Consider the following 57,671-nt stretch of genomic DNA (forward strand, 5'->3'; position numbering starts at 1 on the left):
TTTTTCATGTCAGTGTTTAATTTAAGTTATTATTATTCGTTTATTCGGGTGCAAAAATATCCTTTTTACTCCATAACAGAAAGATTTGTGATCTTAATTTAATATTGATCTAATCATACAAAGGTATTGCCGTAAAGCGACAGAATAGGTCGTATTTTATTGTAAAGAAGAAATTATCACATTCGTCTGATAGCTAAAAAAGCCACTCTTCCGAGTGGCTTTTTTTATTTTTTTAATGATATTATTGATAGATTACGACATTATCCTTTTTAAGCTGATAACCGCTTTTTTTGAAAGGAACCAACACATAACCATCTTTTTTCCAAGCTCTTGCTTTCCCTGCTCTGGTAAGAATGATACTTTCATTACCGGTATCTTTAACGAAAACCTCCGCCTTCTTCATATCTTTGCTGAAAATCACAGCAGCCATGGAAGTAGAGCTTCCCTTAGGGGCAATTTCCGTTAATTTAATCTTTTGTTCAAATACTCTTACACAATCTTTTTTAATTTGAGAGTAAGTGTAACCTGCTGAACCGATACATCCGTGAGCATCTCTATCGCCACCTACTACAGGTGTTTTTTGTGCGAATACCAAAGAACCAAGGAACATTGTACTGAGTAAAATTGTTTTTTTCATGTTTTGTTGTATTAATAGGATAACTATCGTGGGTATTATTAAAAATCATGCCAAAACACACACAAAACACGTTCCTGTGAAAAAATTGATAGTCTTTACTTAGTCCAGTTGATTTTTAAATGCTGTACCTCTGAAGAGCTCGTTCCGATCATAATATCAAAGTCTCCTGATTCCCAGTCATATTTCAAATCACCATTGTAGAATTTCAGATTCTCAGGGGTAATATCAAAGGTTATTTTTTTTGATTCCCCTTTCTTTAAGAAGATTTTCTGGAAACCTTTCAGTTCTTTTACCGGTCTGGTGATACTTCCTACCATATCTCTGATATACAGCTGTACAACTTCAGCACCGTCATAGTTTCCGCCATTTGTTACCGTTACGGAAGCCTGAATGGTCTGATCACCTTTTGGACTGGTGTTAGAAACTGTCATATCCGAATAATTGAACTTTGTATAGCTCAATCCATATCCGAAAGGATACAACGGCGTATTGCATTCATCCATATAATTGGAACGGAATCTCTGGTATTCACATTTGTCTGTGAGTTTCTGATCTAAAGGGCGGCCTGTATTTTTAGCATTATAATAAATCGGGACCTGTCCAAGGCTTCTCGGGAAGGTCATCGGAAGTTTTCCGGATGGATTTACTTTACCAAAAAGTACGTCTGCCAGAGCATTTCCTGCTTCCGAACCGGGAAACCATGCGTTCAGAATAGCATCGGGTGTATCTTTTACATTTGTTAAAGCCAATGGGCGACCTGTGAAAAGAACCATTGCAATTGGCTTTCCGGTCTTTTTCAATTCATTCAACAGGTCAACCTGAGACTGTGGAATGGTAATTTCACTTCTTGACGAAGATTCACCACTCATTTCTGCAGATTCGCCAATCGCCAAAATAATAACATCTGCTTTGTTGGCAATATCTACGGCTTCTTTTAATAATTGTTCTTTTGATCTGTTATCTCTGTCTGTTTTTTTACCATGAGCCGCATAGATTTCTTCCAGTTTAGCATCATCATCAATATTGGCACCTTTAGCAGAAAGGAATTTAACCTCTTTGCCGTAATTAGCCTGAAGTCCCTGCATCAGATTGACAGAAATATTATGTTTTGTAGCAACACTCCAGGTTCCGGCCATATTCATTGAATTATTCACCAGTGGCCCAATCACAGCCACTGTTCCTGTTTTTTTCAACGGCAATACCTGATTTTCATTTTTCATCAAAACCATGGACTGGGCAGCAACGTTTCTGGCTATGTTACGGTTTTCCAGATTATATACCTCTTTTGCTGCTAATTTGGCATCTCCGTGTTTATAAGGGTTATCAAATAAACCAAGATCATACTTTGCTTCAAGAATTCTTCTTGCCGCCATATCGATTTCAGCCTGTGTAACTTTTCCCTCCGATAAAGATTTTTTTAATGTGGTTAAAAAACCTTCTCCTACCATATCCATATCAACTCCGGCTTTTAAAGCTAAAGCAGAAACCTGCTGAAGATCTCCCATTCCGTGTTCTACCATCTCATTGATACCGGTATAATCGGTCACTACAAAACCTTTAAACTTCCACAGATTTCTCAACACTTCGGTCTGCAGCCATCTGTTTCCTGTTGCCGGAACGCCGTCCACTTCATTGAAAGAGGCCATTACGGAAGCTACACCTGCGTCTACGGCAGCTTTATAAGGCGGAAAATATTCATTAAACATTCTTACATGACTCATGTCAACAGTATTATAGTCTCTACCGGATTCACCGGCTCCGTAAAGTGCAAAGTGCTTTACACAGGCCAGTATATTGGTACCGTTTGCCAGATCTTTCCCCTGATAACCGTATACCATATTCTTTGAAATTTCACTTCCTAAATACGGATCTTCACCGGAACCTTCGGAAACTCTTCCCCATCTCGGTTCACGGGAGATATCCACCATAGGAGAAAACGTCCAGTTGATTCCGTCTGATGCGGCTTCTCTTGCTGCCACTTTTGCAGACTGCTGTACCAGATTCATATCCCATGATGAAGCTAATCCTAAAGGAATCGGGAACGTCGTTTCATACCCGTGAATAACATCCATTCCGAAAATCATCGGAATTTTCAAACGGCTTTTTTCAACAGCTACTTTCTGAACGGCTTTGATTTTATCTGCTCCTTTTATATTGAACAATCCACCTACCAATCCCTGCTCTACTTTCTTCCCGATATCGGAACTCTGAGCCTGTCCTGTAGTAAAATCTCCGGAAGTCGGCAGGTTAAGCTGACCGATCTTCTCGTCCAATGTCATTTTAGATAAAAGATTATCTACAAAGGCTTTCTTTTTTGCCTGATATTGGGCTGTCTGATAAGACTGTACGGGTTTATCTACCATTTCCTGCGCCGAAAACACCGGTGAAAGGGCTAAGGCAGCGAGTACGATTAGTTTTTTCATAAATCTAACTTCTTATTGTTCTATTTTGATTAACGTCTGACGTTATTTTTAACTGATTCTGTCGGATCGACCTGTTTTCATTGTCTCTAAAAAAGACAATACTCAAAAATATGAAAATTATTCAATACTATTATATATTTTCAGGGTTTTCCTCATTTTGATAAGGATCAATTTCCTTTGGATAGCCTAGTATTTCTTTTTTGAAAGCATCCATTCATATAATTTAGGATCTGAATAAGCAGAATCCCAGGAATTATGGTTGTCATTTGGAAAAATTATCAATTCTGCGGACGGGTTTACGGGATGAAGCTTTTGATAAAATTTAAAAGCATTCTCCGGCAATACAATATCATCCATTCCGCCATGAAATATTTTCATATTTAGATTTTTGTATTGCTGAATATTAGCTGTCATCACCTGATCCGTAGGGGCACAGACGGAAGCTACTGCAGCAAACATCTCGGGGTGTTCCATCGCTAATTTCAATGTTCCCCAGCCTCCCATAGAAAGTCCTGTCAGATAAATTCTGGAGGCATCAATTTTATACTTCTTCTGAATTTCTTTAATTAAATTGTAGACTGTAACGGTATCCCACCAAGTACCTTCAGGACATTGAGGAGCCAGGATAGCCACCGGTTCTTTAATCAGATCCTTATACGTAAAAGGACTATGTGCTTTTACCATATCCAGCTGCGTCCCTCTTTCTCCGGAACCATGAAGGAAGACCATCAACGGAACATTTCCCTTGGTTTTTTGAGGATAGTCCAGAATATAGGATATTTTCTCTGTTTTTTTAACTTCTTTGTTGAGTTCTGCTTTTATTTCCTGAGCGTTCAATGATAATGAAAACGGGAATAATAAAAGGGGAACATACTTTAATTTTAATTTCATATTGTAATTGATGTTTGGGGTAAAGGTATGATAAACAACCATGAATGCACCCATAATTTCGGGGAAAACATTCATGGCTGATGGGTGGTTTATTTTATTCCGTATTTCGAAGACTTAAAACTTAGCTTTTTCAGTCCCTCTTGGATTTCCGGAGCATTCATAAACAGTTTCCAAAGGAATCCTGATCTGTAATTTTCAATCATCGGGGCAATGGTTCCCTGATCAATCGCCAGATATCTTGGAGTAAACCAGTTATTATAATTAATGGATGTTGCATCATAGGGTCCTGCAGAACCTATAAACTCAGGTTTCTGGGTATAGATGAATCTCAGAAAATCCATTGATTCTTTCGGAGTATACGGGAAGCTGCTTAAAGCGGCAGTAGGAGTAATCACTCCGTTGTCATTACCCGGCATATGGGCAGTATACCCTGTGCTTCCGTCTTCATTTCTGGTATAACCGGCTGTCAGTCCCCAATAGTTTGGACCGTAACCCTTCCATTGTTTTGGATTCTCAACACAGTATTTATAGTCAATAAGCGTTTGATTTTTATTAACTTCAAAATAGTTCTTCACCAGCTTATCTGATAATCCTGTAGGATCAAGTCCGATATAAGAATATTGCGCCCAGAAAAGAGGGCCGCCATATTCTTCGGCATAATTGTGTTTTACATACAGAGGCAATCCGTATTTTGTTTTTTCAGTAAGGTAGGTTCCGTTTCTGGTCCAGCCTTTATAATAGGTTTCGGCATCAATAGAATAAGTAGGTGAAGACGCTGCCAAAATATAGGTAATGAGACATTCGTTATACCCTTCTAAAGGAAAATTCATTTCCCATTGGTACTCCGGTGACCAGTGCCAGTATAATACTTTTTCTCCTCCTTTTGTATACCAGTTCCACTGAATTCCCTTCCACAGTTCATCACATTTTGCCGCTAAAGCTTTTTCTTCCGCATTTCCGTTTTTAAAATATTCCCGGACCATCAGTATTCCTGAGGTAAGAAATGCTGTTTCTACAAGATCTCCGCCATTGTCTTTTTTACCAAAAGGGACTGTTTTTCCGGTTTCCCCATTGATCCAGTGAGACCATGCTCCTTTATGGCGGTCTGCTTTGGCAAGAAAATCCATGATATGGGTCAGTCTTTTTACGGCTTCTTTTCTGGGAACGAATCCTCTTTCCACACCCACCAGAATAGTAGCCAATCCGAATCCTGAACCACCGGTTGTAATCACATGTTTGTCATTATCCGGATACATATCGTCTTCATGATAACGTTCTCTTCCCAACATTGAATGAGGTTCTGCATATTCCCAAAAATATTTCAGAGCATCTTTCTGCACTCTGTCCATCAGCTGCTCATTAGTACTATTAGTCTTAACCACTGTTTTGGAAGCCGATCCGGACTGAGAAATCTGAGAATTTTTACAGGAAACCGTTAATGATGAAGCGATAATAGCTGATAATACGATCTTTTTCATAATTCAAATAATTTAAAAATTCATTCCTAAAAGAAGAGGAGAACTCACATTCTCCTCTAAGTTTATCATTAATTTTAATAGCCTGGGTTTTGTGCCGACAGACCACCTGCTTCCATAATGAAGTCTTGCGGAAGCGGAAACAATTCATGTTTTCCAACTTTGAATACTTTTCCACCATCCGCAGCCATGGCGGCTTCAGCCTGTCCTGTTCTTACCAGATCAAACCATCTGTCATGTTCGAAAGCCAGTTCAAGTCTTCTTTGCTTCCAGATATCTGTTCTTACATCTGCTTGTGAAACTGCTGGAGTATTTCCGATATTCGCTCTGTTTCTTACCATATTCAGGAAAGGAATGGCAACAGAAGTCTGCCCCAGCTCATTCATAGCTTCAGCTTTGATCAGTAAAACCTCAGCATATCTCAGATAACGAATATTAACATCCGTGGAAGCTGAACTTCTGTAATCAGATGAGTAAGCTTTATAGTTATAGAATTTATTTTCAACGTTAGGCCCTACATAATATCCGTCATAAAGCGTCATATCTTTATGGATAATAGTAGCATCTCTTCTTGTATCAGTGGCAGAATAGGCATCATATAACCCCTGGGTAGGAGTTGCAAATCCCCAACCCCAGCCTGTGGTTCCTCTTGCTCCCTGTACCTGGCTGTATTGTTGAATTGCTCTTCCTGCCGTTCCTCCGCTACCATTGATTTCGAATACAGATTCAGCATTATTTTCGCCTGACACTTTATAGATATCCTGAAAATTCTGTGTCAGAGAATAGCCTGTTACCAGATTAGATTCATCTACAGCCAGTTGCCATTTTTTCTGATACAGATATACTTTTGCTAACAATGCGTGTGCTGCTCCTATAGAGGCTCTTCCAACATTGGCTCCTGTATAGGCCGAACGGTCCGGTAAAACGGCAATAGCATCTTTTAGGTCTTTTTCAATAAAGGCATAGATCTCCTCTTTTGTTTTTCTGGTAAGTACCATTTTCTTATCTTCTTCAACTCCTGAAACAGGAATACGGTCTACCAAAGGCACTCCGCCAAAAGATTTTACAAGAGTAAAATACATAAAGGCACGCAAAAATTTAGCTTCACCGATCAGTCTGTCTCTCAATGCAGGATCTGCTTTATCTAATTGGGGAATATATTTCAATGCCTGATTACATCTGTTGATCCCCTGATAATTGGAAGCAAAAAGCTCTTTAAATGAAGGGGTGGAAGGGGTAAAATTTAGTGCATCAAGAATATCCTTATCTGAACCTGTATCTCCCGGGCTAGATCCTTTATCTGCATCATCAGAAACAATGGAAGTTACCCCGATCCAGGCAAAGGTACTCATATTCCAGTCTAAAAACTTCGCATAAATAGCCGTTACAAAGCTAGTGGCTCCGTCATTATTATTATAGATATCAATACTGCTTTCCGGAATAGCTTCCGTAGGTGAAACATCTACGAAATCATTACTACAACTTTGATTTACGGCTCCTAAAATTAAAAATGCTGCCGCTATGATATATTTCTTATTCATTTTTTTAAAAATTTAGGTTAACGCCAAATACGAAAGATCTCAGGGTTGGATAGTTATTCAACTCTACTCCTGCCAGTTTGTAAGGATCTCCTTCCGATGCAGGTTCTGCAGGGTTATATCCTGAAAGTTCAGAAGAATATCCTGAATATTTCTGGAATACAAATGGGTTAATTGCACTTACATAAAGTTTAATAGACTTCATATAGGTGGTTACATTTTTAAACGTATATCCTACAGAGATATTATTAATTCTGAAGTAATCCCCATCTTCTAAAAAGAATGTAGATGCGATAGGAATACTAGTGTTCGGAGCAGGATTAGCTGCATTCGGATTGGCTGCAGTCCAATAGCTGTTGGCTACTGATGCTTCAATATTCTCTCCACTGATTCTCTGTGCTTTTTTACCGTTATAGACTTTGAATCCGAATGCTCCATATCCGTTCACTGCAAAATCCCAGTTTTTATAAGACATGGAAATATTGATCCCTAAAGTAGATTTTGGAATGTAAGAATCAAAAAACTTTCTGTCTCCTGCATCGGCCTTACCGGTAATACCATTACCGTTTAAGTCCTTAAACTTCATATTACCGTTGGCATCATATCCGTCAAACTCCCATAAATAAAAACTCCCCAATGCATGACCTACGGTTGCAGCGTTGAAGTATTTTGTTTCTTCACCGTTTCCTAAGCTTCCGCCCGCAATTTGGGAAACCGGCTTGGACAGGTTGATACTTGTCAGTTTATTATTATTGTAAGAATAATTAGCGCCGATGGAATAGGTAAAATCCTGTCCGATGGTATCAGACCAGTTAAGGCTTACTTCCGCTCCTTTATTAACAACACTTCCCATATGCGAATAGTTCACTTCTGAAATTCCGGTAGCCATATAAGGGGTCACAGCAAGGATGATATTTTTAGTTTCTCTGTTATAGAGATCAAAACTACCTGTTAGTCTCTTATTTAAAATGGCAAAATCCAGGCCTAATGAAGTTTCTTCTGTTACTTCCCATCCCAAATCCGGATCATATCCTTTATTAACGGTAACTCCATTACTTACCGCCGAGCTTCCGAAACCATAGTTGTATGAAGAACCCGACAATAATGGTAAATAATTAAGGGGAACGTTCTGATTTCCGATTCTACCCCAGCCTCCTCTTATTTTTAAATTATCAAAGAAACCGCCTTTCAGGAATTCCTCTTCTGAAATAATCCATCCTGCACCGAACGATGGGAATGTTCCCCACTTATGTCCATCTGCAAACTGAGAAGATCCGTCGCGTCTGACAGTACCGCTCAACAAATAACGGTTCATGAATTTATATTGCAGTCTTGCAAAATATGAAATCGTTGTATTTCTGTTTTCCTTAATAGATTCAAGTGCTTTCGTGCTGCTATCACTATATAGGTATCCGTAATAGTCTGTTCCTGTTAGGTTCCAGTAATCAGACTGGTTCGGAACATTTTTTCTATTGATGATTGTAGTTTCCAAACCATCTTTTACAGAGGCTTCAGTACCTGCCACCAATTCAATATCATGATTATCAAACTTCTTGGTATAAGTCAGATAATTACTTAATACCCAGTTGTAATAATTCTGGTTTTTGTTGGTTAGCCTGTTGATCGGATCTGAAGCTCCGTATCCGCTTACTACTCTCATTGGATCGTTCCCCAGCCAGATGGCTCTGGAATCAATAAAGTTATAGTATTTATAGGTATTATACTCCCCGTTAAACTGAGAAGTGAATTTCAAATCCTTATAGATATCGATGTCCAGTTTAAGACCACCCTGTAATAAGAAATTCTTTCCGCGCTGATTATCAAAAGAAAGATCCATTACCGGATTACCGACATTGTTGAATCGTCCGCCGGTATAACTTATATTTCCGTTAGCATCATAGATAGGCTGCCCCCACTGTCCGTTAGCATAATGTACCGGTACAAGAGGAGACTGCTTGTAAGCAGTAGTAAAAACACCCAGAGATTTTGGAGTGTCGTTGGTAAAGGTCACACTTAAGTTTTGTGATAACCTGATCCCTTTGGTGATTCTGTATTCGTTATTGGATCTTACAGTGGTTCTGTTATAGTTTGTCCCTTTCAGAATGGACTGCTCATCATAATTACTGAAGCTTAAGAAATACTTAACAGCATCTGAAGATCCGGAAATCGAAACATTGTGCTGATTGTAAACCCCGGTTCTTGTAATTTCTTTAAACCAGTTTGTATTATAAGGCTGATTAGGATTTAAAAGACCTTTCCCCAGACTTGACAGACCTATGTTATTATAGGTTACAAATTGTGAAGTATCTGCCATATCAATGGTTTTTAACGGAGTTCTAAATCCAACCATCCCGTCGTAAGAAACACTTAGTCTCCCTTTACCGGACTTTGTTGTAATAATAATAACTCCATTAGCAGCTCTGTTCCCGTAGATAGCCAACGCAGCAGCATCTTTAAGAACATCATAGGTTAAAATATCATTGGAATTAATATTATTAATGTTGTTGGTAAACATTCCGTCTACAACATATAATGGCGTTCTTCCTCCAAGCACGGTACCAAGTCCCCTGATGGTTACGGTGGGAGTAGATCCCGGCATATCGGAAGCGGTAACCTGAACTCCGGCTGCTTTACCCTGAATAGCCTGTGAAGCATTAAGGACCTTGGTTCTGGTAACTTCTTCTGCACTGATGGAGCTTACGGAAGTTGTATTGTCAACTTTCTTACGGCTACCATATCCAATCATGACTACCTCGTCTATTTTCTGGACTTTGGCAGAATCCGATTTAACCTGTGCATCCACATTCATCCCAAAGTATAAAACCGCGATGAGGCATGGATACTTTAAATTGCCTTGTTTCATATAGTTTCAATTTTATTCGTACAATCAAATTTCGGTAAATGTCATTGTAGTGAGAATTATATAATCTCAAAAAAAGACATTAGCCAAAAATATAAAAACTATTGAACAATGTTAAATTATCTTAAAAATTTAAAAAATAAGGGTGTATTTTAAACTAAAACTAACAATACAACACAATCAAACCATTAAAACCAAATAAAATGTTAATAAACAATAATATTCCTAATGGTAAAATAATGGTTTTTGGAAAAAAATTCACCAAATCATAACATTGATTTTAATATTTTGTTAAATAAATAATAGTATTAACTTTGGTGCAGTTTTTGAAAAATCAAGAAAAAGATCAATGAAAAAATATATTGTTGCAGCGGCTCTCCTCATCGGAACCGGTGCAGTTATTACCACTACCGTACAATCCTGTACCACACTGGCTACATCCGATATGGGGCTTTCTATTATTAAAAGAATGCTGCTGAACGGAATTGATAAAGGAATGGGGATCTATACCAATAAGGAAGCTTTCCTACAGAATAATATGGTAGATAAAGCTCTTCCCAAGCAGCTTAGAGACATCAACTCTATGCTTGAGAAAATTGCTCCGTCACTGGTAGCCAAAGAAAGAGACTATATTGCCCAGGCTGCAGCCTATACCGTTACGACTTCAAGACCTATTTTACAGGGTGCCGTCAACAGCTTAAATGCTTCGGATGTAACCAGAATTATCCAGGGCACTACTGCAACCCAGATTCTGAAGGAAAAAACATCCCAGCAGCTTATTGCGGCAATAGCTCCTAAAGTGGATGAAAAATTAAACGAATACGGAATTGTAAAAACAATCAATACGGCTTTATCAGGAAGTAATTTTCTGGGCAACCTTTTAGGAGGGAATACCAATACGGTAAATGCAGGCGGATTAAGCCAGCTGGCCTCTGAACAGCTGGTAAGCGGACTGTTCAATATCATTGAAGATTACGAACACCAGAACTCCAAATCCCTGTTGGGACCATTTGGAAAATAGGAAAATTTTCGTTATATTTATATTAATTATACAATTGCAGATGGATATATTACAAGGAAATCAACACGCAAGTCCTGAAGATTTTTACAAGTCTTTAAAGGAAAAACTGGAAGGTCATCATGATTTTCCTGAGGATTATTTATTTAAATTTATTATACCTACAGACCAGTCGAAGCTTACAGAAATCTACAAAGTTTTTGACGGCATTAAATTTACACTGGGGAACCGTGAAAGCAAAAATGGGAAATACACAGCCTGCAATATCAATGCATTTGTTTTAGATGCAGATCAGGTCGTGAAAATTTATAAAGAAGTATCAAAAATAGAAGGCGTTATTCTATTATAAGAATGAAGAAGCTGTCTGAGAAGGCAGCTTTTTTTAAGCTCCGGATATTCCCATAGCGGTAACATCTATTGGCTTGGAAATAAAAAAGAGATTATCAGTGGATAATCTCTTTTTTACAGATATATGAATATATTTTGTGTATCTCTATTTTTCAATAAAGAACTTGACATTGTCAATAGGTCTTCCCAGCATCGCCACTGAACCTTTTACCAGAATAGGTCTTTGGATCAGCGAAGGATTTTCGGATAAAATTTTGATCCACTCTTCTTCTGAATAATTCTTATCCGCATAATTTTCGATATACAGTTTATCTGTCTTACGAATGATGTGAAAAACACTTTGATTCAGCTTCTTCAATACTGTTTTAATCTCCAGCATACTTAACGGATCTTCTATGATATTGATGATCTCAAAAGGCACACCATTTTCATCAAGATACTCCAGTACAGCATTGGATTTCGAACAGTTTCCGTTATGTAAAACTTTAACTACCATCTTAATTATTTTAAAATTAGACTTGTCATTAACAAATTTAGAAAGAATCCGGCAGACCGTATCTTAAGGGTTTAATAAATGTTTGTTAAAACAATCCGTGTAATTCCGCTTCAATTTTTTCGAGAATAAAACCGAAGTCTTCCGGTTTTTCTACAAAATCCAGATTATCAACTTCAATAATCAAAAGTTTACCTTCCGTATAATTGGAGATCCATTTTTCATATTTCTGGTTCAGTTTTGAAAGGTATTCAATACTGATAGACGCTTCATATTCACGTCCTCTTTTGTAGATTTTCTTAACAAGATTCGGAACATCCGATTTCAGATAAATCAACAAATCAGGTGCCGAAACAAAAGACTTCATCAAATCGAAAACCGATGAATAATTATTGAAATCCCTGTCGGACAGAAGTTTCATATCATTTAAGTTTTCTGCAAAAATGTGTGCATCTTCATAAATGGTACGATCCTGAATAATGTTCTTGCCACTTTCTCTGATTTCTTTTACCTGACGGAATCTGCTTCCCAGGAAGTACACCTGCAGTGCAAAGCTCCATTTGCTCATATCTGAATAAAAATCCTCCAGATAAGGATTGTGATCTACGTCTTCAAATTGTGCATCCCATCCGTAATGCTTGGAAAGCATCGTGGTCAAAGTAGTTTTTCCTGCCCCGATATTTCCTGTAACTGCAATATGCATATTTTTTCCTTTGTATTTACTGATTAATTGATAAGTTTATCTCCCCCTTTCGTCTGAACTTCGGAAACATCTTCAATCAATTGTTCTAGGGTATTGTCTGAAGATTTTCCTGCCGGTGCCCCTTCCTGAGGCTTTATTTCAGTATTTTCCGATGATTTCTCTACAGACTGCTGAATGGTTTCCTTTTGAGACTCCGGCTGTTTTTGTTGCTGAGGCTTCTTTACTTTTTCAAGGCTGTAAAGATAAAGTTTGTTCCCGTTGATTTCAAAATAAGAGAGGATGTTTTTATCCACAATTTGCGCTTCGGGATCTTCAAAAACAATTACCATCCCTTTTTCAGGAACATATTTCACTATAGAATTATTGGTGACCACTAAAATAGAATCGTTTTCTCTTCTGAATCTTTTTCCGTTGGTCACCGGAGCTTCAAAAAGCTTTTCAAATTTCGGAGTATAGACCCGGATGTGATTGCGGGTCAGAATATAAATTTTATTTTCATACACCAGCATATCCGTCAGATCTTCAAAACTGACATCGAAAGGATATGAATTGATGGTGGTATCATTCCTGAAATTATACTGTATCAGACGTTTTGTACTGTCATCCAGCAACCATAACTGTTGTAAGTCTTCAGCATACGCCATTCTGATAAATCCGAACTTCTGTTTAAAATCAATTCGCTGAATTTCATTCAGATTCTGGTCTACAAATTTCATTTCCTGTGCATTTTCAGAAAACAAAGGAACATTCAAAGGATTCTGTACGGTCTGCACTTTATAAGGGACTGTAAGCATCATCTTTCCCAATTGTTTCCCTAAGGAATCATATTTGGTAAAACTGAAGTCTTTGTTTTTATAGATATACAGATTTCCGTAATCATCAGCAAGCATGTCTTTGGCTTCCTTCAGCTTCAGGGTATCTAAAGGAAGAACTTTCTGCGCCGCGGATGTGCAGAAAATGAAAATCGTTATCAGATATAATAATCTCAAAATTCTTTTTTAAGTAAGATAGCGCTCCGTAAGGAACGCTACCAATTTACATACTTTATTTTATTCAGACAGAAATTGTTATAAGACTTTTCTTATTTGATAACAACTTCATAAATCTTCGGCCAGTTCTTCCCTGTTACCAGCATATTTTCTCCTTTGAAAGCAATTCCGTTTAATACATCGTCGCTTCCTTTGGTATTTTGTTTGGCAATATCCGTAAAGTCAAATGTACCTACCACTTCTCCGTTGGCCGGATTAATTTTTAAGATAATAGGTTTCTGCCATACATTCGCATAGATAAAGCCGTTATGATATTCCAGTTCGTTCAGCTGATCATATGCCTGAGAGCTTCCTGCTACGGCAATATATTTGATCAGTTTTGAAGGATCAGCCGGATCAAGGAAATATAATAATTTACTTCCGTCTGACGCGATCAGGTTTTTCCCGTCATATGTAAGTCCCCATCCTTCGCCCAGCACATTAGGATAAGCGAATTCTGAAAGCAGCTTTAAAGAATTTTTATCATAGATATATCCTTTTTTACTCTGCCATGTCAACTGATAGACTTTATCTCCTACAATAGTACTTCCTTCTGAAAAATCCTCAGGGGCCTGTTTTGTAGAAGCAAGCGGTGTAGTGGTCCCCAGTGTATATTTCAGGATTTGTGAAGATCCGTTCTGACCGTCACTTTCATAAATGGTATTTCCTTCAGCCTGAAATCCCTGTACAAAATTTTTAGGATCATGAGGGTATTCCGCTACAATCTGATAGCTAATATTTTTTTCAGGATTTTTTGCAAATACATTAATCGTAGCATCCTGGTTCAATACTTCTCCTCCCTTCGTCTTCACATTGAAAGTAACCGCATTATCTCCCAAAGTAAAGAACTTAGGGTCGATCACGAGATCAGATGTTTCTTTATCTCCAAAGCTTATGGTAACGCTCTCTGCATTATCTGTCACTTCTTTCGGAAGGGTAAGCTTATCGCCGAAGTGATAGCCTTTTGCTTCCATTGAGTTATTATAATTGTTTAATGTATTAAGAATCTCTTTATCATTATTACAAGATGCCAATAATAAAATCGCTGCGAAACCCGCTATTATATTTTTTTTCATTGATATTCTAAATATTTCCCCAAAAATAGCAAATTTTATTCCGTATTACCAACATTATCCACAGGTTCACCAAATTGTAATATGTAACCGTTGTTATCATAGATGGCAAATTCCCGCATTCCCCAGTCGAAAGTTTCTATTTCATAGCAGATTTCCGTCTTTATTTTCAAATCTTCCCAAAGTGCATCCACCTGATTTACATTGAAATAAAATGAGCCCGTAAAACCAATTCCGTGGTTCTTTTCATGCTGATTCGGTTGTGAAATCATAATATATACTTCATCTTTACGAAGGGAGGCCCATTGCCATTCATCATTTCTTCCCGCCAGTGTAAATCCTAATACCTGAATGTAAAACCCTATGGTATCATCCAGGTTTTCTGTCCAGAGTATGGGACGAAGTGCTGTAAATTTTGTCATGATTCCTGTAATTTAAATGTATTTTTATGTATCTTCATATTAATCGACAGCCATGTTTCTTCTTCTATTCTCACTTCACTTTTTACCTCGGGATCAATGGTGAAACCTACTTTCTTATAACATTTTATGGCTCCGCCGTTCCAGTCGTAAACATTAAGCTCTGCTATTTCTTTATCAAACCTTGAGAATCCATATTCCAGAAGCTTTTGCACTACTTTCTTTCCATAGCCTTTTCCCCTGTTGTTTTCATCCCAGATCAATATTCTTCCCAGCAGAAATGTGTTTTCTTTCAAAAACAGCTGGGCATGGCCAATGGTATTTTTATTTTCCTGATCAATGATCTTGAATAACGTTCTGTTTCCATCAGAGATGTCTGCCTGCAATTGTTCTTCTGTTAATGGAAAATGATAGGCAGGACCGGCAAACTGAAGGAGTATGCGGTAATCTCGAATGTTTGAAATCAGTTCTTTCGCATCATCAATGGTAAAGGGCAATAGTTCAATCATATATTATGTTCTAAATGTCCCCTCAGACTTTGTCCTATAATCACATTCCAGCCTTCCGTAAAGCTTTCTCTTGAAAAGCCTTCCCCCAGATCTTTAAAGTTTTCAATTCCTTCATGAGTCAGCCTGACCAGTGTTTGTTCTCCTTCCGGAAACAATTCCCAGGTTACCGTTGTTTTTAATGGAGAAAAATCCGGATAGGACCACGAATACACCAGTTTATGCTCTGGAAGTATATCCAGAATCTCACATTGATGATGGTATTTTCTGGCACTTCCCGGTTCATAGAAATTAAATACATTTCCCACTTCCGGTTTAAAATCCTCAATATCAAAATACCAGGATTTCATGTCATTTTTATCTGTCAATGCTTTCCAGACAGTATTTGCCGGAGCATTTATTTTGTACTGAACAGTGATTGGTGTGCTCATAATTTATATAGATTGGTATTTTCAATCAATTGACTATCCATGTGAGAATCCCGTAATTTTTGCTTCATCAAAATCCAGCTGCATTTCAATCGCACGCATGACATGGTCATCAAAGATTTTTTCTTTTTTCATTCTGTGCAGTTCATTTCTCTGGGCCTGAATAACCTGACGCAGTACATCTTTGTTCTCATTAATAGCCGTTACATAATCTCCTGTAGAAGCCATACACTGAACTTTATCCGCCATCAGCATCATTTCATTTTCAAGTTTATGTTTCTGGTGCTTTACCAGACTGTTTCTCTCCACCAGTTCCGAAAAATCATTATCCAGTTTATGAAGTGCGGTCTCTTTTAGTTTACGCATCAGAATAACTTCCTGTTTTTCCTCCGGCAGTTCACTTCCTGCATCTTTTATATTTAATAGTTTAAGAATCGGAGACAGCAATAGTCCTTGCCCGACCAGTGTAATCAATATAATAACGAAAGTTACGAATAAAATAATATTTCGGTGCGGGAAAGCTTCTCCATTGGGTAAAAAAGCCGGAATAGATAATGCTGCAGCCAATGAAACCACTCCTCTCATCGCTGCGAAGCTGATGATAAAGGGTTCTCTCCAGTCTGGCTTGGGAACTTTTAATCTTAGTTCTTTTGAACACAGTCTCGGAAAATACATCAGTGCATAGCTATATATAATTCTGGTTCCGATAATAGCCCCTCCAATCACAACACTGTAGAAAATACCTTCTGAGAAAGTATAATCCTGCAACCCTTCAACAACTACAGGCAGTTCAAGACCGATCAGAATGAAGATAATCGTGTTCATTAAAAAGATCAGAACACTCCATACATTCCCGGATTGAATTCTGGAGGTATGACTCAGGTAGCAATGTGAGTTATAGGACATCAGCAGTCCTCCGGCAACGACTGAAAGGACGCCGGAAAAATGAAAATGCTCAGCCCCCACATACATAATGTAAGGCACAATAAGCGTTATAACCGTATCAATATTAGAATTGGTAGGAATAATCCTTAGTAAGGCCCCAAACAATAAACCGGTTGCCACTCCCACTACAATACCGCCAATAGCCATGGTAAAAAAGTCCTGAACGGCATCTCTCCAGATAAACTGTCCTGAAATGACTGCCGCCAGTGCAAATTTGAAAACAATTAAACTGGAGGCATCATTAATAAGACTTTCACCTTCCAGAATGCTTGTAATCTTTTTAGGAATCTTCATATGTTTCAATACGGAAGTTGCTGCTACCGCATCAGGCGGAGAATTCACTCCTCCCAACAGGAATCCCATGGCTACGGTAAGCCCGGGAATAATGGAAGACGAAAGATAGGCCACCACGATTGAAGTTAAAAACACCAGCCCGAAAGCCATTGAAAAGATCTGTTTTCTCCATTTATGAAAGTCCTGCCATGAAGTAAACCAGGCGGCTTCAAATAAAATAGGGGGCAGAAAAATAAGGAAAACGAGATCGGGTTCTATCTCAATACGGGGCATTCCCGGAACAAAGCTGATCAATAGCCCTGCAATGACAAGAAAAATAGGATAAGCAACTTTTAACTTCTGCCCTATCATCACTAATATCATTACAGACAATAGGACTACAATGGATATTATGACATAAGTGTGAATCATTTTGATTTAGTTTTTTTAAGTGTTATTTTTTTATTTAAACCGGAGTCCGGGTTCTGATTAAAGTACAATATTATTTTTCGGACTGATGGCCGGCGGAAGATCAGATTCATCCAGCATATCTCTCATATCAATTTCAATGGTACGGCTAATCTGAGTAATCGGAACATCATTCGGACTTCCCTCAAAAGGATTTACGGAAGCTTCTCCTACGCTGTCTAATGTATGAAAACACCAGGTCACCAGTAAAGAAAAAGGAATATTAAACCAGAGTGTCCATCCTTCCACCATTGTACCTTCACCAAGTTTATCAAATTCTTTCAGCAGCCCGAAAGGCACAAAAACAATAAATAAAAGCAAAAGATAAGTGGTTATTGAAGAGAAATTCCTTGGATAAGGAAAGTTTTTTATTCTCTCTGCTTTTCCCTGACTGTCTGTAAATTTAACCAGCTGCTGATTGATCTGTACCCATTGAAAATCATTGATTTCTCCTTTTTCATAAGCTTCTGACAAGTCTTTACTCTGACTGGCCATCAACTGGGTCGCTCTGTTTTTTTTGCTTAAAATATACTGAAGTTCTGGTTCAGAAAGGTAGTTCTTTAATTCCTCGTCCAACGTAGTAAGTCGTTCGGGAACATCATATTTTTTTGCATATTCATCAAATTGGGCGGTATTCATATTTTCCCAGGCTCGCGGCTCGCGGAGCTGAAACCTTAAAGCAGTCAGCCATGCATAATGACGAAGAAACATATCTTTTACTTTAGCCGGATCTTTTGAAGTCAGAGCATCTCTTAGAATATACCCGAAACTCCGGCTGTCATTGATAATAGCGCCATAAATCTGTCTGGCTTCCCATAATCTGCTATAGCTTGCATTATTCTTAAAGCCTACAATAAAGGCAACGGCTGTTCCCATAATGGCAATCGGCTGCCATGGAACGGAAAGGAATTTCCAGCCCAGAAAATACAATACCGTAGGGATGGCAGATAATACCGTTAAAGCGTAAATGCTGCGCCTGGTCCAGTTGATGAACTCACGTGCGCCAAATCTTTTTCCTGAATGCATATGTGTTATTTTATGTGTTAATTCATTATCAATTTTAATTCATCAGGCATTCGGCATTCATGGGTATGATTAGTTTTTTGTGAACGGGATATTGTTATAAAATCCGATTTGAATCTGCCCGCGGTTTTTATTTTCCTGAAGCTGATTCATATACCCTGCTTCTATTCTCATATTTTTATTGATTACATATCCCAAAGCTCCATATACCCTGTTTCTGTCAAATACAGGGCTGTTAAAATGAAGAAATATTTCGTTATAAACTGATGCATAGATCGTTTTTGGCAACATATCTTTTTTTGTAATAGGAATATTTACGCCAAGCATATACCGGAATCTCATTCTGAAATCATCTTCCAGAAAACGTTCTTCCAGACGGTAACGGTGCTGAAGATTAAATCGTCCAAACTTTTGCTTGGTAATAAACTGTTGAAAAATTCTGTGTTCTACGTTCTCCTTTTTTTCTCCGTTTATATAAGGCTGGCTCAAAATAAAGCCATAACCTAGTAAAACATTATTGTTATTTTCTGTCAGATCATAGCCAATACCGGTACGGATTAAAAGTTGTTCCAGGTCTCCTACCGCATCAAAATTCCTGTATTGGATCTCATTATGCCAGTTCAGTTTTTTACTGATTTTATTATTTCCAAAATACATATACCATGCACCCAAATCGCTTTTCTGTGCAAATGCAAATACCGATCCCAGTCCTAAAATGGTGAAAGCCAGCTTCGTAAAAATCTTTCTCATGTTTATCAATTACTATTATCTATCGTTTTTAACAAATTTAATAATTTAAATCAATAATAACAAACAATACATAAGCTACTGAATACAAGTGATTTGAATATGTAAAATCTTATTTTCACTCCTTCTTAGTCTCACTTTAATTTCAAGCCGGGGATCTTTCCATAAGAATTTCTTACTTCAAATTTAAAAATTTTCGAAATGCAAATATAGCGTCCAATAAAAAACCGGCAGAAGATCTACCGGTATGTTTAACTATATTTCAGATTTAAAATATGAATTTTAAGGGTGCTGTTGCATTTTTGCAGGATCATCGTAATTCACCATCCAGTTGATATTGAATTTATCCGTAAACATTCCAAAATAAGCTCCCCAGAAAGTATCTGCCAAAGGCATCGTTACCTGACCGCCTGCGGAAAGACCATTGAATAACTTTTCGGCTTCCTCTTTAGATTCTGCGTTGATAGAAATGGAATAATTATTTCCTTCTTTAAATTGGGATGCCCATTCTCCTCCGGTATCACTCCCCATCAGTATGGTTTCTTTAGAGATCGGAAGGCTTACATGCATGATTTTATTTTGGTCTTCCTCAGAAGCTTCCTTTCCTTCCATTGGAGGCATTTCTCCAAAGGTTCCGATATAAGGATATTCTCCTCCGAAAACTGACTTATAGAAATCGAATGCTTCTCTGCAGTTTCCATTAAATGTCAGATAAACGTTTACTGTTGCCATGATTGTTTTTTATAGGTTAAGTTTTAATTATTGGGTAAAATACTATCTGTGCTGATCTATTAAAATCATATTTCCATCCGGATCTTTAAGATAGATATGTTCAGGGCCTGATGTATTTTCATCCGCCTTTCTGTCGATCTCAACCCCATTCTCCAGTAAATGTTTCTGAATATTCCTTACGTCATCAAAAGACTCAAGGTTTTGGGCATTTGTATCCCAGCCCGGGTTGAAAGTAAGCATATTCCCGTCAAACATAGCCTGAAACAGGCCTATCAGTGTTGACCCGTTTTTCATAATCAGGTAATTTTGCTCCATAGCTCCTCCCATGGTGGTAAACCCCAATTTTTCATAAAAATCCTTAGATTTCTGAAGGTCTTTTACACTTAAGCTGATTGAAAATGCGCCTAGTTTCATATTGTATTATATCAGGTTAAAATAATAGGGAGATGATGATTCCTTTTATTGATTTTTCAGATTGGTTTTAAAACTAAGCGTTCCGTCATAGCTTTTCCAGTCGCCGATCAGTTCGATATATTGTGATTCTACTTTTTCGGTTTTCCGGTTCCACTTAAAATTATAGACAAACTTTCCTTTTAAAATCCCTGAATGTTTTCCTTTATTCTCTTCCGCCAGTTCATATTCACCGAATATTGTTCCCTGTCTCTTGGTATCTTTGTATTTTGAAACGATCAGTTTTCCTTCAAATTTCGCATAATTATTATCTACCAGAGAGTAGCCTGAGACAAAATATTCCTGATCATTCTTTTTATTCTGTTCAGAAATATTGATCTTCAGCTTCATGTCCTGTCCTTTGTTCCCGATTGTTCCGATATAAGGTTTACTGTTATTCAGCCATACATTTGAAATATCAGGCATCTGCCCCCATACAAAATGGGAAGTCAGAATAAAGAGTAATAAAAGTTTTTTCATAGGTTATGTTTTATACGCCAAATTGAGCTAAATGGTGATTCAGATGTTTTGCAAACATATTATTCCACTCCTGGGCATTAAGTTTTCCGAAAGAAAATGATTCTTTGCCATCAAAAGCAGTAGCCCCCAATTGTTGTGTTTTTTGGATAAAACCAATCAGTCTTGTTTTTTCTTCATCAAAGTTTTTTCTTCCTGTAACTAAAAACTGAGGTGCTGTAGGAGAATCTCTGGGATATGCTTTTTCTCCCACGACTTTAGGTTTTACGAATGTCTTAAGAATAAACTTGGCAATCGCTCCCGGTTTTTTATGTTTTTCAGGTTCGTAGACCATTTCGTAGGTTACACTACAGTGAGCCAGCATTTGGTCAACAGTCATTTTCCCCCATAATCCGTGGGTATCTTCTACAAGTTTATTGATTCTATCGATGTAATTCTGAGCATCTTTTGCGTCAAATACATTTTCCATATTCGTTCTATTTTACTAGAGACAAATATATCAGTTTTTTTGCTTGATTTTACAGGGTATTGAAAATGAGATTGAGATTATCAAATTATTGTTGCGGATAAGGGATCCGATATAGGAATACCGGATTGGATACAGAGATTTGTAACGGAGAAAAATCTTATTTTTAATTTTTATTTCCGGCAGTTGATCGTCAGCAAATTACCACCCCTATTATTCGATTTCCTTTTCAGTATTTTCTTTTGCGGCAATTTCCTGTGGTGCGGCTTTTTTGAAAATAAACCAGAGTTTAATTTTTAAAGCGATCCAGCCAATGATTGCATATATTACCAGAAGAATACTCAAATGTTTTAAATAAGGGAAAGTAAGTTCTACGGATCCTTTCTGAATAAGCAGGATTTTAAATGCCTGCAGAAAAGGAGTGAGCGGAATGATATTGGCAATAAACTGTACGAAAGCAGGCATTGCGCTTAAAGGCCAGGTAAAACCACTGATGATAAAGGCAGGTGAAGCAATCACCATCAGAATCTGAGTAGCCTTCAGTGCATCCGGAATCAGGATACTGATGAATACGCCCAAAAATGAAACAGATCCTACAAACACAGCTGTAAGGAGTATAAAATTGAGAATTCCTTCCGGCATCGGCACTCTGAAAATCATATGCATAAAGTAATATATACCTACAATAAGAACAGAGAACACCCAAATCGGGATCACTTTGATAAGCATGGTCGGAAATGCCCATTTTTTCATTCTCCGATATTCTTTGACAAAGAATCCTCTTTCAAATTCTGCGGCAAAACTTACAGCCATGGCCAGTAATATAACCTGCTGCAAAACGACCGCTAACATCGCCGGCCACATAAAAATAAGATAATTACCGGTGGTATTGAAGAGGGTAATATAATTTGCTTTAAACGGCTCATATTGTGTTGCTGCTTTCGCAGCAGGCATTCCTGCCTTCTGGAGGGCTTTCATGGAAGCTCCTGCAGAAAAGGTTCCTATGGTAAGTTGAAGAGCCTTGGAGGCAAAGTTTGCCGTAAGTACGTTTCCTGTATTGATATAGACATTCAGTTCCGGATATTTCTTCTGCAGCATATCTCCTTCAAACCGGGAAGGAATAATAACGACTGCTGCTGCTTCATGCCGTATCACTTCATCTTTAATGCTCAGGGGCTCCTGAAGATATTTAATGGTGCTGATACTTTTATTGTCGTCCAGCATTTCCGTCAATTGGTTAGACAAAGGAGTATTATCTCTGTCAATCACCAGTACCGGTGTATTTTCAACTTTTCCGCTTTTGTAGACAAACCCCAGCAAGGTTGCATAAAAGACCGGCGCCAAAAAGAACACAGTCCTTAAGGTAGAATTGCCGATAAAAAGTTTGAACTCACGTTTCAAAAGACGGAAAAATTCTTTCATCTGTTTTTGTTTCTGTTTTTTAAATGGTCAGACGGAACTTGGTACATTAATAAGAAGTTACAGTGTACTTCGTTTCAAATTATTTATTTCAGGATCACATTAGCATTCACCAGAATACTTTTGGCTTTATTCATATCCTTGGGCTTTACTTTGATCTCATAGATAGCGTCCTGCAGCTGATAATCGGGATAAGCAGTGGTAATATCCGCATATCTTGTCAGCTGTTTGATATAAACGATGTTTCCTTCCAGAGTTTCTTTATTATAAACGACCTGCATGGTTACATCCTGTCCTTTTTTATATTTTGAAATTGCACTTTCAGGTACGGTAAATCTGAAGAATGTACTTTCAGGGATATACCCGTTGAATAATGCAAAACCGGCTGTTGCCAGCTCTCCCGGGTTTAAGCTGATGGTTTCAATTTCCATATCATTGGTCGCAATAATATACCTTTCGGAATAAGCAACATTAGCTTCCTGCAATGCTCCTTTAGCCTGAGAGGCCTGGCCTGCAGCCATTTCCACTTTTTCAAAACGGGTTCCTCTTTTCACATCATCCAGTTCTGCCACTACGGCATCATATTGTGCTTTTGCTCCCTGCAGCTTTGCATATACTTCATCATGAGCCTGCGGAGACATCAAGCTGTCACGAAACATATTATTGGCTCTGCGGTAGGATTTCTGGGCAAAATCATACTGTTCTTTCAGTCCTTTATATTTTGCCTGAAGCTGTTTCATCTGGTCTGCCGTAGCTCCGTTTTTAGCCATTTGTTCCTGAGCAGTAGCTGCATTTACAGCTCCCTGAGCCTGGGCTATTTTCGCGGAAACTTCAGGTACATCAAGCCGGGCAAGGGTATCGCCTTTTTTCACAGTCTGACCTTCAGAAACATATATTTTTAAGATTCTGCCCGTTACTTTCGGGGCAAAAGAAATAACCTCTTTTTTTGTTTTCCCTTCCGGTTCCTTTATCTTTTCGTTTTTCTTGTCACAGCTCCCTAACAGAAGCAGAGCAGCAAAGAATACAGGTATATTTTTATACATCATTTTAATTTTTAAGGGATTAAATAAAATTTGGTGATATCCAGCTCCTGGGTAGACCTCATCAGTTCTATTCCCGCTCTTCTCTGGTTGAAAACTGCATTCTGATAATCAAGTTCCACGGATTCCAGATCATTTTCTGCTTCGATAAGCTGCGATGATTTACTCATTCCGTATCGGAATTCTTTCTCAGCCTGAACCAGTGCACTCTTCGCCAGTTCTTTTTCTTTAGCTTTCAGACTAATCTGAGCTGTGGCAATATCATAACTGGTCTGATTATTAGCCAGATTCAGACTTAGCTTTTTCATGGCATCTTCTTTTTGATTCTGCAATACTTCTTTGCCTACTCTGGCTGTTTCCTCAGCATGTTTTCCTTCTTTCCCGTCAAAAATTTCCCATTTAAAGCCTACTCCGGCTGTAATCAGAGGAAATACATTAATATTATTCGGGCTCCAGTCTAATTTCTTTCCTTCATATCCTAATAAAGGTACGGCAGGAACTACATTTTCTGAAGATTTAATCCTGTTTCCGTACAATCCGATATAGTATGCTGAAGCCATTAGCTGTACTTTAGGGATCATCCATGTCTTTTCAGCTTTAATTTTATAATCGGCAGCCGAAATCCCATGTTCCAGTGCTCGGATTTCCGCTCTCTGGTCGATTCCTTTTTCCGGTGAAAGTAAATCTACCGGTGACAAAACAGGTTCCATGATTCTCAAACGGTCTCTGTTGATGCCTGTTAAAATATAAAGCTGGGTAAGAAGTAATTCTTTTTTCCCTTCATATTCTACCATTTTTGCATTTAAAGTTGCCTGAGCCAGTTCTATTTTCTTATGATCATAGGGAGTGATCAGGCCGTACCCTAAAGCTTTATCTGCAGTTTTCTTATTAATGTCAAGTCTTTTCTTACTTTCATCCAGAACTCTTTTAGACTGATGAATCAGAGCCAGCTGATCATAAGCTCTGGAAACAGTAGCTGCTACTTCATCTCTTGACTTTTCCAACAGGATGTCTTCAGATTTCTTTTTTTCTTCAATAGCTTTTTTCAGGTATTTGACTTTTCCTCCCGAATACAGAAGCATTTTAGCATCTGCTTTGGCAATGCCTGAAAATCCTGATACATTAAAGTTATTGTTGAAAGTTCCTTCCGGAATATTGATAAAAGGAGCCAGATTAATTTCCGGCGACGTAAGTCTTGCTGTTCCGTTTAGATACCCTACTTTTCCGCTCACTTCCAGAGTGGGAAGAAAGATATCTTTTAGTTTGTGCTCATCAAGGTCGGTAAGTTTGTTTTGGGTAATCTGCATTTTCAGATTCGAGTCCCGAACCATTGCACTGTCTAAAAGTTCTTTAAAATCCGGCGCCGACTGTGCCCAGCCAAAAGCAGGAAAAGCGAAAAAACTAAACGTAAAAATCAATAAATTGTTTTTCATGGTTTATGTTTATAACAAATATAATGCAAAAAATGTTAAATCACTCATAAATAAGTTAAAGAAATCAATGAATTTAAAGTAAGTTTAAATTCTGTTTAATCTTTAAAACACCTTAAATTACACCCCTGATAAAAGCGTTTAAAATTCAATTAAACATAAAAAAAACTGAAAAAAAAATAACTCTACTTTTAACGTTTATCTTATATAGAGATTTCTGCGGGTCACTTTAACATATTTCCGGATGACATCTTCCTGAAATCATATCAAAAAACTCCCCACAATGACTGTGAGGAGTTTTCTATATAATAATAGGTTTTTTGATATTACTTCTGAACTGCTTTTTTCATCGCAGTATCCGGACGCAACACTCTGTAACGTACTTCAACGTCTTTTGGAACGTAAAATACTAATGGCAGCTTGCTGTTGTATCTTACAATTTCCGGTCTAAGTGTTACAAACTTCTTAGTCAGCTTTTGTCCCGGACAACCCATCAATGTACCGGCTGTTTCTCCTTTAGACTCCACTTCATAATAGTTGTAGCCCCATCCCTGAAGATCCTGGCTTTTCATTTCTCCCATTAAGGAATAATTGTTGCAGTCTAACATTTTTTCAATTCCTGCAAAAACCTCAACTTTTAGGTCGCTTTCATTTTTTGCAACCGGAAGCTGAATATATACTTGTTTATATCCTTCTTTTGCTTTTGGGAACATTTCAATCTGTAGTTTTTCAAACTTTTCTGCTTTCTTTTGTGCGAAAGCATTTACTCCAGCCATCAATACCAATCCTGTAATTAAAGTTTTTGAAAATTTCATTTTATTTGGTTTTAAAATTTAATTACTTCCCTATAGCCAAAAATCATTCCAAAATCTGAACACCAGTTCCTTTTGTATGGGCATTCATCTGCGGAGCATAGTAATTCTGCATTGTTGTAATTCCGTTGGAGAACTTACCGGACGCATTGGCAACCACATCATATTCAAAGACATACTTTCCTTTCGGCATATACTGAATATAGAAATTGGTAGAGGCATCCTTCGTCGACTGATAATAGCCTAAATTATTTTTCCACTGGTAACCCGATAATGCCTCCACAGGTTCAAATCCTGCTGCGCGCATATCTTTAATATGGATAAATTCCATTGCTCTGTCTGTATTCAGAATCATTCTTACGGTTACTTTATCTCCGACTTTCAGCGGAGTTTCAGGGCTGATTTTCTGAAGTTCTTCCCCATTTACCGTTTTCACTTTTTTATACAATTCTTTGGTTACGGAAATATAATTTTCAGATGATTTAATCTTATCAAGATCTTCGTAATACTGCCAGAATAATCCACCCTGAACAATTCCCGGGCCTGGTTTGGTAACCGTAACGGTTCCTAAGTTCTTATCCACCGCTTCTGTTCTCACAGTAGATTTCACATATCCTGTAGCCTGAGTCTGAGGAGCGAGTTCTTTCCCGCCCCAAATGATCGTTGCTTTATCACTCCCTGCTCCTGTCCATGATTTTCCGGAATTTAAGATCGTAAAGACGACTTCAGCTGTTCCTCTTGAGCTTCCCCATGAATTGACTTCTTTCTGAGTCACCAGCCAGATCTTCATGTCTTCGATGAAGTTCGTGTCACTAGCCTTTAAGGTATTGAAAGCTTCTAAAGCACCAGCATGGTTCACCACTTTTGAATTGAACCAACCCCAGTCATTCAGGTTCTGCTTCCAGTACACTCCCTGTGTTTTGGTATCTGTAGAGGTTTCTTTAAGATAAGTCATCAGCTTATCGGATACATCCTTCACTCCATAATTATTCATTAATAAAGCGGCGCGATGAAGTCCGAAGAACGTAAAGTCGGTCATTTTAGCTGTATTCGCCTTTTGTTTTACCAACGTTTTCAGACTGGCACCTTTCCCATTTAATGGATATTGCTTTTCCCAATAGCTTCGGGTATCCAGGTAATCAAGAACCCAGTTGCTCCAAACGTTTTCTTTTTTAAGATCTGCATATTTACTGATTTCATGATCTACATACTGAATCAATTTAGCAACCAAAGCTTTCTGCTCTGCACTTTGATAGTCTTTTACATTATCTTTTAACCATAAATTGATTTTTCCAAGGTTCTTAAGAATATATAATGATGTACTGTAAGAACTTGGATATCCTGCATACCATGAGAATCCGCCATCTGGGTTTTGTAGTTTACTGAAATCACTCCAATCCTGATTAATTGAATTCCTCATGGTATTAGTATCAAACAGAAGCGCTAGCTTTTGCATCTGTTCATTTTCATTCATAGTATTAAGTACCCAAGGGGTTTCTTCCAGCAACAGTTGTTTCAGCTCCGGATTTTTTTCAAGATTTGAATTTAATATCCCTTTATTCTGATACTCATCAAATACAGTCTTCATTTTAGGATTAGCTTTGAAGATCTCAGAAGCCAATACATCTGCAAACCATTTATTGAAAATAACATCTGCAGAGCTGTTCTGATCATTTTTCAGACTTGGAAGGGCAAACATGATCTCCCAGATCGGATTAGTCGTCAATTCCAAGGTATTTGAAACATTCGTGGCTGTCGTAGAAGTATTATTTTTAAGGTTATCCAAAACAAAAGTTTTGGTTTCCCCTTCTTTTACAAAGACAGGCTGTGCATCTGTCACCAGCATTCTGTTCGGCAACACAGCTATAGCCTGTTGTTCTCCGTCGGAGTAAACTCCTGCTTTAGCCACAATTTTTACAATAATGGAAGAAACATTATGGGGCACTTTTAGTTTCCATGTCAATGCTCCGTTTCCGTTCTCATTCAGACTAAAGTTCTGTGCTCCTGAAGTCATTCCGAATTGTGAGGAAATATTTTCATTGGTAAAGGCATTCAGAATCTGAAGTTCTGCAGTTCCATTCAGTTTTTTATCTGTTAAATTGGATAATTTTGACTGAAGGTTTAGTTCGTCGCCTTCTCTCAGGAATCTAGGATAATTTGGAGTTACTGAGAATGCTTTCTGTGTCACCACTTCTTTTTCCAGCGTCGCTGCTCTTGCATCTTTCGTATGAGCCAGGAACATCAGTTTCCATTTTGTTAAGGCTTCAGGAGAGGTAAACTCAAAATTCACATTTCCTTCAGCATCGGTTTTAAGATCAGGATAAAAGAATGCTGTTTCGTTCAGATTCTGACGTACAGGAACTTTATCCAAAGATTCTTTTTTGGATCCAGATTGATCTAAAATTCCATCAGCATCTGCCTCCTGACCTGCAGCCACATCTTTAGCCATAGCCCCGCTTATTGCAGATTCCTTTTTTATTCCATATGCCGTCACTACGACCTCATCAATAGTAGCGTTTCTAGCAATAGGTGAAGCTGGCATTGCACCAGGAACACCTTTACGGCGTAATTTAGGCGACACCTGATTATAAAACAAACTACCATCAAACCAGTTAAACTCAGGAACTGTTACGTAGTTTCCGTTATAATATTTTAGTCTATTCTGATACCTTTTCTGCAATAGATACTCTTTAATATCGTAAGACATAATGATGTTAAATGGTGTATAGAGTTTATCCCAGCTGTAATTATTCACTTCAAACTGGTCTAAAGACATATCATACATATTAGCCAACACCTCTGCATTTACCTTTTCTTTATCGTTTCCGCTCACTTTCACAGTCCATTTTTCCTTTGAATTAGGTTCCAGTTTATCTCTGAAAGTTACCGTTTCTATTTTCAAAGGTTTCTCAGTATCTTTTATCTTCAAGATAGCCGTTTCAGTCTGTACATCATTAAATGCCACGATTTGGAATTGAAGATTAAGTTCTGATACACTTTTTTCTTTTGGAATGTCTACAGTATATTCAAGGATTCCTTTTTTTAGCTGCTGAGTTTCGGTCATCGTTTTACCAGATCCATTCTGAACAAAAATATTGACCAATGCATCAGGAATTGCAGAATACACATATACTTTTGCCTTTTCACCTCTTAAAAGTTCATTTTTGGGGGCAATTACGGTTAAGAATGTCTTCTGAGTTGATTTCAATGAATTTTTATCCCAAACACTAAAATATTGTGCAGCCTTAATGGTATCTTTCCCTTCCATATTGAACAACTCCAACTGGTAATCTCCAGCCTCCAGTTTTCCTAAATCAAGATCTGAAGACTGACTATCAGAAGAGGGCTGCTGCTGTCTTTCTACCACTACTTTTTCTGTTTTCCAGTTTTTGACATCATCATTTTTATCAAATAAATCATGTGGAAACTTTCCAATAAATTCTGATCTTGAATATTGTGGAAGGTTCTGAACTTCTGATTTAAAGTTATCTCTAAAAATCCGATCAGGAGCCGCTAATTTAGATAACTTAACCTGGTATGATTTTTTAAGAGCCTGTTCATTATAATTCTTAGTCTCTACTTTTAATTTGACGTTTTCATCACTGAATATATTCTTGATTTCATCTGCTTTAATATAATGGGATACTGAAGCAACCTTAAGGTTTGTATTCGCTGACTGAGTTTCACCATTGATATCGGTAACAGAGGCATTAATTTCGTAATTATCAATCTGTATTCCTTCTAATTTTTCATCTTTTTTCAAATCCAGACGAATTACAAACTCTCCTTTTTCGTTGGTTTTAGCCTCGCCTAAAATTGAGTTCTCATTATCATTATCTCTTGGGTACCACCAGAAATATCTCCATCTGATATTGTGTTTCTTGATCTCGTAGTTGACTGTTGTGTTGCTTAAAGCTACCCCGGAAAACATCATGGCTTTTCCTTTCAGTTCTATAGTCTGACCATATTTATATTCATCCTTTACCGGCTCAAAGGTTACTTCAAACTTTGGTCTTTTATATTCTTCTACTCTGATATCCTTATACCCTTGGGTATTTCCATCAGTACTCAGATAAAATACACCGTTTAACTTTCCTTTGGGTAAAATGAAGCTGCCATGATATGAACCAAACTCATTTGTAGTAAAATCCTGGGAAGAAACTACCTGATTATTCGCATCATTGAGTGTAATTTTTTGTTTTACTCCTGAAAGTACCGACTCCAATTCATTGTTCAGTCGGGTATTGATTACTTTGAAATAAACAGTCTGCCCAGGTCTGTAGATCGCTCTGTCTGTAAAGATTTGAGCTTTGGAGCGAGCTTCTTTATTAGGATTATAGTCTACTGCATTATTGTTGTTTCCATATACCTGCATGATCTGGAAATCATTGGTTTTAGGCTGCTGAATCAGAAAAACCCTGTAGTATTGATTGTTCGCAGTAGCAGGAAGCTTAAAAACACCCTTTTCATTTGTTTTTCCTTCTACTTTGTTGATTGAATTATTATTGACAAATTCATAAAAGCTAAGATTTTCGTTGGCAATAGGCTTTCCGCTTTCACTGTTCACTACTTTCAAATCATCTGAAAGCGAATTCTGTGAAGATTTAGATTGATAAATAATTTTGTTTCCGGAAACCAAAAAATAGAAATTCTTCTGTGAATCATTATCTTTCACATCAGCTCCTGCTACGGAATATTCTACTACATAAATTCCTGATGGAAGGGGCTTTATTTCCAATGAGGTTTTATGAAGCTGATAATCTTTAGGATCAGAAAGCTGGTAAGCCTCTTTTCTCACCAGACTCTTTTTTACGTTGCTGAAATAATTATTTGCATAAGAATTCTGTACATATTGTAATAAGGATAGGTAATCTTCTTTTACCTCATAAATATTCAGTGAAAATGCTGAAACATTCTGATATTCTGCACTAAAATGAATAGGCAGATTATTCTGTGTCTGCTTTTCATATTTAATACTCAGTATTGGATTGGTAATCTGAGCTTCTTTACTTTTAATATTTTCAATAAAGGGAGATTTCGGATATTCACTTTTAGCTTTTGCAGCCACTGCAATAGCTTCTTTTGCCTTCTTTTTCATCACAAGTTCATCCATAATATCACCCATGATGAGCACTTTGTAATCCCCTTCTACATCAGAATTAGCAAGCGCCTGAAGCTGTTCAAGTCTATCTTTACATGCGTTGAAATTACAGTTATCCACCAACTTTTCCTTCATGAAATACAGCTTTGGATTTCCGTTATTCTGCGCAATGAGCTCATCGAAAATTATATTGATGGACTTTCTGTTGTCTGCAAGTTCATTTTTTGTAAAAATACTACTCTGAGATAAAAAGGTGATCTTTTTCAAAGAATACCAATCATAGAGGCTTGGAAAATAGGCAATATCTTTAGATTCTGAAAACAATGCCTTATACTTTTCCAGAGAAGTTTTTTTCATTTCCTGTTTCTGTAGATCCAGTTCCTGATAGCTTTTGGTTAAATAATTTTTAAAATCAAGCTTACTCCAGGTTTCAATCTGTGAAGCATCTTGTGAATTGATATTGGTTCTCCCATTGATTTTCCAGGAATTCTGATGATAATAATCTAAAAAGAAACTATTCAGCAAGACTTTATATACCAAAAGATCCTCACCTTTTAATTTCCCTTCTGCTTCCTGAAGCTTTTTAAAGAATTGGGAAGCGGTATCATTCTGAGTATCATCTTCAGTCTGATTCACTATACTGAATTCCGCTTTCAGGGAACGGATCAGCTGGAGTACATTATTTTCTTTCATGGCCTGGCTTTGTATGTTTAAAATAATGGGAAGATTCGATTTATAAGCTCCCTTCGTACTATTTTCAACAATTTTGTTCCACTGGTCTTCGTATTTTTTCTGTGCGAAAACCTGCGAAAAGCTAAGTATTAAAAGCAAAAGCATAAAAATCTTGGAAAATCTTTTCATATATATTATTTTTGATAAATGAACATCTTAAAAATACTGAAAAAAACCGTCATAGACAGCCAGCTTTATGTCTCCTTAATGGGAACTCTTTTTGCAGTATTTTTCATGAAAGAGCAAAACACATTCCGTTTTCCTACTATTCTCCTGATATTCATCACCTATTTCAGCGGTTATCTTTACACGAAATATCAATACACAAAATATTTTCTCAGGATTGTTGTCCTGAATGCCATTGCCGGAATTATATGTGCTTTTCTGATTATCCATAATCATAATGAAATTAGATTATTGAAATGGTTTATCATTGTAGTGCTTGGGTTATTGTATAATAGTTTTTTTCTTGATGTTTATATCCGGAAAATCCCTTTACTTAAAGTTTTCTATGTGGGTTTGGTTTGGGCATTGGTCAATTGCTGGCTCACTCTTCCGGAATTTGATATACCTATTTTCCTGATTAGTTTTTTCTTTATTACGGCGCTGGTTCTCCCTTTCGATATCCGTGATATGAATAATGATACAGTAAAGACCTTCCCTATGCTGATTGGCGTACAGAATACAAAATATATTGCTTATGCCCTTGTTTTCATCAGCAGTCTTATCGCTGTTTTTTACCTTAAACCGCTCTATGCCATTTCATTTTTTCTGTCGAGTATTATTACTTATATTTTCATTTATTTCTCTGAAAATAAAAGAGATGACCTCTATTTTTCGTTTGGTGTAGAAACATGTTCTGCACTTCCTTTTTTATTTTTACTAATAATGGAGTATTTTTGACGAATGATTATCAAGCAGCTTTCCCTATATAATTTTAAAAACCATTCTGAGAAAAAATTTGAATTTTCCCCGCAAATCAACTGTTTTGTAGGAAATAACGGTGTAGGGAAGACCAACATTCTGGATGCACTTCATTATCTGTCTGTCGGAAAAAGCTTTTTGGGCAATACAGATTCCAATAATATTAAAAAAGAAGAGGACTTTTTTACCATTGATGCTGAAATTCAAAATGAAGACAGTGCAGATATCATTAGAATTACCCAGCCTAAAGAAGCCAAAAAAGTCATTAAGAAAAATGACAAAAGCTATGACCGAATCGCCGATCATATAGGATATCTCCCCAGTGTAATGATCTCTCCGTATGATTCTAATCTCATTTCAGATTCCGGAGAAAGCAGAAGAAAATTTCTGGACTCTATGATTTGCCAAACGGATTCGGAATATCTTTTTGATCTGATCCAATATCAGAAAACTATTCAGCAAAGAAATGCTTTATTGAAATATTTCGCAAAAAACAGAGTCTGGGACAAAGATTCACTGGAGATTTATGATGACCCTATTGCCCGTTTCGGAACTAAAATTTTTAACAAGAGAAAAGAATTCGTAGAACAATTAAATCCTATTGTTCAGAATTTTTATCAGATTATTTCCGGCGGAAAAGAAAGCGTGTCCGTAATTTATGAGTCTCATTTATCAGACAATACTTTTGAAGAGCTTTTAAAGGAAAGCCTTGAGAGAGACCGTATGCTTACCTATACTTCAAAAGGAATTCATAAGGATGATCTTCTTTTTGAAATGGATCATGTTCTCATCAAAAAAATCGGTTCACAGGGACAACAGAAATCTTTCCTGATTTCTTTAAAACTGGCTCAGATGAGTCTTGTTAAAGAACTCACCAAAAAGACACCTATCCTTTTGCTTGATGATATTTTTGATAAACTTGATGACACCAGGGTTTCACAATTGATTGAACTGGTCAACAGAGAAAACTTCGGACAGATTTTCATTACAGACACTCACAGAGAACGAACGGAAAGCGTGGTTAAGAAAATCAATGAAGAAAGTATTATTTTTGAAGTATAACAATGAGGATATTCGGATTTCCCAGCCGGATTTGAAGCATTAAAAATGAATACAACTTATTCACCACTCATATAAAAAACGGGCCTTAGAAAACCGGAATAAAGACAAACGACAATAGCCTCATATTAATAACATATCCTAATCTCGAAAACCGTATCCCAGATTCGGAGCCTGCATTATGAAGAAGAAAAAACGCGAATACCAATCATCTGAACTTGTAAAGTCCTTTGCCAGAATCTATGGTTTTGAGGGTAAACTTGTAGCTTTTGAAATCAAAGATTTCCTTGAAGATTATCTTGACGAAAGTCTTTTTAATGCGATCAAAAGTGTTAATCTTGAAAACGGATGCATCATTATTAAAATAGATTCTCCTTTGCTTAAACATGATTTTCAGATGCGTAAAAGCTTTTATCTGAAAAAGTTTCAGGATAAATTCGGGGCAGAAAAATTCAATGATCTGAAAATCCTTTAAGTCGAACTTTATTTGTTTTCAGCTACGAATACACAAATCATTTATTTATATGGATATCCGTGGTTAAAAAATAAGGCTGCCTCTTTGTGAGACAGTCTCTTATATAGCGTTTTGATATTTTTAATGCCCTTCAGATTTATGGGAAATCGTACTGTTCATAAGATCATCAGCTTTTTTATCCAGTCCTGAGCTTAACGGCAGGAAAAATTTCAACGGATGCTTTATAAAATATCTGAAAATCTCTTTATAAATTTCACTTACCTGTCCAAAATTCATTTTTCTTGATCTGAATGCCAGAAACATGGAAAGGCTGAAACTTACCAGGAAGTTGAAGAACCCTATCAGGAATACGGTAACAAAAGAAATCCAGAAGGTATATGAATCTACTGAAAAATCTTTGCCATAAAGTCCTAAAGCGAAGTTTCCGGCAGCAAAGGTGATGTGTCTGATATCGAGATCCAGACCGAAAAACATTCCTACCGGAGCTGTAGCTCCCAGGAAAACCCCAAACCAGAAATTGGAAATAATTCCGGGCCAGTTTTTAGCATAATATTTAGACAGTCCTTTGGCAAATTTTTTACCAAAAAAGCTTCTGATAGAAAGGTTTTTAGCAATCCTTTCGGGAATCTGATAAAATACAGAGTTATTCCCGATATTCCCTGAAATAATTCCTGAAATAAAAAGGTAGAATCCTGCAATACTGGCATGCAAGATGGCTTTGGACTTAAAGGGATCCAGATCTTTTAATAATTTATCGGAACGGTCAACCGCCAGATTCTGAGAAAAAAACACATCTAACCCGTAAATGATGGCCAAAGCAATTGGAAAAGCAAGCAATACATTTCCTACAAATGCAATAAACTGACTTCTGAACAATTTGGACACCAAATGAGCAAATTCGGTATTATTTCTTTTACTGTTCCCTTCTTCAGACAACACTTTAGTCATAGTAGCCGCTGTCATTGCCGGCTGTTTGGTGGCTAAAGTAAACCCCATCAGATAAATCATGACAAATCCCATAGCATAATTCATCGAATAAAGGAATGCATGTGAAAAATCACTTCCCGGAATATATCCGTAGAGCATTTTCAGTACACAGAGTGCCCCAACAATGATTCCACCACCACTGGCCTTGTAGAACATGGTCATATATTCTTTTCGGGTGGAGGTGATATAATGGGTTCCGGCCTCTGCTGTATGATTCGTAATAAGATGGGAAATCAGCCTTGTACTGTCGTTGATCAGGTCTGCAATATTATTTTTATGAGATTTATAACTCAGGATATTAAAGATCAGCTGTTTAGACCTGATCATCACATCTTCATCAGTATCTATCACCAACAGCTGTACAATTTCGTAGATTCTTTCCGTCTGCTGTCGGATTTTCAGCAAAGACTGATTAATCTTTCCTGAAATACCATATTTAGCAGAATTTTTAAAGGCAATATCAACAAATTCAAGACAGTGCTCCGTATAGATTTTAATCTGTTTAAAACGGCTGTCCTTTGAATGCAGCTGAAGTTCCGGATCTTTTACAAGATCATCTGCCAGTGTCTCCAGCTCATTCTGAAGCGCAAGAAAAGGATTATCCAGATTTCTGTACTGAGGGGCCATTCTTACCACCTCTACTTCCATCGCCATTCCTGTAACCCTCCACGAGAGAATATTCATAGAGAAAATCAATTCCTTTTTCACATTGGCTCTGGTAATAAAATCAGAAGCCGCAATAAGGGTTAAAAACTCATTGATTTCGTTTTCAGGAAGATTCTGGATATAATGGAGGTCTTTTTTGGGTCTCAGGCTGACATTGTCAATCATATACCACACTGTTTTTTCATTTTCTACAGGGGGTAAAACCTTGTTCAGAATTCTTTTTTTAAGTTCCGGAAAAAAGGCATTTTCAGAAAGGATATTAGCTTCTGTCAACGATAAATTGAAAGGTCTTCCTTTGAAAATATTATGAATATAGTATTTAAAATTTTCAGCAAAATTGGGATTGCTTCTGAGAAAATTAAGCACATCAGTAAAGTCTGCCCTTTTAATACTCTCTAAAAACTCTGCAAAAGGTTCTAAAGAAAGGGTTTCGTTCTTAAAAGAAAAATATTTTTTAAGAACTGACTCAAAATTTGTGCTGGAATTTAAGAATTTCATTAGTACAAAGATACTATTTCAAACTCACATTCCTCATCTGTCTCATGATCCAATTATGTTTCTTTCTTAAATAAGGGGATGGGTTTTTAGGATCATACTTCTTAGGATTGGGCAATACGGCAGCTATCCAGGCTGCATCTGAAGCACTTAAGTCTTTGGATGATTTTCCGAAATAATATTGCGCCGCTGCTTCCACTCCAAATACTCCCTGCCCCATTTCGATGGAATTCAGGTATCTTTCAAGGATTATATCCTTAGTCCATACTTTTTCAATAATAAAAGTATAGACGGCTTCCAGTCCTTTTCTGAACCAGCTTCTCCCCTGCCATAGAAAAACATTTTTCGCCGTCTGTTGGGAGATTGTACTTCCGCCTCTTATTTTTTTTCCCTGTTCATTATGCTTCATTGCTTTTTCAATCGCTGTATAGTCGAAACCATTATGATCAAAAAATTTCTGATCTTCAGAAGCAATCACTGCTTTCTTCACGTTATTTCCCATTTCATCATAGGAAATATAGTCTCTGTGTAATTTTCCGTATTCAAAAAGTCCCCCTATCTGGGTAATAGTAATAGGCGGATTAAAAAATCTGCCCCAGATAATAAAAACCACATTCAGAAGAAGAATGATGAAAATAAGCTGTTTAATTTTTTTCCACATAATATGATAAAAAGGAAATGCAAAAATAAGCAAATAGTCTGAGTTACTGCAATTCTTTCATATAAGTCAGCTGATAATTTGGTAAAAGCTCGGGATGGAAGATTTTAATATAATCTTTAAGGATTAAATCGGCTCTTACTCCTCCGCTTTCAAAGAAGTCATTCGCTTTATCTCTTTCTTTACCGGACATGGTATAAATTTTACCTTTATTAAAGACATCCAGTTTTCCATAGAGAGGATTCATTTTTAACAATTCACTCTTAGAAGTATGGCTTCCGGCATTCACCCAGTACTGAACCCCGCCCGCTTTCGCATATACCTCTTCAAAGCTCATGGTTAAGGCCTTCTCATCTTTATTATCTTTAAGAATATATGCTGCATTGGCATCTGCAATATAATGGGCCACAGAAGTATTTCCGCCCGGAAGATACCATACGTTACCATACATTTCGTTGGCTAATACAACAGGTTTTTCTTTTGAGGTCAGCGCCAGTTTCTTCAGTTCGTTATAATTTTTTTCAACTTCCTGATACTTATTCTCCGCTTCTTTTTCTTTACCCAGTAATTCTCCGAAAATCTTTATATAGCCTGTTTTTTCCAAAGGCTGCTGCTCCATGTATTCATCAAGAAATACTACCTGAATGCCATTATTTTTCAACAGATCGTAGGTATTGTCAAAACTGGCAATATGGTTGGTAAAAATAGCATCCGGTTTCATGGAAATAATTTTCTCCACATCATACTTCTGTTCGCTCCCTACATTCTGAATTTTTCCTTCTTTAATCAGGTTTTGGATCTTTTCCGAATAAATATACTCCGGACTCGAAACTCCAACGATTACATTTTCTGCACCAAGCTCAGAAATATATCCGGCCATACTGGCATTAAGGAGAATGATCTTCTTAAAAGGAGTCTGATTTTTTCTGAAATGATAGGTGAAATTTCCGGATTTTATCTCCAGTTCTCCGTCATGTTCTTTAAATTGGGTCCGTGCTGAAATATTTGTCCAGTCTGAGGACGAAATTTTTGGTTCTCTTTTACAGGCAATTAGCGAAAATACCGTAAATAAAAGTAAAATTTTCTGTTTCATCTTTCAAAGAACGGAAAAAAGTGGTATATTTGCAACCGTTAAATAACAAGATAACACAAGGCCTCGTGGCGCAACTGAATAGCGCATCTGATTACGGCTCAGAAGGTTACAGGTTTGAATCCTGTCGAGGTCACTTAAGGAGACAACTATTTGATAGTTGTCTCTGTTTTTTTACACATAAAAATCTCTATATCAAGCTTTTACAGCCTGACATTTTATAGTTTGAATTTTTTGATATGAAATCCCTAGTCCACCTGAAACAGACAGTCTAAAAGTACTCTATCAGAGATTTCATCGGTATTGAAGCGTAGTTTGAAATCCCATTAAGGTTCTAGTATTTTTTCCTCTTTTGGCTTATTGTAACTTTTTGACACTAAATATAGTAATTCTAATATAATTTTAGCTTCTTTCTCATTTACCTGAACTCCATTCTTAGCTAAAAGAATAATCGCTTGTTCAACTGAAACATTCTTATCAATAAAATTCATTTTTCTTATTAGTTTTTCGGTTACTTTTTTTTGATAATATTTTTAAAAATGCTTGATTCAAGTCCAAAGAAAGATCTCCTGTTTTATAATCAATATCAACTGGTGGAATAAGACTCACAAGACTTTTTTTATCTGAGGTGTCAAACTCGGAAAATTTTCGAAAAACTTCGACTATTTCTTTATCTTCTATTTGATCCTTTTTATCAATAGCTTTTAATTTAAGAAAAATATCACGCGCTTCCTTCTTAAGATGCCTAATGTTAACTTGATTCTCTTTTTTTAATTCATTGTAGTCATCAATTTTTAATACTCCTGCTAAAAACAACTTTCTGCCTCTAGAAAGAACTTGCCCCTCTTCTTTTATTTTTCTCTCAATTAAATTTTGATTGTACAAATAACTTGCTTTCAGTGTCTTTATATTCTGGTCTTGTAAAATACATTTAAATAAGTCAATGGTATTATTTGATAGTATTAATTGCTGAAGCTTATTTTGATAACAATCATTCAGAAAAACTGCGTTTATCCTTGTTCTACAGCGATCATGACAATGATAATATGGGTATTTTTTTGAACTTCCTTGTGCAATACTTCCAGTGAGTTTTCGATCACAAACAGGACAAATCAAAAAACCTCTAAGAAAAAACATTGCTTTTAAATCATCCCTTTTAGCTGTAGTTTTTCTTTTTGTATTAATGACAGACTGAACCTGATAAAATAACGATTCAGATATTAAAGGTTCATGCAAACCTTTTATCATTTGTTCTTCATTAGATTTAAGTTTGACTGATATAAGCCCACAATAAACTGGATTCCGTAAAATTCTGAAAAAGTGTGATCGTGAGCATATCAATCCTTTCTCATTAGCCATTCTCATGATTTCAGAAATCTTATGATCGTTCTGGGCAACTTGATGAAAAGACCATTTTATAATATCAGCTTCAGGCTCTTTAGGAGCAATAGTTTTTTTACCATCCATTAATGTCAAATTAATAAATCCAATAGGTGCTTTATTAGGATATCTACCCATCAGCTTCGCTCGACGAATACCATTTGCTGTATTTTGAGCCCTCCGAGTATTTTCCGCTTCCGGAACCGCTAAATATACAGCCAGCATAACGGTACTTTCCGGCACAGAGAAATCAATTGGTTGATCAATAGCCATTGCTGTCGTTTTATATTTTCGCAGCTTTCCAATCATTTCGTAAGCATATTCAACATTACGACTGAATCTGTCCCATTTTATAAATAGTATGTTTTTATCTTCTCCTGATGATTTCTTTTTAATTTCTGAAAACAATTCTTTCCACTCAGGTCGGTTGAAATTTTTGGCAGAATAATCTTCACGATAGATTCCTTTGACTTCAATATTGTTATATTTACAATATTTCAATAATCTATCTTCTTGCTCAGGCAGGGAGTAACCTTTTCTTTTTTGTTCATCTGTACTTACGCGGACATATAAATAGGCTGACTTCATATAATTAATGTATTTATTTGATTTACAAATTAATATTTTTAAGTATATGAAATGATAAACAAAAAACAGTTTATGCTGTATCAAATTAAAAAAGGAAAATTCAGTAGAAAACTTTGATAGTAACAACAGTAATTAATGACACTGTCACATCAATATGACACCTACATATCACAATAATGATTTAATTGCATAAAATCTACTTTAATATTTCATCTTTAATTCACGGGTAGATATTCATTGGCAGAATCATGGCAATAATTTTAATATATTTATAATCATTCCCTTTTAAAAAGGAGAGTTCGGAATTAGATAGATATCAACACCTAAAGTCGTTTCCATCGTATCAAAGAAATATTTTAGCGTGGATTTTATGAACTTTTCTTTGCAAAGCTTTCTATTACCAGTGTATAAAATTTCTTCACAAGTTTTATTAAAATTCGCTTGTACATCTACTTTGGTATATCCATGATCTTTTAAGCATTCCACAATTTTAATGAACCAAAACAGTCAGATGGAACAAACAAACTCCAGATGCTCTGGTTCTGTTTGGGGATTTAAAAAGAAATTAGTAATTCCTAATTGCTTTCAATATAACCAATTAAATTACTATACGACAAACTTTCTTCTTTTTCTATCGTATAAGTTATCATATCTGCAATTACTACTAAAAAATCATTAATTGATTGATGAATATACTTTGCATTTTTCAATTTTTTAATTTCTTCAATTGCACTAGTTTGATCCAATTTCGATAACATTTCCTCAAGCTCTTGCACTTGCTCCTGCCAATATTGAATATAGTGAATCCTTTCAGCTGTCCTAAAAATTTTCAGGTCTTTATCTCGAATTGGAAGAACTTTCTTATGAAAATCCTTTTCTTTGAGCAGATGTAATACTTCCGTCATACAATTTTCTGATTTAAGGTACTTATCACTAATCAGCAAAATCGAAAAATCTGAGGCTCGAATTGACTCCATAAATGTGGAAATTTTGTTTTTATAGCCTAAATTATGATCATCCATGTATACGATATAACCCGCAGAGCTCAGAAAATCATAAAGCTTTTGCGCAGCATCTTTAAGATTCCAATTGTATGATATAAATACATTTTTCTTTTTACTTTGAATAGCAAGGTTGCTTGAAACTCCACTAAAACCACCTGATGCAATAAAAGACGCTGTATCAATTGATACGCCGATGTAATTTTGACCATAAGATCTTACATAATTCGTTGATCTGAGCTTTTCAACAAGTTGTCTTGCCTCTGATAAAGAGGTTCCATCATTCAATATTACTTTTTCAACAGTATGTTTATTTACATTGATGAGTTTAGGATGTTCGATAAGATAAATTAGTACATTATCAAGTTTTTCTTCAGTTGACAATTTAGATTCTTTTTTGGTTTGGGGAGCAATTCGCAAATCCTGGGATAATACTTTTGTTATTTTTTTTGTGATTATTTCATATTGATCATTATTAAAGGTAATTCCTTGGTCACTCTTTTCAACATTAATGGCAAAAAGTTTTTTACCTTCATGAAATACAAAACCACTTTCCACTTCAGGTTTGGGATCTAATTTTGATAACGCATTGTCAAGTACTGATTCTACACGAAAATCATCACTTAGTCCCGTAAATGTAACCTTGTTAAATTTACTTAGAACACCCAAAATCAAAAGTCCTCCATCAGTATTGGCAAACGCACAGATCGTGCGCGCAATTTCGCTGTTGGAAGGCAACAATACTTCATATTTCAGTCGGTTACTTTCTGGATAACCCAACTGTTTTTTTATATTTTCTTCAAACTCCATTTTAAATTGGGAATTTCTTAATATTGTTAATTTTTAGGATATGGCCAAGGCTGATCTGTCTTACGATGCTTCCGTCGTCAACCCACAATTCAGCATCTGCGTAATCTAAAGCATCCTTTTCCGCCCCATAATATACAATCACTTCCTGAGAATAAGCAGGTCTAAATACGATTTTTACCGGCATATGATTTTTATTTACACCTGCCAAAATAGTAGGTGCCGTATTTGTATCAAGTTCACTGAGATCATATTCATTAAGTGTCTCTAGATGCGCAATAACTCTATGTCGTGCCCTGAGAATATGTCCCTGAGAAAGCACAAACATATCTGTTGTTGGAACGGACTGATGATCAAATAATGCACTAAGATCAGTATCTTGCATCGCTTCCTCCCATTCCTGAATATTTGTGATTCCCATTGAAGTTAGGATATCTTCGGTTACAGGCAATAAACTTCTGCTGTTTTCTTCCATATTCTCGAACTTCCTTCTTAACTCATCCGCACTGGAAACATTAAAAACTTCCAAAAGATCTTTAAGCTCTTCAGCTTTACCAATATTGTCCATTATTTCTTCGTCATCGTACAAGAGATATTTCCTGGAATAAATACTTGGAAATAAAGATTTAGCAGTTGCAGGATTCTCATTGAAATATTTTAACACCAGGTTCAAAGCAGGACGGAACTGTTGTGCAATATCTCTGTCACGGGTTTTCTCTTCGACCTCCGCATTAATTGCCCGAATGGCATCTGATTGCTCATACTGATCTACATCTTCAAAATCGATAACGATTCTATCATCTACTAAATCCGCTCGAATATCCTGACCAAAAAGTTTCAAAATATCCTTAAAGGCAGGATCAATCGTACCAACTTGTTTACTTAAGAACTTCTTTTTGACGAAATCGCCATTTTGATTGGGAAATATTTTTATTGAATCGGTAATTTTAAGGTATTCTCCATTATCTAGGCTCAAAGCCTCATAATAAGAATTAAGCCAGTTAATGGAATCAAAGTTTACTAATTCTGGCTCTAATACATTTAATTCCCCAGAAATCTCAATTAATTTTGCCATCTCTAGTAAAGTTAACCTCGCACAATCAGGCCAAATATTTGAATTCCAATACTCAACCAGATCTTTCTTTGGAATCAATTCGGGAAACCACATTTCGGCAAGCTCCCACATTTTTTCGCGTACTTCCTTCGATATGCCTGACGGAAATTGCATGGATTGTTTACCCTGGGAATCTAACATTGTGCCATAAGTATCTTTTGCGGTCCAAACAATGCTACTCATGTTCAATTCGTCCCTTATCGGTAGTTGTACATTATCTTCAAACCACGGAACTGAGGTATTACTCTTAACAGGCTCCTTTAATGTACCAAGTTTAGCAAGAAAATGCAGGTTTCGCCAGCCATGATTAGTGGCAAAATCTAATAAATTATAATAAAGTTCTACTGCATCCTTTAAAATTTGCTTATTCTCCTCAGTTAGCGGATCCTTTCTAACACTATCTGTTAAATAAATGCCGTCTCTCGGGTCGGTTGGGTTAAAACCAGGATTATTGATTATCGCTGGAAAAGGAAAGGTCTCTGTACCTAATAATGGGAAATCACAAAATAACTTAGGTACATGAGGGTCAATAGACAAAATCGATATACTGTTAGCATTAACTTGCACTGGAATCATGATACTCGTTAATCCGTTTGTTAAAGAAGCGAATTCCAGATATTTTGGTTCATTCCCCTTTTCACTGATTTTAATCGTAATAATCTTAAAATTCTTTTTCTTATCAAGTGTTTCCTCATCATAAACCTCGAAAACTTTGCCCTCTGGAAAAACGCTAACCGAATTTAATTTATCGACAAAACATAATGTATAGGGTAGATTTATATCTAAATCATTTAATCCCTGTTCTCTTATTGTTATACTCAGTGGGTCTTCTAAAGAATAAATAAAAGCCGTATTAAAAGCTTTATGATCATACTCACTATATGGTTCTTGTGAGTCAATATTCAAAATTTGCTGCTTTGAGCTTTCTACAGCTTTTATGATTTCATTTATTTTGAATCCTGACCTATCTAGCTTAAAGCTAAATCTTCGATAGTCCAGACCTTCTTCTTTTGCGACTCCTTTCACAAAGACTATTTCAGACAGCAAGTGCGTTGTAAGAAAACCTGTCCCAAATTTCCCTGTTTCTTCCCTTTTACCTTCCTCATCTTTTTCCCGATCTTTTGACGATGTCTGCTCTATTAAAAACCTAATATTTTCAGCTGTGAACGGACGCCCGTCATGCTCAAAAAGCAAATATTTTTTTTGATCTTTTTCCGCCTTCGAAATTTTCACATTAACACCCTCTCCTCCATTTACGTCTTTAGCATTTTGAAGCAACTCCCAGACCCATCTTCTCGGAGTGTTTGGGGAAGTACCAACGCTAGCACGTAAAGTAGTCATCTCTCGCAATATTTTTGTTGCGATGCCGTGAGAGTGTGCTTTTTGCTCGGATTGGCTTATCTTGTCACGATATGTCATCATTTGATTTTTTGATTACAAAATAAGAATTTACCTTCATTCAATAAAAATTTATCCGCATATTTTTATAATTAGAGTTGCTAATTCTTATCATAATCTTTACTTATTTTAGTTTAGCTTTGACAATAACACGTAAAAGGTTCCATCAATGACTCTTTTACGGTAGCTTCCCAAAACCTTGATACAATATTCTATTTATATTACTTCACGTTATATTACTTCACGGTTTTTGACTTCCACTCACCAGTAGAAGTAGAAAACGCATAGATCTTTTTCTCACAACTATCTTTAATATAATAAAAGCTGGAAGTATTGTAAATAATATACCTGCACCTATTTCTTTCGGTTAAGATGGGATCTTTTAAACTGCTTAGCACAAGATTCACTTTTGGCTTGATTTTCTCGTTAAGTTTCACATCCCTAATTGCTCTTACATGTGCGTAGAAAAAACACATCAATACTGCCAATGCTATTCCTGCTCTATTTGCAATTTTAAGATAGAGGTAACTTGCCAATGCAGCACCCGACAAAAATACAATAGTCGGTAAGGCACCAAATTCGTAAACCTGAAGCAGGACGTAAAGTCCGGCATGGATTATAAGTATAATAATGATGACCGCCATGTTCGAGAGCCCCATTGATCCCTCCTGCCCTATTACTTCTCCAGAAAGTTTGGCTCCAGTAGTATTCCTAAGATTATTTTTAATAATCCCTGGAACTAAGATTAATAAAAAGAAAGATAATATGAGTGCTACATAGATCATCGGCATAAGATTATTGAAAAGAAGTGAATATGCGTCATTGACTTCAAGCGCAGCAAAACCTATCATTTGATATTGATCAAAATATACCCATAAGTAAAACATCCCCAGGAATGTGACTAAAATTGTTGATCCCGCGAGTGTAAGCCATGGTTTACCAGGTGACGTTTTGTACTCCTTTTCTAAATTCTCGCTAATGCTAATAATAAATTCTTTTATTTTTGTCGCTGTCATTTTGTAACTTTTTATTGGTTGACAGATACAAAGAAAACATCTTTCTAAAGAAAAAACAGAAGTTTGTTACGATTTTCCGGGATGAAAAATCAGGATGATTGTTTTATCCTATACTTTATATTTTATTCGTAATAATACAGAACGGCAGATGGCATCATTTTTCAATTTTTTTTAATCTGGATTTTAGTTCTTTTAATATAATAGTATTCATTTTGGAAAGGTTCTCAATATGTTCAATTCGACTTTTTATTACTGCCACTTCATATTTGATTAATTCTTTGTCTTGGTTACTTTTCAGAAGATCATCATCCTGTTTGTCATCTAAGAAACTTGAAATGTCCAGATCGGTTAGTTCATCAATAATCTGGATATCGATTCCAGATTCAATTTTGCGCCCGTATTTTAGCCAGTACTCCGTCTCATCATCTTTTGCTTCTTCAGCACATTTTTCAATTGCAAGTTCTATGCATACCCTGGCCGCTTTATCAATATCTTCTGCAAATTTTATCCATTTCTCCTGTTCTGGATTACGCTGGATGGAAAAATCTTCACGAGACGGAATCTGATGATAATAAAAATTTCGGGGCCTTTCTGGATCTAATCGTTCGAGCACAGAAAGAATTGTTTCAAAGCTTTCAAAAGGTCGTAATGCGGATGGTAGTTGCCATCTGTGTTGCCAAAACTTGAGGATAGTTTCAAAACATACTTTTTCTGCTATTTCTTTTTCAGCACCAACGGAGTTATCAGCCCTCACCATTTGTTCGGCTATATAGTGGCACATCCATCTGCCAAATGTATCTACCCCTGGTTCCAAACCATTTTGTTTGACAAGTTGTTTACCCAATTCGATAGCTGCCTGTTGTATGTCTAATTTCTCCATCTTCCGTAAATAATATTATTTTATGTTTAGGGGGCTTATAGCCGGAATTGTCGGACGAACCTCCATATCTACTATAGTAGCTTCTATCTATCTGTATTTTAAAGATCAAGGCTGATCTATATTTTTTGCAAAGTGATTTTAAAAAATCTGTCGTACAGCTCAGCCTTTCTCCCGACTGTTCAGCTTGTTCGTCATCTCGTATAATTTCGCTTACCCAAGTCTGGTTCATTGCAACAATTTCTCCAGTATCATGAGTCGTAAAGAACTTCCTATCATCGGAAGTTTTAAGTTGCATATCATCCTTGAATTGTTTTCCTATAGAAATCGGTGAAAAGATTAGTTCTTTTGCAAAAGTATCAAACTGATCAATCCCTTTCGAAATTTCGTTTTGATGAAGCCAACCTTTCAGGGTAAATACCCCCCAATCGATTTCCATGTCCTTCTCATGATAGGCAGGAATCGTGAAATCATGGGTATCCTCACAGGTTTGTAGTGCATTTAACAACGAATTTGCGGTTTCTATCGAAACTAGAGCAGATTTAATGTAATATCCTTCTTTATAACTGTTCTTTCGTTCTGCCCACCAACCCATAACATTTAACCAGGTTGAATTGTCCTTCCGTAAAATCATCGAATTGATAAAATCATCATCCGATACCTTATCCATCCAACCCTTCTCTAAATTAGTGAAAACCCAGCTTGGTCTTAACAATGGAAGATTATCTCTGTATTCTGAAAGGAATTTCCCATTAGGTACTGTTAAATACTGCTCTTCAATCCAATTCTCCCATCTTTCATCATCCCACTCGATATTTGTCACAACAGGCATTTTTTCTATAAGCATACTGGCAACGACCATCATCCCATGATAAGAATTATAAAAATCAAGGTTATCAGCTTTGGGAAAGCTACTTTTACTATAGCTTGTACTTTCACCTCTAGTTGCTCTATTCCAGAGTCCTACCCTTGGATCTTTATTATACCCACTTTCTACAACCTTCCATTCATTTACTACTACTTTACCAACAAGATTTTGAACTTGTTTTTCGGAAACACCAAAAATACGTCCGAGTGGAGCAAACCAATATTTATCGAAATCCCAAGCGCCATGAAAATCAATATCGGTTGGTACACTTCCATTTGAATGCCAATAGCTATCTACTGTGAAACCATATTGTTCCCTACGCTCTGAGATAGGAATACCGACATTTGCAAGATCATCTACAATTTCTTGCGAATAGGTCCCAGGAAATGCAATCTGAATATTTTTGGCTGAATTTACAGCAGCAATCTGGATTAGAATATGCTTTTCCTTCAATGCATATTTTGCAAAAATATCACTATAGTCTCTAAGATATTCTGGGTTAGCTAAAGAAATTCTAGAGAATGCGATCAAAAGGTACTGCTTGGCATGCAGGTTATAAAATGGATAATCTTTGAACCCATATGCTCCAACCTTTTCAAAGGCTAGCCATTTGAAAAAACATTTAAATATTTGCCCATATCCAAAATTTGCAAGACGATGAATGGCATGAACAGCACTCCATCGGCACTCTCTAAATGGAGATCCCAAAGCAGACCATAAATATCCAGAAATTCCAGAATCCGTGTCACCATCAGTTTTTAGCCATTCCGCCCACGGCCCATCTCCAAAATCAGTCTCTATATGCATCTCAAACCGTGACATCGAATAATCCAATGCACTCTTTGCCTCCTCAGCAGATATCATCGCAGAGCCAGTTCTGACAAAACCAAAGAAAACTTCAGCATCGGCAAATTCTGCACCATCGGCCAGCCCCTCGAGAATTCCGGCGTTAAGGGAAGTTTCTACATCCTGATGTTTGGGTAGTGATTGCAAAAAGTTATCATAACTATAGCGGTTTGTCAATTTTTCACAATATTTCCTGCCTAGCCTTTTTAAAATCGACGGATAATTTTTTTTAAAGCCAGCAGTTCCCAACCAATCTTTCGGTAAGTTTTTAAAAAGGAATTGAAAATCATAATGTTCTATAATTTCACAAAGTTGCATTGCTTCTATGAGTTTTAGCATACTTGAAGCGCTGAGTTTGGTTATTGCTCCCTTCCAAAATGAGGGCCTACCGAAATGCAGTTTTCTACTTTCAGCATAGGCTTCAAACCGTGATTTAGCTTTCTGAAGTCCAACAGGTGTCAGCAGATCTATTTCCGAAAAAATATCATCCCATGGAACGCTATCGTCCTGATCAAAAATAGGCTCTTTGTAATTACCATCCTGTATTTTATTAACCGGTAAGCTGGAAATGACTTTTGACAGTTCCTTGTCCACAATGCCATTATTTGAAGCACATTTTTGTAGATCATGCCAATATACTTCGTTTGCATTTTCTCTCCTAAAACGGGATACGGCATCACTTAAAATGTGCTGCTTATCTGATAGGGATAGGACATCTATTTCCAAACAATCTTCAAGCAGAGATTTCAATTGCTCAATCCTTAAAAAAGGTATTAATGCCCAGGTCCTCATAGTCTTTGTAGGTTCCTTGCGCAAAAGTTCCAAAATCATATCTGCATGTAGCCATTCAAAGCGCCCAATGCCGCGATCACGCCACCTGCTCAAAGCTGCAAGACCACCATTAGTGGAGAGTCTTGTCGCAATCTGTATCGCTTCGCCTCTGCTCCAATGCTTTTCACGATTTTGTTCTCCAACGATTTCGGCAATTCTTATAAACCGATAAGATAGTTCGTTTTGAGATTCGAAAATTGCATCACAGGTTCTTTTTGCCAATGCAACTACAGCTTCCCACCTGTAGACGATCTCATCACCAAATTTTGAGACAATCCCAACGGCATCGTCAAAATAAGCACTTGCATCATCTTTTGAGTTGACCAGAACCGAACGAGCCAGAGAGATATATTTTTCAGCCAGTTCGTCCGGTCCCTGATCGGCAAAGCTTTTTATTTCCTCATAAGTATAGTTTTCAAGCCTGATGCTGAACGGCTTGAGATGTTCCAATCTATACGAGGCTGATACAGCTGATAACCAGCTTGTAATTTTAAGAGATTTAGAATTCTCAATATAAGTGACGAAATATTTTTCAAGATCATCAGTAGTCATTTTATTAGCAAAGATCATTATACTCAAGTGCACCTCTGCTATTTCTTGGGGGAATGTATCATGTCCCTTATATCTGCCCTTGAGACCATTTTTAGAATTAGTGTTCGCATCTTCAAATGCGCCATTATCTAGCAGTCCAGCAGATGACAGTACCGATAGCCTTAAAAGATACCATGGTAGCAGGCCCTCAACGATCTGAGTAAAGTCGGTTATCTTGCGATTGTTTTCATAATTACTCTTTTTAGTTACCAAGCCCTCGGGCATGATTTCCTGAATATCAGGAGAGATGCCGCCGTTAAGACCAAACCTGATCGCTAGTACGCGCATGAACAGCGTTCTAGATGAGTAAAAATGATCATCTAAAACCATTCGTTCTGCACGAACCGGAAAGTAGTAGTTCAACACTCCCAAGATCGAATTGTTATCAAGACCTCGATAGATGCAGCACTCCAAAAAATCAAGAAGCACGCTTTTTAATAACTCATTATTGTTTTCAGGAAGCTTGATCCGAGTCTTGGGGTTGTTTAGTCGCGTTAGACATGACTTGATTATTTTTGCAGGAGGAATATGACCTACTTTGTGTAACTCGCTTGAAATAGCAATTGTATAATATGGCTGTTGCTTCCAACTGGCAAGAAGACCATCCAAAACATCAAAAGCACCTTTATCTACAAGGTTTCTGGAAAGTTCACAAACAATCCTAAAAACACTTTGTTTTGGTTTTAAGCTATTTAAAAATTCTGTACAGCTATCAATCCCATCCAAATTGAGCTTTGCTACTGCAATTTGTACAATATCTCTATCCTCCAATCTTTCCTCATGATCATGACGCTTTCGTTGCTTTGATTCCTCAAAATATATAGTTAACCAGTTTAAAGATGCTCGAAGATAACCTCTTGCCTCTCCGTGATATTCTGGAAACATCGAAAGTAGGGAAGCTGAATAAATATTTTCCGACCCCATCCAGTTACCAGATAATGTCCTCTTGAAGGCAATACTCTGAATTTTTTCTTTTCCTTGTAATTGGCTTAATAGGTCCAGGTTCTCTCTCAATAACAGAATTTGGCGCTCGTCTCCAGCAACTTCTTCACCCGCACGCATGGCAAGTCTGATAGCATCACTGCTTCTATTTTCCTTTAACGCCGCTTTGAATGCGAATTGAAGCCTATAGACTTTTACATTTCTCGCATCTATTGGATTATTATGTGGAAGAAGTTCATCAGATAAAGCTATGGTAATCAATTTTTCATATTGACCCGCCATCAAGTAAAGCTGTGGCAGTACCTCAGAGACATAAGCTGAGTGATCTGCAAGCGGTTCTAACTTTGTAATGTAGTTAGCAAAATCGGAAACACCACCAATAAAAGTTTTACGAAACCAAGTCTCCGTTGGTTCATCACGGAACTGGACTGAAGAATCTGATAGCCATAGCGGTCTTCCAATATCAGCTACAAAACTCCTAACGCTCTGTTCAGGTACACCAGAGGCAAGTGCTAGAACGTCGATCGGAATGTTTGGCGATAGACTAGCTAGCCCCGTGCAAATTGCGTCAATTTCCTGCTGAAATACGGTAGGGAGTAAATCTTTAAGCCTAGAAACCGCAAATCTCAGTTGTGCCTCGATCTGATCTTCAACGGAAGTGGGTTTTGGACCTAAACTATTTAATAATGCCACCACAGATTCTGATCTATTATCCAGCGCGTTTGACTGAACCCTTGGATTTCCGCTGGTCAGTCTGTGGAACTCCAATCCGTCGGCATCAGTTGCAGAGGGAAACCTTGTTTTAAGATAAACTGAGGATTCCTGTTCTGAAAACGGCTTCAGCTCCAATAATTTAATTGTACTTTGTGGCTCCAAAAGATAAATTCGCTCGGGTCTACACAAATAAACGAGTTTACATCCTTCAGGCATTTCTTCTCGTAAAAGTTCACGTGCAAAACAACTCTGGTTAAATTCCTTAGCCGCCATTTCTGCGTTGTCCGCAGCATCAACAAGTAGCGTCAAAGTGGCGGAGGAAAAAGCTTTTCTGAGATTTTTCACTGCATTTTCAAGACGGTATAAAAACATTCTTGTCAGCTCCCTTTCAGAAGACGTGTTGTTTGAAGGAATAAGCGGTTCACAAAGCCCCATCGTCGCTAATTCATTAGAAATTTGAACCATGGCCTCTTTATGTCGATGGCGAGTTTCACTGGGATTTCGGTATTTTCCAGCACCAAAACAATCATAACCAATTCCTACGGATCCTTCGGGAAGGTTTTCAATGAATTGACGTGTAAATACTGATTTGCCAACACCGCCCTCGGCATGAATTATAATAGAATTCTTTGAATTATGTATTTCTCTGCTCAATTCCGCATGTTGAGATCTAGGTATCCTCTTAGTCAATTCTTCCCAAATTGGTTCAGCAGGATAAAGTTCTCGCTCTGAGCTTACGCCGAAGCGTTGCAGTATGTCTTCCTTGACAATTTTACCATTTGAGTCGGGCATTATCCTCTCCCTTACCAAAGCAGTAATATTTTCAACTTGCAAATTTGGATTTGCATCATAAAGAATCCGTGTAAGTTCAACTCTCAATTCGTTTTTTTGTTCCTGGTAATTACCGTGACCATCTTCAATCCTAATTGAGGAACAAAACTTTTGCAATTTCCCATTATCAAGAGAAGTGTATTTTTTAATAGTTGTCAGAAATCGATTTTCAACGGTAGTTCCATTGGCAATTGCGGCGAGGTTATTCTTAAAGTTATCTGCAAGAGCCCTATTGGTCACCAGTATAAAAGATATTACTTTGTTTTCTAGTTCGCCCTTTTCATCATGTTCTACAAAGCGCTTGAAAAATCCTTTAATTGTTTCCTTAAGATCACTTAGCAGGAACGGACTCTCTTTTTGTACGGTGGTATGTTTTAACTGATAATAATCAATATGCTCAACCTTTTGATTCACTGCATATTCAGTAAGATCGATTACGTATTCACCAGGTGCATTAACCTCATTCGACCCTTCGATTACCACACTGGTAAGCTTGCTGTTTGGAAACAGCATTCTAAGACATCTACGCGCTGCCCATCGATAATGAAATTCATCGCCTGCCCTGGAATAGCCTACAAGATTATCTGCCATCTTAATAATTTTTTTTTATAAAACGTATTGGTAATGTCTAGTTAAATAATCAAACCTTTTGTAACACAATTTAGTCAAATGAAAAATTCTCAGGATATTTCCAGCCTATAAACTCAACATCATCATAAAATTGCATAAAAACAACAAACATATCTCTAAAGTCTAAATATTGATATTTGAAAACTTTAGGATTGTTACATTCTCCATTTGACAAAATATCAGAACTTAAATCCTCTTTCAAAAAATCAACTCCAGCAATTGTATTTACGCCATTTTCATAAATAATCCTTTTTGATATACTTTGAATAATTCCTTTTGCTGGTTTCTCTTTGTGATAAAAGTATATTCCCCGCACTATTTTTTCAATAAATAATTCAGCTTCATTTTGTTCTAAAGGTAAAAACCAATGTGGTTTCCCATCAATTTTTCCAGATCTACTATTTTCTTCTAAATTCTTAATAAATGACTGTTTCTCCTTTCTTTCAAATCCTCTTTTAACTCTCGTATTTAAATCGTTGATAGCAATCTCATTTGTTTTAAATGCCTTTATTAAAAACTGAAATTTCTCGTCTAAATAAGATAAATTATTGTTATGATCCGAACAAGAGGGTACTGTCATAAGATTCTCCCTATGCCCTCTTGGAAAAAATGTAAAAGGAGGAACATGCTCCTTTGTAGTATTATTTAAAGGCAGATTTACACCGCACCAATAACATATTTTTGGTAAATTATTCTTCAATATATTCTAATATTTGATTTGACAAAGGATTTTATTTTCGGAATTATATCAAACGGAGAAAAAAGTCGGCGATAATTAGCCTCTTTAAAATTAGACGAAATGAATTCTTTTGAATACAGTTGGTTTACAAAACTTTCAGCATTGAAAAGCATATACATAATAAAGAAGTAATTTACACTTCTTCACGCAAAGTATTTACACTGATATATTTACTAATCTGTTCATACCCTATTTCCTGAAACATCTTATTTGTAATTGGATTATTTGCATCGGAAACTATTCCGCAACGATCACCATCTTCTAAAATCTGTTTCGTGATTTCGTAGACCAGACTTTTTGCATACCCCTTACCCCTATGGTTTGGTTGGGTATACAAATTACCTATAATAGACATTTCACTTTCACTGTCCAATATTGTCGCAACAGAGACAATTTCACCGTTTACTTGCCAATTGACGCTTGTTTTAGAATAAATCGATTGTAAAGATATTTTACTGGCATTTACTTGGTCTCGTCCTTCTCTATGTCCCCATTCTTCAATCCCAAAATCATAAGTCATTTGTGCAATTATGTCAAGATCATTAATTGAACTTAAGTATGGTTTACCAATAATTTCTTCTTCCTTCCTATCCTTAAGTTCAAAACATTCAAATAAATTACGCTCTTTGAAAACTTCATATGTGATTCCACTCTTTTCAAACAGATCCTTTATCAAGTCGAGGGTTCCGCAAAAACTAAATCGTTTTGTATATTTATCTATTTCAATTTTACTTAATAAGCCTAGAATAATCGAATCTGACCACTTTAACGCATATAAATAATATACCGAATCAGCCCATACACAAATCACATTGCCCCCGTTCTGATCAATAATATTATAACCCGCATATATAGATTGATTACCATTATTAAGCTCATTAAAATATTTAATTAAATGATAGTGCGAAAGCCTATTTTTAAATATTAATTCCTTATTGGCATTATAAAAATCATGAACTCTTGAATATTCAATAATTTCAAACATAATTTTGATTTATTTGTCAATAACAATTAAAAAGTAAACACCTATTTATATATAGTGAAAACAAATAATTATTAAATTAATTTACTACCCTCTTTACTCCAACGATATTTAATGAATTGAGAAAATTCTTCTTCGTCAGCGTGTTCTAAGACAATAATTTGAGGTTTAAATCCACATTCCGATTCTATGGTTGTAATTTCATGAGATAATACCTTAAAAATGTTTTTAACCTGTAGAATATTATCATCCTTTTTATTATTATCATTCGCTTCCTCTTCTTCCAATTTCCCATAAACTTTTGGAAAATAAACCTGGCTAGGTTGATCCAATATTAAAATTGAAGGAATACGAGAAGACTCAGTTACTGAATGTAAATATAGAAAGCCTAGAAAAGCTGATAAATGGATGGCCAACCAATTGGATCCACTCCCCATCTCCGACAACAGTATGTTTTCTCTTTCATCAATAGTGTATTTAAGAGCAAATTTCTCTAAATCAAACCAAATTTTTCCTGGTTTAAATTCATCTTCAAAATCTAGCTGATTACAAATTTCACTCATTTTTTCGCTCAATAAAACCTCAGCTTTTTGTAATTTTTCTTTGAGATTATACCCTGACAGTTTTGATTTTAATTCTTCTATATATTCAATGAGTTCAGTGAAGTCATTTTTGTCAGCTGCAAGCAATTGGCTTCTTTCAATAAGGGTCGCAGCAGTTGCTTCTGTCCGTCCTTTCAATAACAATCCTTTTTCATAATCTTCACGACTGTTAAATTCCAACGTAATTTGATTATTAATTTCCTCAGCTTTTATAGAGAGCGATTTTATTTCTTTTTTAAGCTGATCTCTCTGTTTTCTTAATGTGCCACTTTCTTCACTTGTATCATTAACATACACGCCAATTTTTTCAAATTCGTTGACAAGCATTTGGTTTGACTCCTGTACTATATTGATTTTTTCTTTTATCTCTTTAACTTCTTGTTCACAAAGTGGACAATGAATTTCCTCAACAACTTGAGGTATGGAAGCCATTGCCTTCAATCTTTTTATGTTGCTCCCATAATTTTTTGATAGACTGTTATTATCCTTAATTGTATCAATAAGATTTTCAACATTTATCAGCTCTTTCTTTTTTTCAGTGATTTCATGATCAATTTTTCCCAATAACAAAGGTAAATTTTGATCTGCTACTGAATTTGCATTCGCCTTAGGTAAATCTTTAGAGAGTTTTTTTAAATCACTTAAGCTAATTTCACTGTCTAAATTTTTGCCTAAAAATGTGTAATATATCGACAAACTATTATACAAATCAGTTCTAAGTTGCTCGCTATTTATTTTTAGCTTTTCTGCTATTTTTTTATTTCTTGAAAGCTCTTTCTGTTTTTCTTCTAGTTCCCGTCTTAAATCGAAATACTCGGCATTTTCCCAACCCATAAGAATAGAGTAATCATCAATTGTTTTTTTTCTCTTATAGAAATCATCAAAACGATAAAAAAGACTGTGCTTGTTAGCTATAAGATTTTGATGTTGAAATATGAATGGCGCAAAGCTCCTCATAGTTACCTTGCCACCTGAGGTTCTTTTGTCCTCTTCGATATCTGTTCTAGTATCCAAAACTGATATGCCGAGATGCTTTTCAAATTCCTTTTTTGCATCATTCAAATCCATTAAAGATTTATCAGAAAAATATTCAAGAGAAAAATTTTCTAATACTTTTGGATCAATTTCTACAACAAAATACATTGAATTGCTGTTTTTTTTCCTGGCAATCACTAAGAATTTCTCCATAATTTTCAATACAATACAGTAAAATTCAGTCCAATCTGTAATTATCCCCTTTGGAATTGTTGACCGACTTGCAAAAAGACAGTAATCTATTATTTCGATGACAGCACTTTTTCCAGTTTTTGAATCCCCTGTAATTATATTTAATCCCTCTTCAAATTTTAGATTTCTAACTTGATCGCCGTTAAATAGAAATATATGTGATATTGATGCTTTCATGATATTAAAAACTATAGAATATTTTGGTATAATCTTCTTTGGATAATATATTTCCCAAGTTAAAGGCTGCCTTATAATATTCTTTAAGCAGACTATTTGGTTCTTGAGAATATTGGATTTGAATCTTCTCTTTTAGTAATACATAAGAATTAAGCTCTATAGAATACAAGTTTGAAAGAGTTATTAATGCTTCTTTAGATTTATAATTATAATTTTTTAAAAGCTCTTCAATCCCAATCATTTTTTTTCTGACATCACTATCAAAAAATGTTTTAAATGAACTTCTAGAATTTGATTTCGCCAATTTATTCTTGATATGTTCATCATACAGCAACGGCAAAATGTAATAAATGAGTTCTAATTTTAACTTCTTATCCTTTGCTCCACACAAAGCAAACATTAATAATTTGGATGTGAAGAGAGGATTAAATAGTATTTTCTCTACTTCTTTTATTTTCATTCTAAATCTGTTTCTTTAAACTGCCACTCAAAATCTGTTGTTTCTGTGATGTTATGAATTCTTCCGTCCCTATAAAATTTTTCAGTTCCGTTCACTCCTCTAATATTATTACAGCTTTTTCTTATACTATTGAAATACACATTTCTCGAAGAAGAGAGATGTGTATTATCCAAGAAAGAATTTAATGTTAAGCTATAAGATACAAAACTTTTTTCCGTATTCATTTCTGATTGAATATCATTTTCATACGACAGAAGGTTTTTCTCCAGTCCCGGATTAACAATCAATAATTCCTTATAAGCTTCCTCAGATCTAACATAATCTTGAAAAGCTTGATGCAAATCGGTTCTTTTCAAACAAATATTTTCTAATTTTTCAATAAACTTATATCCTTTTGATAGATAATCTTTAGGCACCTGATCTCTATGAATTATAGGAAACGGTGTATAATCTTTTGCGTATTGCCCCAAACTGTCTCGAAGGTCGTCTTTAAAATCTGTGATATTAATTTCCCATTTGTCAGAATTTTCAATAGCTCTATCAGTTAGATAACCTTGTAAAATCCAAATCGCAATTCTTTTAAATTGATCATGTATTAAAGAAAATGCTGGATGCTCTTCCAGCTCCTTTAATTTCTCCTCTATTTTAGGCTGGTTATGATAAATCACAAATTTCTCCAAAATATTTAGTAGTTTATCCTTTGTAGACTTGTTACCGTCAATAATTATATCTTTAAATGGT

45 protein-coding genes and 1 tRNA gene (1 of these 46 running past the window's edge) are annotated in these 57,671 nt (G+C 36.3%); 7 read left to right on the plus strand and 39 right to left on the minus strand.

Features of this window, described 5'->3' with window-relative positions; genetic code table 11:
* Positions 1-241 precede the first annotated feature (241 nt).
* From JO178_RS18445 to JO178_RS18470, 6 genes are all read right to left on the minus strand, one after another.
* A complete protein-coding gene (locus tag JO178_RS18445; RefSeq protein WP_291938932.1) occupies positions 242-637 on the minus strand; it encodes a hypothetical protein in 396 nt (131 codons plus the stop codon).
* 95 nt (positions 638-732) lie between these two features.
* A complete protein-coding gene (gene bglX / locus JO178_RS18450; RefSeq protein ID WP_291938934.1) occupies positions 733-3,060 on the minus strand; it encodes a beta-glucosidase BglX in 2,328 nt (775 codons plus the stop codon).
* A gap of 186 nt (positions 3,061-3,246) precedes the next feature.
* Positions 3,247-3,951 (minus strand): prolyl oligopeptidase family serine peptidase, encoded by a 705-nt coding sequence (locus tag JO178_RS18455; RefSeq protein ID WP_291938936.1) that lies wholly within the window; start codon positions 3,949-3,951, stop codon positions 3,247-3,249.
* A gap of 89 nt (positions 3,952-4,040) precedes the next feature.
* Positions 4,041-5,429 carry a glucoamylase family protein gene (locus tag JO178_RS18460; RefSeq protein WP_291938938.1) on the minus strand — a complete coding sequence of 463 codons (1,389 nt, stop codon included), beginning with the start codon at positions 5,427-5,429 and terminating at the stop codon, positions 4,041-4,043.
* A 74-nt stretch (positions 5,430-5,503) separates the two neighbouring features.
* A complete protein-coding gene (locus tag JO178_RS18465; protein ID WP_291938940.1) occupies positions 5,504-6,967 on the minus strand; it encodes a RagB/SusD family nutrient uptake outer membrane protein in 1,464 nt (487 codons plus the stop codon).
* A 4-nt stretch (positions 6,968-6,971) separates the two neighbouring features.
* Positions 6,972-9,827, minus strand: coding sequence for a SusC/RagA family TonB-linked outer membrane protein (locus JO178_RS18470; protein WP_291938942.1), 2,856 nt, complete (start codon positions 9,825-9,827; stop codon positions 6,972-6,974).
* 346 nt (positions 9,828-10,173) lie between these two features.
* On the opposite strand from JO178_RS18470, the gene JO178_RS18475 reads away from it, so the two are divergent.
* Positions 10,174-10,845 (plus strand): DUF4197 family protein, encoded by a 672-nt coding sequence (locus JO178_RS18475; RefSeq protein WP_291938943.1) that lies wholly within the window; start codon positions 10,174-10,176, stop codon positions 10,843-10,845.
* Between the two features lie 40 nt (positions 10,846-10,885).
* Positions 10,886-11,191 carry a DUF493 family protein gene (locus tag JO178_RS18480; RefSeq protein ID WP_291938945.1) on the plus strand — a complete coding sequence of 102 codons (306 nt, stop codon included), beginning with the start codon at positions 10,886-10,888 and terminating at the stop codon, positions 11,189-11,191.
* A gap of 144 nt (positions 11,192-11,335) precedes the next feature.
* Here the strand turns inward: JO178_RS18480 and JO178_RS18485 are convergent, their stop codons facing one another.
* From JO178_RS18485 to JO178_RS18575, 19 genes are all read right to left on the minus strand, one after another.
* Positions 11,336-11,686, minus strand: a complete 351-nt coding sequence (locus tag JO178_RS18485) for an ArsC/Spx/MgsR family protein (protein ID WP_291938947.1) — start codon at positions 11,684-11,686, stop codon at positions 11,336-11,338.
* An 85-nt stretch (positions 11,687-11,771) separates the two neighbouring features.
* Complete coding sequence (locus JO178_RS18490) at positions 11,772-12,386, minus strand: deoxynucleoside kinase (protein WP_291938949.1); 615 nt, start codon at positions 12,384-12,386, stop codon at positions 11,772-11,774.
* Positions 12,387-12,409: 23 nt separating this feature from the next.
* Positions 12,410-13,375 (minus strand): hypothetical protein, encoded by a 966-nt coding sequence (locus JO178_RS18495; RefSeq protein ID WP_291938951.1) that lies wholly within the window; start codon positions 13,373-13,375, stop codon positions 12,410-12,412.
* Positions 13,376-13,467: 92 nt separating this feature from the next.
* A complete protein-coding gene (locus JO178_RS18500; protein WP_291938953.1) occupies positions 13,468-14,490 on the minus strand; it encodes a glutaminyl-peptide cyclotransferase in 1,023 nt (340 codons plus the stop codon).
* A 35-nt stretch (positions 14,491-14,525) separates the two neighbouring features.
* Positions 14,526-14,909, minus strand: coding sequence for a VOC family protein (locus JO178_RS18505; protein WP_291938955.1), 384 nt, complete (start codon positions 14,907-14,909; stop codon positions 14,526-14,528).
* On the minus strand, positions 14,906-15,415 hold the full coding sequence (locus tag JO178_RS18510) for a GNAT family protein (protein ID WP_291938957.1): 510 nt from the start codon (positions 15,413-15,415) through the stop codon (positions 14,906-14,908). The genes JO178_RS18505 and JO178_RS18510 overlap by 4 nt, the downstream gene beginning before the upstream one ends.
* A complete protein-coding gene (locus JO178_RS18515; RefSeq protein WP_291938959.1) occupies positions 15,412-15,843 on the minus strand; it encodes an SRPBCC domain-containing protein in 432 nt (143 codons plus the stop codon). Before JO178_RS18515 ends, JO178_RS18510 begins: the two co-directional genes overlap by 4 nt.
* Before the next feature lie 33 nt (positions 15,844-15,876).
* Complete coding sequence (locus JO178_RS18520) at positions 15,877-17,490, minus strand: Na+/H+ antiporter (protein ID WP_291938960.1); 1,614 nt, start codon at positions 17,488-17,490, stop codon at positions 15,877-15,879.
* A gap of 57 nt (positions 17,491-17,547) precedes the next feature.
* On the minus strand, positions 17,548-18,552 hold the full coding sequence (locus JO178_RS18525; protein WP_291938962.1) for a bestrophin family ion channel: 1,005 nt from the start codon (positions 18,550-18,552) through the stop codon (positions 17,548-17,550).
* Positions 18,553-18,621: 69 nt separating this feature from the next.
* Positions 18,622-19,299 carry a DUF2490 domain-containing protein gene (locus JO178_RS18530; protein ID WP_291938964.1) on the minus strand — a complete coding sequence of 226 codons (678 nt, stop codon included), beginning with the start codon at positions 19,297-19,299 and terminating at the stop codon, positions 18,622-18,624.
* Between the two features lie 279 nt (positions 19,300-19,578).
* A complete protein-coding gene (locus JO178_RS18535; protein ID WP_291938966.1) occupies positions 19,579-20,028 on the minus strand; it encodes a VOC family protein in 450 nt (149 codons plus the stop codon).
* A gap of 42 nt (positions 20,029-20,070) precedes the next feature.
* Positions 20,071-20,442, minus strand: a complete 372-nt coding sequence (locus tag JO178_RS18540) for a VOC family protein (RefSeq protein WP_291938969.1) — start codon at positions 20,440-20,442, stop codon at positions 20,071-20,073.
* A 45-nt stretch (positions 20,443-20,487) separates the two neighbouring features.
* Positions 20,488-20,958, minus strand: coding sequence for a hypothetical protein (locus JO178_RS18545; RefSeq protein WP_291938971.1), 471 nt, complete (start codon positions 20,956-20,958; stop codon positions 20,488-20,490).
* A gap of 10 nt (positions 20,959-20,968) precedes the next feature.
* Positions 20,969-21,424: a DUF1569 domain-containing protein gene (locus JO178_RS18550; protein ID WP_291938973.1), complete on the minus strand. Its 456-nt coding sequence runs from the start codon at positions 21,422-21,424 to the stop codon at positions 20,969-20,971.
* Between the two features lie 210 nt (positions 21,425-21,634).
* Positions 21,635-22,843: an ABC transporter permease gene (locus tag JO178_RS18555; protein ID WP_291938975.1), complete on the minus strand. Its 1,209-nt coding sequence runs from the start codon at positions 22,841-22,843 to the stop codon at positions 21,635-21,637.
* Positions 22,844-22,926: 83 nt separating this feature from the next.
* Complete coding sequence (locus JO178_RS18560) at positions 22,927-23,883, minus strand: biotin/lipoyl-binding protein (RefSeq protein ID WP_291938977.1); 957 nt, start codon at positions 23,881-23,883, stop codon at positions 22,927-22,929.
* 11 nt (positions 23,884-23,894) lie between these two features.
* Complete coding sequence (locus JO178_RS18565; protein WP_291938979.1) at positions 23,895-25,313, minus strand: TolC family protein; 1,419 nt, start codon at positions 25,311-25,313, stop codon at positions 23,895-23,897.
* Positions 25,314-25,636: 323 nt separating this feature from the next.
* The gene (gene eco, locus JO178_RS18570; protein WP_291938981.1) at positions 25,637-26,125 is read right to left on the minus strand and encodes a serine protease inhibitor ecotin; all 489 of its coding nucleotides are present in this window, start codon (positions 26,123-26,125) and stop codon (positions 25,637-25,639) included.
* 43 nt (positions 26,126-26,168) lie between these two features.
* On the minus strand, positions 26,169-32,084 hold the full coding sequence (locus JO178_RS18575) for an alpha-2-macroglobulin family protein (RefSeq protein WP_291938983.1): 5,916 nt from the start codon (positions 32,082-32,084) through the stop codon (positions 26,169-26,171).
* An 18-nt stretch (positions 32,085-32,102) separates the two neighbouring features.
* Between JO178_RS18575 and JO178_RS18580 the strand changes: the two genes are divergently transcribed.
* From JO178_RS18580 to JO178_RS18590, 3 genes are all read left to right on the plus strand, one after another.
* Positions 32,103-32,858 carry a hypothetical protein gene (locus tag JO178_RS18580; protein WP_291938985.1) on the plus strand — a complete coding sequence of 252 codons (756 nt, stop codon included), beginning with the start codon at positions 32,103-32,105 and terminating at the stop codon, positions 32,856-32,858.
* A gap of 3 nt (positions 32,859-32,861) precedes the next feature.
* On the plus strand, positions 32,862-33,941 hold the full coding sequence (locus JO178_RS18585; protein ID WP_291938987.1) for a DNA replication/repair protein RecF: 1,080 nt from the start codon (positions 32,862-32,864) through the stop codon (positions 33,939-33,941).
* 178 nt (positions 33,942-34,119) lie between these two features.
* A complete protein-coding gene (locus JO178_RS18590) occupies positions 34,120-34,413 on the plus strand; it encodes a hypothetical protein (RefSeq protein WP_291938989.1) in 294 nt (97 codons plus the stop codon).
* A gap of 120 nt (positions 34,414-34,533) precedes the next feature.
* Here the strand turns inward: JO178_RS18590 and JO178_RS18595 are convergent, their stop codons facing one another.
* The 3 genes from JO178_RS18595 to JO178_RS18605 are packed head-to-tail and all read right to left on the minus strand — an operon-like array spanning position 34,534 to position 38,312.
* Positions 34,534-36,564 (minus strand): recombinase, encoded by a 2,031-nt coding sequence (locus JO178_RS18595; RefSeq protein ID WP_291938991.1) that lies wholly within the window; start codon positions 36,562-36,564, stop codon positions 34,534-34,536.
* Positions 36,565-36,577: 13 nt separating this feature from the next.
* Positions 36,578-37,222, minus strand: a complete 645-nt coding sequence (gene mtgA / locus JO178_RS18600; RefSeq protein WP_291938993.1) for a monofunctional biosynthetic peptidoglycan transglycosylase — start codon at positions 37,220-37,222, stop codon at positions 36,578-36,580.
* 43 nt (positions 37,223-37,265) lie between these two features.
* Positions 37,266-38,312, minus strand: coding sequence for an ABC transporter substrate-binding protein (locus tag JO178_RS18605; RefSeq protein WP_291938995.1), 1,047 nt, complete (start codon positions 38,310-38,312; stop codon positions 37,266-37,268).
* Between the two features lie 59 nt (positions 38,313-38,371).
* Between JO178_RS18605 and JO178_RS18610 the strand changes: the two genes are divergently transcribed.
* Positions 38,372-38,445 (plus strand) — tRNA-Arg (locus tag JO178_RS18610).
* A 190-nt stretch (positions 38,446-38,635) separates the two neighbouring features.
* On the opposite strand, the gene JO178_RS18615 is transcribed toward JO178_RS18610, so the two are convergent.
* The 6 genes from JO178_RS18615 to JO178_RS18640 form a co-directional block, all read right to left on the minus strand.
* A complete protein-coding gene (locus JO178_RS18615) occupies positions 38,636-38,800 on the minus strand; it encodes a hypothetical protein (RefSeq protein WP_047388376.1) in 165 nt (54 codons plus the stop codon).
* Positions 38,787-40,277, minus strand: a complete 1,491-nt coding sequence (locus JO178_RS18620) for a recombinase family protein (RefSeq protein ID WP_291939001.1) — start codon at positions 40,275-40,277, stop codon at positions 38,787-38,789. Before JO178_RS18620 ends, JO178_RS18615 begins: the two co-directional genes overlap by 14 nt.
* Before the next feature lie 575 nt (positions 40,278-40,852).
* The gene (locus JO178_RS18625; protein WP_291939002.1) at positions 40,853-42,088 is read right to left on the minus strand and encodes a TIR domain-containing protein; all 1,236 of its coding nucleotides are present in this window, start codon (positions 42,086-42,088) and stop codon (positions 40,853-40,855) included.
* A gap of 1 nt (position 42,089) precedes the next feature.
* The gene (locus JO178_RS18630; protein ID WP_291939004.1) at positions 42,090-44,621 is read right to left on the minus strand and encodes a hypothetical protein; all 2,532 of its coding nucleotides are present in this window, start codon (positions 44,619-44,621) and stop codon (positions 42,090-42,092) included.
* Between the two features lie 212 nt (positions 44,622-44,833).
* On the minus strand, positions 44,834-45,613 hold the full coding sequence (locus JO178_RS18635; protein ID WP_291939006.1) for a hypothetical protein: 780 nt from the start codon (positions 45,611-45,613) through the stop codon (positions 44,834-44,836).
* Positions 45,614-45,767: 154 nt separating this feature from the next.
* Positions 45,768-46,493, minus strand: coding sequence for a hypothetical protein (locus tag JO178_RS18640; protein WP_291939009.1), 726 nt, complete (start codon positions 46,491-46,493; stop codon positions 45,768-45,770).
* Positions 46,494-48,186: 1,693 nt separating this feature from the next.
* On the opposite strand from JO178_RS18640, the gene JO178_RS21540 reads away from it, so the two are divergent.
* Positions 48,187-48,342, plus strand: a complete 156-nt coding sequence (locus JO178_RS21540; RefSeq protein ID WP_365867225.1) for a zinc-finger domain-containing protein — start codon at positions 48,187-48,189, stop codon at positions 48,340-48,342.
* Between the two features lie 4,432 nt (positions 48,343-52,774).
* Here JO178_RS21540 and JO178_RS18650 read toward each other — a convergent pair.
* The 5 genes from JO178_RS18650 to JO178_RS18670 all read right to left on the minus strand — a co-directional run.
* Positions 52,775-53,443, minus strand: a complete 669-nt coding sequence (locus tag JO178_RS18650) for a hypothetical protein (protein WP_291939013.1) — start codon at positions 53,441-53,443, stop codon at positions 52,775-52,777.
* Between the two features lie 172 nt (positions 53,444-53,615).
* Positions 53,616-54,467, minus strand: a complete 852-nt coding sequence (locus JO178_RS18655) for a GNAT family N-acetyltransferase (RefSeq protein WP_291939016.1) — start codon at positions 54,465-54,467, stop codon at positions 53,616-53,618.
* Between the two features lie 71 nt (positions 54,468-54,538).
* Positions 54,539-56,470: a DUF3732 domain-containing protein gene (locus JO178_RS18660; RefSeq protein WP_291939019.1), complete on the minus strand. Its 1,932-nt coding sequence runs from the start codon at positions 56,468-56,470 to the stop codon at positions 54,539-54,541.
* Positions 56,471-56,474: 4 nt separating this feature from the next.
* Positions 56,475-56,930 carry a three component ABC system middle component gene (locus JO178_RS18665; protein ID WP_291939022.1) on the minus strand — a complete coding sequence of 152 codons (456 nt, stop codon included), beginning with the start codon at positions 56,928-56,930 and terminating at the stop codon, positions 56,475-56,477.
* On the minus strand, positions 56,927-57,671 hold the 3' portion of the coding sequence (locus JO178_RS18670; protein WP_291939025.1) for a hypothetical protein. It continues 386 nt past the right edge of the window; only the last 745 of its 1,131 coding nucleotides appear in the window; its start codon lies beyond the right edge, outside the window; it ends in the stop codon at positions 56,927-56,929. The genes JO178_RS18665 and JO178_RS18670 overlap by 4 nt, the downstream gene beginning before the upstream one ends.

The sequence above is a fragment of the Chryseobacterium sp. genome, assembly GCF_019236175.1.
Taxonomy (GTDB): Bacteria; Bacteroidota; Bacteroidia; order Flavobacteriales; family Weeksellaceae; genus Chryseobacterium.

Excerpts from the sequence above, each read along its gene's own strand:
- JO178_RS18445 (WP_291938932.1), bottom strand. The coding sequence starts at position 637 with ATGAAAAAAACAATTTTACTCAGTACAATGTTCCTTGGTTCTTTGGTA.
- bglX (WP_291938934.1), bottom strand. The coding sequence starts at position 3,060 with ATGAAAAAACTAATCGTACTCGCTGCCTTAGCCCTTTCACCGGTGTTT.
- JO178_RS18625 (WP_291939002.1), bottom strand. The coding sequence starts at position 42,088 with ATGGAGTTTGAAGAAAATATAAAAAAACAGTTGGGTTATCCAGAAAGT.
- JO178_RS18525 (WP_291938962.1), bottom strand. The coding sequence starts at position 18,552 with ATGCATTCAGGAAAAAGATTTGGCGCACGTGAGTTCATCAACTGGACC.
- JO178_RS18475 (WP_291938943.1), top strand. The coding sequence starts at position 10,174 with ATGAAAAAATATATTGTTGCAGCGGCTCTCCTCATCGGAACCGGTGCA.
- JO178_RS18655 (WP_291939016.1), bottom strand. The coding sequence starts at position 54,467 with ATGTTTGAAATTATTGAATATTCAAGAGTTCATGATTTTTATAATGCC.
- JO178_RS18640 (WP_291939009.1), bottom strand. The coding sequence starts at position 46,493 with ATGGAGAAATTAGACATACAACAGGCAGCTATCGAATTGGGTAAACAA.
- JO178_RS18665 (WP_291939022.1), bottom strand. The coding sequence starts at position 56,930 with ATGAAAATAAAAGAAGTAGAGAAAATACTATTTAATCCTCTCTTCACA.
- JO178_RS18490 (WP_291938949.1), bottom strand. The coding sequence starts at position 12,386 with ATGCATATTGCAGTTACAGGAAATATCGGGGCAGGAAAAACTACTTTG.
- JO178_RS18660 (WP_291939019.1), bottom strand. The coding sequence starts at position 56,470 with ATGAAAGCATCAATATCACATATATTTCTATTTAACGGCGATCAAGTT.
- JO178_RS18575 (WP_291938983.1), bottom strand. The coding sequence starts at position 32,084 with ATGAAAAGATTTTCCAAGATTTTTATGCTTTTGCTTTTAATACTTAGC.
- JO178_RS18455 (WP_291938936.1), bottom strand. The coding sequence starts at position 3,951 with ATGAAATTAAAATTAAAGTATGTTCCCCTTTTATTATTCCCGTTTTCA.
- JO178_RS18500 (WP_291938953.1), bottom strand. The coding sequence starts at position 14,490 with ATGAAAAAAAATATAATAGCGGGTTTCGCAGCGATTTTATTATTGGCA.
- JO178_RS18620 (WP_291939001.1), bottom strand. The coding sequence starts at position 40,277 with ATGAAGTCAGCCTATTTATATGTCCGCGTAAGTACAGATGAACAAAAA.
- JO178_RS18595 (WP_291938991.1), bottom strand. The coding sequence starts at position 36,564 with ATGAAATTCTTAAATTCCAGCACAAATTTTGAGTCAGTTCTTAAAAAA.
- JO178_RS18505 (WP_291938955.1), bottom strand. The coding sequence starts at position 14,909 with ATGACAAAATTTACAGCACTTCGTCCCATACTCTGGACAGAAAACCTG.
- JO178_RS18565 (WP_291938979.1), bottom strand. The coding sequence starts at position 25,313 with ATGAAAAACAATTTATTGATTTTTACGTTTAGTTTTTTCGCTTTTCCT.
- JO178_RS18460 (WP_291938938.1), bottom strand. The coding sequence starts at position 5,429 with ATGAAAAAGATCGTATTATCAGCTATTATCGCTTCATCATTAACGGTT.
- JO178_RS18605 (WP_291938995.1), bottom strand. The coding sequence starts at position 38,312 with ATGAAACAGAAAATTTTACTTTTATTTACGGTATTTTCGCTAATTGCC.
- JO178_RS18535 (WP_291938966.1), bottom strand. The coding sequence starts at position 20,028 with ATGGCAACAGTAAACGTTTATCTGACATTTAATGGAAACTGCAGAGAA.
- JO178_RS18635 (WP_291939006.1), bottom strand. The coding sequence starts at position 45,613 with ATGACAGCGACAAAAATAAAAGAATTTATTATTAGCATTAGCGAGAAT.
- JO178_RS18555 (WP_291938975.1), bottom strand. The coding sequence starts at position 22,843 with ATGAAAGAATTTTTCCGTCTTTTGAAACGTGAGTTCAAACTTTTTATC.
- JO178_RS18480 (WP_291938945.1), top strand. The coding sequence starts at position 10,886 with ATGGATATATTACAAGGAAATCAACACGCAAGTCCTGAAGATTTTTAC.
- JO178_RS18470 (WP_291938942.1), bottom strand. The coding sequence starts at position 9,827 with ATGAAACAAGGCAATTTAAAGTATCCATGCCTCATCGCGGTTTTATAC.
- eco (WP_291938981.1), bottom strand. The coding sequence starts at position 26,125 with ATGAAATTTTCAAAAACTTTAATTACAGGATTGGTATTGATGGCTGGA.
- JO178_RS18510 (WP_291938957.1), bottom strand. The coding sequence starts at position 15,415 with ATGATTGAACTATTGCCCTTTACCATTGATGATGCGAAAGAACTGATT.
- JO178_RS18520 (WP_291938960.1), bottom strand. The coding sequence starts at position 17,490 with ATGATTCACACTTATGTCATAATATCCATTGTAGTCCTATTGTCTGTA.
- JO178_RS18465 (WP_291938940.1), bottom strand. The coding sequence starts at position 6,967 with ATGAATAAGAAATATATCATAGCGGCAGCATTTTTAATTTTAGGAGCC.
- JO178_RS18590 (WP_291938989.1), top strand. The coding sequence starts at position 34,120 with ATGAAGAAGAAAAAACGCGAATACCAATCATCTGAACTTGTAAAGTCC.
- JO178_RS18485 (WP_291938947.1), bottom strand. The coding sequence starts at position 11,686 with ATGGTAGTTAAAGTTTTACATAACGGAAACTGTTCGAAATCCAATGCT.
- mtgA (WP_291938993.1), bottom strand. The coding sequence starts at position 37,222 with ATGTGGAAAAAAATTAAACAGCTTATTTTCATCATTCTTCTTCTGAAT.
- JO178_RS18580 (WP_291938985.1), top strand. The coding sequence starts at position 32,103 with ATGAACATCTTAAAAATACTGAAAAAAACCGTCATAGACAGCCAGCTT.
- JO178_RS18515 (WP_291938959.1), bottom strand. The coding sequence starts at position 15,843 with ATGAGCACACCAATCACTGTTCAGTACAAAATAAATGCTCCGGCAAAT.
- JO178_RS18630 (WP_291939004.1), bottom strand. The coding sequence starts at position 44,621 with ATGATGACATATCGTGACAAGATAAGCCAATCCGAGCAAAAAGCACAC.
- JO178_RS18560 (WP_291938977.1), bottom strand. The coding sequence starts at position 23,883 with ATGTATAAAAATATACCTGTATTCTTTGCTGCTCTGCTTCTGTTAGGG.
- JO178_RS18545 (WP_291938971.1), bottom strand. The coding sequence starts at position 20,958 with ATGAAAAAACTTTTATTACTCTTTATTCTGACTTCCCATTTTGTATGG.
- JO178_RS18540 (WP_291938969.1), bottom strand. The coding sequence starts at position 20,442 with ATGAAACTAGGCGCATTTTCAATCAGCTTAAGTGTAAAAGACCTTCAG.
- JO178_RS18585 (WP_291938987.1), top strand. The coding sequence starts at position 32,862 with ATGATTATCAAGCAGCTTTCCCTATATAATTTTAAAAACCATTCTGAG.
- JO178_RS18615 (WP_047388376.1), bottom strand. The coding sequence starts at position 38,800 with ATGAATTTTATTGATAAGAATGTTTCAGTTGAACAAGCGATTATTCTT.
- JO178_RS18550 (WP_291938973.1), bottom strand. The coding sequence starts at position 21,424 with ATGGAAAATGTATTTGACGCAAAAGATGCTCAGAATTACATCGATAGA.
- JO178_RS18530 (WP_291938964.1), bottom strand. The coding sequence starts at position 19,299 with ATGAGAAAGATTTTTACGAAGCTGGCTTTCACCATTTTAGGACTGGGA.